This is a genomic window from Haladaptatus sp. DYF46 (assembly GCF_021083305.1).
Taxonomy (GTDB): domain Archaea; phylum Halobacteriota; class Halobacteria; order Halobacteriales; family Haladaptataceae; genus Haladaptatus.
Map to the genome: position 1 here is coordinate 497,836 of NZ_JAJFAY010000002.1, position 55,115 is coordinate 552,950.

Here is a 55,115-nt window from a genome sequence, read left to right on the forward strand (position 1 = left end):
CGGCGAGACGAACGCCGGGTCGGCGGTTGCGAGGTTGCGCGAAATCGACCCCATCCCGCCGCCGAACGACAGCGCGTAGGCGAAGACGAACAGGGAGCCGACGATCATCGTTATCGCCTGCACGAAGTCCGTCCAGACGCCCGCAATCATGCCGCCGAGCATGCTGTAGAGCAGGAGGATGAGCGCGCCGATGAGCAGGCCCCACATCACCGGGAGGCCGAAAATCGCGCGCATGACGTACTGGAGCGCGGCGAGGTTCGTCGCCAGATAGGCCATGACGCCGACGATGACGGCGACGGCGGTGAGGCCGCGAACCCACGCGCTCTCGTATCTGACGTACATCCCGTCGGCGAGCGTCATCACGTCGCGGATGTCGGCGAGCAGGCGCATGCGTTTCGCCAGCAGCACCCACGTGATGACGAACCCGAGCGGCGCGGTGAAGAATATCCAGAGCGCCGTCGTGCCGAACGAGTAGACGAGTTCGGGACCGCCCACGAAGCCGAACCCGGATTGGATGACCGAGAACGCCGTCAGCGCGAGCACCCACGTGCCGATGCTTTTCCCGGTGATGAGGAAGTCCGCGGTGCTCTCGGTTTGCATGTAGCCCCAGACGCCGATGGCCAACACGACCAGCAGATAGGCACCGCCGAACAAGAGGACGTACGGGCTGTCCGTGACCGGAATCTCCTGTAGGGGGACGAAAGGGACGGGACTCATCGCCGGTCGCCTCCGTCCGCCTGCGGGGACTTGCCGCCGGGTTCACCGCCGGAGTCGCCGCCGTCGGGTTCCGTTCGGGCGACTGACATCGGGAACTGCTTTCCCCGCTGGACCCGCCGCACGTCGTCCATCAGGTCATCGACCACGTCGTCGCTCCCGATGTCCGGGAAGACGAGGGCGTAGTAGAGCGCGCCGAGGATCGGGAGCAACCAGAGGAAGACGAAGTACGAAAGCGTCGGCGTCGGGAGACCGAGGAGGTACGTGTACTCCGTTACGCCCGGATGCCATTGCAGCCATATCAGCGTGAATCCGGCAGTGAACACCACCGCCAACCCGACCAACAACCACGTGTACGGGGCGAGGTTCAGTTCGCCATCGTTTCGCTCTACGGCGGCCGCGGCGAAGTTCGTGACGATGAACAGCGCCGCACCGTACGAAAACAGTCTATACGCTCCAGTCGCCGCGGCGACCAACAACGCGACGGCCAGTACGGCTATCGCACCCATGACTTTGTTCCGTTCCCCTCGTTTCGCCGACGTTCGTGATGATGCCATCAAGTGTGCAACAGGGTACCAAATGTCGAAAAGTGACGGGTTGATATGTGAACACTGTTCGAATGCTGATTTTTCATCGGTCCCCCCGAATGCTTTCGACGGTTCTCGGGAAGGGGGACTACCGAGTTCGCGTCCGGATCCGCGCGATTCGGCCCCCCTCGATGGAGAAATCGTCCTCGAATGCGAACAGCCCCTCGCCGTCGGCATCGAGCAGGCGACCCTCGGCGGCCGCGGTGGTTCCGTTTTCCTCGATTCGCGAGAGTTCGTGACTCGTCTCCTTGTTCGGGCGATCGTCGCGCATGAACGAGACGAGGGTGTCACGCCCCTCGATGGTCCGGTCGGGGCGATCGTGGACGACGTCGGGGGCCAACAGTCCGGCGAACGTCTCGTAGTCGTGTGCGTCGATGGAATCGTAGTACGCGCGAACGACCGTTTCGGAGTCCATACGCGGGAGAACACGGAGGACCCTCTTTATCCCCTCGGCGGACGGTATCGAGTTCTCGATAGGCCACGGAACGAATTTGAGATCCCTATAGCGGTCATATAAACGGCTATATCGTCTTCGCTGCTTCGTCGGGATGCCGGTCGAATCCGGCACGCCTGTACAACGGAGGAACTGTTTCCATACGGCTCCGCATGCACCGCATCCCCGGCGGAGCCTTCTTCGCGCCACTTTTTACCGAGCCACGCCAATTCCCGTCCAGTGAACCTCCACGTCCGGTACGAGGGCGACGACGACCCGAAGAAGTGTACGGCGCGGAAACTCGCGCGGTTCGACCTGACCGAACTCCATCGGTCGGCGCGGGCGACGCCGTACGGAATCGTGCTCAATCCGCACGCGGAGCAGGCGCTGTCGCCCGCCGACCGCACCGAAACGGACACCCTCGTCGCCCTCGACTGCTCGTGGGAGAGCGCCGGGAAGGCGCTCTTCGAGATGCCCGGACTCCACCGCGCCCTGCCGTTTCTCGTCGCCGCGAACCCCGTTAACTACGGCAAACCGTTTCAGTTGAACACCGTGGAGGCGTTCGCGGCGGGACTCTGCATCCTCGGGGAGCGCGAACACGCGGAGGAGATACTGTCGAAGTTCCGCTGGGGGGAGACGTTTCTCGAACTGAACGCGGAACCGCTTCGCCGCTACGCCGACTGTGCAGATTCGACGGAGGTCGTCGCAGTTCAACAGGAGTATCTGGACGCCGGGGAGGAGTAGCGACGCGGCAACTCAATAACGTTTAAACGCGCGGGGAAGCAAACGCACCGTATGGCCAGTTTCGACGCAGCAGAGAAACGAACGCTCGAAAAGATGATTTGCATGCGCTGTAACGCTCGCAACCCGCAGCGAGCCGACAAGTGCCGCAAATGCGGCTACAGCAAGCTTCGCCCGAAGAGCAAGGAATCGCGCAGCGCGTAAGCGACCCGTCGGTTTTTCTCCGAATCGTACGCAGATTCCGAGCGGCGCGTTCCCCGGTGTCCGAACCTACTCGGCCCGTCCGAACCACTCGTCTTCGAGAATCGCGTAGAACTCGACGTCCACGTACTCGCCATCGAGGAACTCGGATTCGACGTGCGTCGCCTCGTGGCGGAAGCCGAGCTTTTCCCAGATTCGGGCGGAACCGACGTTCCCCGAGAACACGCGGGCGATGACGCGGTGGTGGCGGCGTTCGCGGAACGCGAAGTCCGTGATGAGGCGACTGGCGTCGGTGCCGTAGCCCTCCCCCCAGAACTCCTCGGCGAGCAGGATTCCGATTTCGACGTTCACGCCCGTCGAGTCCTTCGGATGGAGACCGATGGACCCCATCGCTTCGCCGTCGCGGCAGACGAGGAGATGGACGTGGTCGCCGTCGGTGTCGGAGGCGCGCTCCTCGTACCACTCCCGTTCCTGTCCGCCGTTGACAGGCGAACGGCTACCGAGAAATCGACGGACGTTCGGCGCGTTTATGGTGTCCTGCAGGAAGTCCAAATCGTCCTCTTCGATCGTTCTGAGTTCGATTCGGTCGCCGCGTAGGAAAACGGGTCCGGGCATAACGGAGAGAGATACGACCGAGGAGAAAAGCGTGTTCGATGCGTGCTATCGTACGACACCCCTGGAACGCCTCACTCGGGATACTTCGGTTCGCGTTTCTCCGCTCGCTCCAAGGCCGTCTCGATGACGTCACGCACCTCCCCGTGGAACTCCTCGCCGTGCCCGGCGTACATGTTTTCGACGGAATCGGGCATGCGCGCCAAGATTTCGCGGATGCTGTCGATGAGTTCCTCGCGGGACTGGCCCGCCATGTCGGTGCGCCCGAAACTGCCGTAATCGAACGCGCCGTCGTCGTGAACCACGACGTCGCCGCTGAAGATGGTCGAATCGCCGATGAAGGCGAGGTGGTCGTCCGCGTGGCCGGGCGTGTGGACGGCCTCGAACTCCTCGTCGCCGATTCGAACCGTGTCGCCGTCGGCGATGGGACTGTCACGGCGGGGATGCGGACTATACGCGAGGAGTTCCGCGTCGAACGCGTCCAGCACGGCATCGAGTTGCGCGACGTGGTCGCCGTGCTGGTGAGTGAGGACGACCGCGTCGAGCGTGTCCGTGTGTTCGCGGATGGCGTCCACGACGCCGTCCATCGCCCCGGCATCGACGAGAACCGAGCGCTCGCCGAGGACGAGATAGGCGTTACATGTGAACGTCTCGGCGTCGGCAGTGACGGTAATGACTTGCATATTGAAGCGTTTCGGGCCATCTGCCAAAATCCTGACGGGCGGCGAGCGTTTTTAGTGTCCGAAGTGCATACCATAAACCGTATGGGCTTCGGGAGCTACGACGAATCAGAACAAGAGAACCAGGAGTATAGCGCGGATCTGGACGACGACAGTGGCGTTGCGACGTCGGAACACGAACACAAGGGAAGCGTCGATTTCGAGATTGGGGCATCGAACGACGAACTGTTGGACCGACTCGACGAGATCAAAGACGAAGAGTAGCGTGAAATCCGGTGTTCGAGCGCTCGGTGTCGCGGAATCGTATCGCCGCGACACCAGCACGCTCGCTGGAGTCGTCACCCGCGCGAGCAGGGTGACTGACGGATTTGTTTTCGGGAACTGTACGGTCGGCGGAACGGACGTCACCGACGGGATTATCGACCTCGTGGAACGACTGGACCGCGAGGACGTCCGCTACGTTTTCGTCGGCGGTATCGCACTCGCGTGGTACAACGTACTGGATATGCACCGCCTCCACGAAGCCGTAGACCGCCCGGTCATCACCGTCACCTTCGAGGAGAGCGACGGCCTCCGCGAATCGCTCGAAACCGAGTTCTCCGGCGACGAACTGGACCGACGACTGGAGACCTATCGAACCCAACCGCCGCGGCGCGAACTCGCCGTCGACGGCGAGACGGTGTTCGTCCGGCAGGTCGGCATGGGCGAGGGGGACGCCCGCGATGTCGTCCGGTCGTTCACCCCGGAAGGTGGACGACCCGAACCGCTCCGTGTCGCTCGCTTGGCCGCCCGCGCCGCGGACGAGTGGCGCGGCGAGACGAACTGAGTGCGATACCGTCCCGGAAGGCATCGCATTATCGACCTTCACCGATCGCCTGTCGCGGCGTAGGCCGAGGATACTTAATGCATTCCGTCCGTCCGAGCGAGTATGGGAACGATGGAGGGACTGGACGTGACCGACTGTACGCGCTGTCCGTCGCTGGTCGAGTGCCGGAGTCAAATCGTCAACGGCGTCGGGCCGGAAGACGCGGACGTGCTGTTCGTCGGGGAAGCGCCCGGTGCGCGGGAGGACGACCGAGGCGAACCGTTCGTCGGCAGGAGCGGGTCCGTATTGGACGACAGGCTCCGCGATAAGGGACTGTCGCGGGCGGACGTTCGAATCACCAATTGCGTACGCTGTCGTCCGCCGGAGAACCGCGACCCGACGAAGGAAGAACTCGGCAACTGCCGGGAGTATTTGGAGCGAGAAATCGACCTCGTAAACCCGGACGTCATCGTCACGCTCGGGAAAGTGCCGAGCCAACACCTGCTCGACCGCGACGTGGCCGTGACGAAGGAAGCCGGATCGATAGAGACGGTCGAACTCGGCGGCACGAAACGCGACGTGCTCGTCTGTCTTCACCCCGCGGCGACGCTCTACGACAGGAGTCAGGAATCGACGTTCGAGAGCACGCTCGACAAAGCGGCGACGATGGCGGGTGCGAACGGCGGTCAGTCCAACCTCGGCGATTTCTGAGCGGACGGGGCGGACGGATTTCGGCGACGCCGTGGCTACGGAGTCGGACACGAACCGCGAGAAAATAACGACAGAATCAGCGGCCCTTTCTCTTCGTCACCGACGAGCCTCGAAACCGCTCAATCCTTGCACTTTTTCTTCTTGCCGTGGCGGTGCTTTTTCTTGCCGTGGCGGTGCTTTTTCTTGCCGTGGCGGTGCTTTTTCTTGCCGTGGTGATGCTTCCTCTTGCACTTTCCCTTCTTGCGGTGGTGGTGCTTTTTCTTGCCGTCTTCCTTGCACTTCCCGTCGTCCTGGTCGCTTTGGTTGCCCGCGTTCGATTCCGCGTACTGGACGTTTTCGTTCCGCTGATAGTTGAGCTGTTCCGCCGTCGCGTCGCCGTTGTCGACGGAGAACGCGATGGCGCTGTTCTGCTCGTTCACGTTCAGCTGTTCGATGTACTGTACCTGCTCGATTTCGGAGATGGCTTCCTGCGTGTTGACTTGATCGTGACCGTTGTCGTACGCGACAGCCCACGAACCGTCGCCCTTCGCGTCGGTTCCCTTCATCACGCCCTCGACCACCATGTGTCCCTCGTTCACGTTGACCGAGGTCGCCGAGGCGATTTGGGCGTTGAAGTTGCCCTGATAGCTGGCCTGCGTGGCCATCGATTCGCTGTCGTCCAGTGCGATGGCCAACGCGGCGTTCTGCACGCTGGAGTTCCGCTGGTTGACGTCCTGGAACTGGTCGATTTCGGATTCGGCACCCTGCTCGTTCGCCTGCATCGACCCGTCCGAACACCGTTTCACGTCCGAATCCGAGTAGTCGCCCGTCATCTGGGCGGTCGCCATGTACTCGTCGACCGAGGTCAGGTCGAAGTTGAGCGCCGTGGCCTTTGCTATCTGCTCGTTCCGGTTGAACTGACAGCTGATCTGCCACGCTTTGGCGACGCTCTCCTCACCGACGGCGAGCGCGACCGAGACGCCCTGTTTGTTGTAGTTCAGCTGGTCTACTTCCTGTGACTGGTAGACGGACGAGTCGGCGCTCTGGTCGTCTCCGTCGCCGACGTTCGCCGCGAGCGCTTCCGCATCCTGAACGTTCTCGTTGAGTTGGAAGCTGCGCTGGTAGGACCGAGCGTAGCTTTCGCCTTCCGCGACCGCGATGGCACGGCTCTGGCTGCTGTAGTTGACCTGATCGACTTCCTGTTCCTGGTCGATTTCGGCTTTCGCGGACTGCTCGCTCTGATACTCCTCGTCGCTGACGACCCAGCCCGAGAACTCGCTCGAACCCGACTCGTGAGCGAAGACGACGAAGGTGTTCGAGACGTCCTCGAACGTCTGCTCTTTGTGGCCCCCGTTCACGTTCTTCGACACCGCTTTGCCCGCCTGCACGTTCTGGTTGTTCTGGTACGTGCGCTGGATGGCGTCCGCCTGCCCACCATCTATCGAGATGGCGACGGCGTTCTCCTGCTGATTGACGTTCAGCTGGGAGACGTCCTGATACTGGATGACCTCGGACGACGACTCCTGTGAATTCGAGTGAACGTCGTCCTTGTGGTCCGCCAACCACGATTCGAGGTCGGCGTCTTCGGTATCGACGCCGAAGATGAGATAAACGTCATCCCCGTCCGCCTGCACGACGTCGCCGGACGCCGCGTTCGTCACGCCCGAAAATCGACTGGCTACACCGGCTCCGATGCCGGTTGCCGCCATTCCTTTCATATATCCTCTACGATTAAGCTTGCCGAGTGACCGCTTGTTTCCTCGCATGATGCAAGCTGGTAAAGTATCGTCTCGCATTTCGTTATGAGCCACCTGTGCAGAATACTAATCCGGTAGGAGCTAGTTATAAGTGAGAAACGACTAAAAATTGTCCGATATACAACACCTTCTCAACGATTGTATTTTTAGCGGAGAGTGAGAAGGAAACTGCAAGCAGCGAGGAATTCAACTGGAGCCATCCGAGCAATAAAATGTCGTCGACGCGAGAAAATCAGCGAACGACCGTCGCCATCATCGGTGCACGACGCATCACTTTGTCGGCGACTGAACCGAGGAGTATCTTCGAGACGTCGTCGCGTCCGTGCGTCCCGATGACGATGTGGTCGATGTCGTGTTCACGGGCATAGCGGAGGATTTGCCGCGCGGGTTGTCCCATCTTGACCACGCTCTCGACCGGAACGTCTCCGGCGCTCTCCCGTAGCTCCTCGTGCAGTTCGTGTGCGTTGTCCCATTCCTCCTGATACCACTCCTGCGAGTAGGCCGGCATCCCCGCCTTGCCGAGCGGCGACTGATAGCCCGGCGAAAGCGGGTCGATGTCGAAGGGATTGACCACGGTGATGACGGTGAGTTCGACGTCCGGCAAGGCGACCGCGTATTCGAACGCCTCCCTCGATTTCGGCGACCCGTCCACCGGAACGAGAACCTGTTCGGTCATGGCGCGTAAGACGGCGGAAACCAAGTAAAGCGGTTTTCTCTGCGCTTGGTACGAAGCGGGGTAAAACGAACTCACCCGACGTGCAAGACGAATTCGAAGATGAGAAACGACCCGACCGCAGAGAGGGTCGGCGAGAGTACCCACAGGAGGACGATTCGACTCGTCGCCGCCGGGTCGAACAGGTTTTCGGCCGTCAACTCCTCGACGCTCTCCTCGCCGATCGACGGCACCTGTCCGGGTTCACCCCCGTCCCCCACGGTGTTCGGGTCGGGAACCTCTCCCTCCGCCACGTCGCCGATGGTCGGTCCGGGTGGCACCTCGGATTCGCTCGTCTCCGCTATCAACGCACCCGAAGAGAGTCCCGCGGCGGGCGTCTGTTCGCCCTGCAACGCGGTGTCCGCGACCTCCGCGACGGTCACCGCGCGACTGGCGCGGCCCCATCCGAGGCCGATGATACACGACGTGGTGCTGACCGCGAGACTCGCCGGAATGCCGAGGCGCGAGAGGATCGTGATGATGGTCGCGCCGATGAGCGAGACGATGAGCGCCGCCAAAATCGGCAGGTCGGTGATTCCGTCGCTGATGGTGTCGAGCGTCCGTCGGGCGATGGTGAATCCGCCGAGGCCGATGGCCCCGATGGCGAGCAGGATACCTTCACTGGCGGTGATGGACCCGTTGCCGATGAGCGGGGCGACCGCGTTGGCCGCGTTCGACGCACCCGCACTGAAACCCATGTAGCAGGCGATGATGAGTACCGACGCCGCGCCGCCCGCTTCGCGTTTGCCGACGCTGCCACCCAACGTCGGTCGTGGAACCGACCCGGAGCGGTCGACCGTGAGCAATCCCCCCTCGATTCGCGAGAACGAGAATCGAGCGTCCAGATGCGGATAGAGGTATCGACCGACGACCAAGCCGACGACGAAGGCCGAAAGCGGCGCGACGATCCACGCCGAAACGATGGTGAACATCAGCGACTCGTTGAGCGTGTTCGACGCCAACCCCAACCCGGCGATGGCACCCACCGCCGTCATCGACGTGGACGCGGGCACGCCGAAGAGGTTCGAGATGAGGAGGGCGAACCCGGCGAAAAAGAGGACGACGATGCTCGTCACCAACGTGAACTGGCTCGCCGGGACGATGCCGTTGCTCATCGTCTCGATGACGTTCCGACCGACCGTCCAACCGCCCCAAAGGGCGAACGCCGTAAACAGCGCCGCCGCGCCGACTTTGCCGATGATTCGACTGCCGACCGCGGGACCGAACGCGACGCCCGTCGAGGAGCCACCGATGTTGTAGCCCACGAAGACGGCGACCATCAATCCGACTACGAGTAATGCTGTTACCACTCCGTTTCCCCCAATCGTACAACGGGGCCGAACTATTTCGTTCTTGCTCGGCCGACTCAAGCGCGAAACGCCGCCCAGCGGAGCATGTCGTCGAACTCGACGACGGACCCGTATCGGTCGTCCGGGTCCTCCGCCATCGCCGTCGAGACGACGTCGTACAGTTCGGAGGAAACGGCGTCGGAACGGAGCGACTCGTACTCGTCCGAGTCGGCCCCGGCCACGACGGCGGCGCGGTACTCGGGGTTCAGCATATCCAACGCTTCATCGGCGGGCGTCTTCCCTGTGAGCACGAAGGCCGCAATCGCGCCGAGACGGTACACGTCGGTTCGCTCGTCCGTCTCCCCGTCCGCGACTTGTTCGGGCGCGGCGTACGGCGACTGGTCGCGGTACTCGGCGAGCGCGGCGGCGAGTTCCCAATCGGCCACGGCGACGTCGTCGCCGTCGAGGAGAACCGATTCCGGGGTCAGACCGCCGTGAATCAAGCCGTCGCCGTGTGCGTCGTGGACCACGGCGTTCGCGTCCGAAAGCGCATCGAGGCGCTCCTCGACCGACCGGGAGGGGTCGGCGAGCGACCCGTCCCCGTAGTACGGCAGTTCGAAGCTCTCGCCGTCGGTTTCGAGGACGGGGACGACGCCGGGTCTGTCGCTCATCTCGGCCCAGCGTTCCGTGGCAGACCGGAACGGTTCGGCGACGTCCGGGTCGGTCAGTCGCCGCGCCGCGACGATTTTCGGACCCTCGTCGCTACGCTTTCTGACGCGATACGTCTCCGTGAACTCGTCGGCAGCGATGCGGTCGAGGCGACCGTACTCCGGTTCGGTATCCGATTCCGCGGCGTCCGCCGTGGCCGCCTCCTCGTCGTCGTTGAACCGCCGATAGGCGGCGAACGCCGCCGTGCCGAGGACGCCGGCCGAAAGCGCCATCCCCGGAACCGACGAGAAGAAATCGCTCGTGCCGTCGACGACCGTGGAGACGAGCGAATGGTGGCGGTCGAACGCGTACAGGCCGCCGCGCGTTCCGAAGAAGACGTCGTCGTGCGTGACTATCGTGCTGACCGCCCGACCCGGCCCGGTGAACGACCACTCCAACGACCCATCCTCGGCCGAAAGCACGTAGAGGGTTTTCCCGAGCATGGCGTAGACGAGTCCGTCGCGGACCTCCAATATGATGGAGTAGTAGTTGTCGGGAACGTCCGTCTCGAACGTCCACCGCTCCGTGCCGTCGGTCGCTATCGAGTAAATCGAACCCTGTCGGTTCGCGCCGAACACCGCACCATCGGCGACGACCGGGTCTACACTGACGGGAGTCACGTCGTCGTACTGCCAGATTATCGCCCCGTCTTCCGCGTCGACGGCACGGAGGGTCTCCCGCCACACGTACACGCGTCCGTCGTCCGTAACCATCGCGTTGCCATCGGTGACGGACCAACGCTCGCTCCCGTCGGCGGGGTCGAGCGCCCACAGGTCGCCTTCGACACGACAGAAGACGTTCTTCTCCGTGACCGTCTCCACGTAGATGCTCGTTTGCCCCCACGACTTCTCCCATCGTTTCGTCCCGTCGGCCGCAGAAAGCGCGTACAGGATATCCCGTTGGCTGACGTACAGCGTCCCGTCGGAGAGGATGAGGTTCGAAACGTCGTCCCCGCCGATATTGTATCCCCACGCTCGCTCACCGGTTTCCGTATCGAGCGCGAGGACCGAATTGCCCTCGTTCGAAACCAGATACACGCGCTCGTCGTCCGCTTGCAGGCGGGCCGAGTACGAACCCGCGGGTTTGCGCCACCGTATTTCTCCAGTTGCCACATCGATGGCGACGAGCTGTCGCGCTTCGCCGTCGGAGTGCTCGTCGCTCCTCGCAGAGATGAACATCGTTCCGTCCTCGACGACGGGAAGTGTTATCACCGTAAATTCGTGGGACCATTTTTCGTGACCGTCTTCGACGCCGAGACCGTGGAGTGCGTACTGGGGGGGACCACCATCGGTTCGTTTGACGGTGATAGTGGCTAAAACACCGTCCTCCACGGCGATGGGATAGGCGAGTCGGGGCGACTCGTCCGAGGACGACTCCATCGATTCGGGGAACGTCCACGCCGGTTTCGGCGCGCCCTCCGAGGACGTCGACGTTCCCATCGTCGTCGTTCGTCGTGTCGTCCGCTGTGCGTTGCCGATGCCGACCGTCGCGCTGAGCGTTGCCGTCGTCGTCAGGAACCCACGTCTGGAGAGCGAGGAGGGCGAGGGATTCATACTCGTAGCCACTGCGTGGAGTTATTTATAGTTGGAGATGTGGAACGAATCTCCGAGCGGGTCGAAATCATTTCCGAGCCGATACGGCCATTCGCACGGAAACGCCGCGGAGGTGGTCCACAAAGTGCGTGAGGGATCCTCGACGGACTTCGTTTCCTCGCAGGTTCGAACGTGTTTCTTGGCGGACCGTTTCGACGCTCACCAGGTGGGAGAAGATGACGGCGATGGCGAGCATCATGTGTGCCAATCATAATCGCGGGAATGAGGTCATATTTTGGAGCAACACGAAACCGTTTGTATCGGGAGTCACAATCCACACCCATGGAAGGGAGCACCCACGCGAAGCAACGGACCGCGTCCGTCGTCGTGGTCGATTACGGCCTCGGCAACCTCCGAAGCGCGGTCAAGGGCCTCGAACGCGCCGGTGCGGACGTCGAGGTGTCCGACGACCCGGCGACGTTCGAGACGGCGGACGGCATCGTTCTGCCCGGCGTCGGCGCGTTCCGTGAAGGCGTCGAGAACGCCGGACCGTACCGGGAGGCGCTCGTCGATGCCGCCGAGAGCGGAACGCCGGTGTTCGGTATCTGTCTCGGCATGCAGATGCTGTTGACGACGAGCGAGGAGGCCGAACACGCCGGTGAAGGTGACGTGACGGGACTCGACCTGATTCCGGGAACGAACGTCCGGTTCAGCGGCGAGCAGAAGGTGCCCCAGATGGGATGGAACGAACTGTCCGTCGAACGCGACCATCCGCTCGTCGATGGCGTGGACGGCGAGTACGCCTACTTCGTCCACTCCTACTACGCCGTCCCCGACGACGACGATGCCGTCGTCGCCACGACTGACTACGGCACGGACTTCCCGAGCGTCATCGCCAACGAGTCGGGAACCGTCTTCGGCACGCAGTTCCACCCCGAAAAGAGCGGGGAGACGGGACTCCGCATCCTCGAAAACTTCGTGGACTACTGTCTCGACGGATAGAACGGAAATCGAATCACAGGAACTCGCGCACGTCGGAGTACCACATGTCGTGGTGGTCCATCGCGTCGATTCGGCGGGCGATTTTTGCGGCGAGGACGTGCCAGCACAGGTCAGTGGGGTCGTCGGGGTCCAGATTGTATTCGCTGTCCCGGCAGGTACACCCTTCCTCGACGATGTACTCGTCCTCGAACCCGACGACGACGACGAAATCGCGGTACTCCTTGACGCGACGTTCGGAGACGGCTTCGATGGCCTGTCTCCCCCGGTCGTCGTGTGCCGACAGGATGCGACCCACGATGTCCGGCGTGAGCGTCTGCACGTCCGCCAGTTCGGCCTCCCACTCCTCGACCCGGTTCATCGTATCCACTCCTCGAGGGAGCGCGAACGACCGGGGGGGTTCAAAGCCGAACGCACGGGCAATCGGTTCGGACGGACGTAATAAACCCGTTCCGGTAGCGAGGAGACGAGTTCGAGGTTGACCGCCGACCACCGCCCGTCGACAACCCGTATCCCTTTTCGGGACGGAACGCCGACGGGCACACATGAACGTCCGCGAAGGAGGCATCGAGGTGGAGGTCCCCGAACAGGAGGGGGACGCCATCATCGACGACGTGTTTTTCAATCCGGTGCAGGAGCTAAACCGGGACCTGACGGTGGCCGTCCTGCGAACGTACCGCGACCGCGAACCGCGAGCGGAGTACTATCTCGACGCGATGGCTGCCTCGGGGATTCGTGGAGTCCGCGCCGCCGCGAACGGGTGGAACGTGACCTGTGCCGACATCGACCCGGACGCGGTCGAACTCTGCCGGGAGAACTTCGAGCGCAACGACCTGCCGGGAACGGTCGTTCACCGGAACGCCAACGCGCTCATGCACGAGGAGGTGTTCGACGTGGTGGACATCGACCCGTTCGGAACGCCGATTCCCTTCGCCGACGCCGCCTTCGCGAACACTCGCGATTTGGTCTGCGTGACGGCGACGGACACCGCGCCGCTCTGTGGCGCGCACTTTCACAGCGGCGTCCGGAAGTACGGCGCGACCCCTCGGAACACCGATTATCACGCGGAGATGGGCGTCAGAATCCTCCTGTCGGCGCTGGCGCGTACCGCCGCCCGCTACGACAAGGGCGTCACGCCGCTCTTGACGCACGCGACCAGCCACTACGTGCGGACCTACCTCGAACTCGACGAAGGGGCGACGACGGCCAACGGGGCCATCGACGAACTCGGCCACCTCTATCACTGCGAGGACTGCCTCCATCGGGATCACGAGTACGGACTCATCGCCGACGCGCCCGAAACCTGCCCGGCCTGCGAGGGCAACCGCCTCCTCACCGCCGGACCGGTATGGCTCGGCCCGACGCACGACGCCGAGTTCGTGGATGGGGTGCGGGAGAACGTGACCGACGAGATGGGAACCGCGAAGAAAGCGAACAAACTCCTGACCCAGCTCTCGGGCGAACTCCACCGCCCGACCCACTACGACCAACACCGCCTCTGCAAGGAGTGGACGCGCTCGGCCTCCGGAATGGACGAGTTCTTGGAACGCCTTCGGGACGCGGGGTACGAGGCTTCGCGCACCCATTACGGCGGAACGACGTTCAAGACGCCCGCCGACGTCGTCGAGATTCGCGAGGCGACGCACCCGTAGCCAACGCTTTTGGTCGATTTCGTGGAAGTACCTGCCGTGACTATCGGAACGACGGCACGCGAAACCATCGACTACGCGCGGGAACAGGAAATCACGTTTCTCGCGGCGGGAATCGCCTACTACGCGTTCGTCTCCATTCTCCCGGCCCTGCTGTTGGCGCTCGCCATCGCGTCGTTCGTCGGCGGCGATGCGTTCGCCAGCAACGTCGTCGACACGTTTCAGACGTTGCTCTCGCCGAAGGCGAAGGACATCGTACAGGATTCACTCTCCAACGCGTCGGGGCGGAGAAACGCGACCATCGTCGGGTCGCTCGTCCTCGTCTGGAGTACATTGCGAGTGTTTCGAGGGCTGGACGAGGCGTTTTCACGGGTTTACGGCGTCGATGAGGCCGAACCGTTCGTCGAGACGATGACGGACGCGGCCGTGGTGCTGACGGTCATCGCGCTCGGCGTCGCCGGGGTCGCGGTGGTCAACGTCCTCCTCCCGAGCCTGTCGTGGATACCGTTCGAGAAGACGCTCGTGTCCGTCGCGCTCCTGTTCGGACTGATTCCCGTTTTCTTACCCCTATATTATTTCTTCCCCGACACCGATGTTACGATTCGAGAGGTCCTTCCGGGGACCGCGTTCGCCACGCTCGGGTGGACCGCCCTCCAAGCGGTATTCAGCATCTACGTCGATTCGGCGGCGCAGTTTTCCGCCTACGGCGTCCTCGGCGGGGCGCTGTTGTTGGTGACGTGGCTCTACCTCGGCGGCATCGTCCTGCTGTTCGGGGCGGTTATCAACGCGGTTCTCGCGGGACGGCATTTCAGGAAAACTAAAGGCGTGGCGGGCATCAGGGAAAGACAGCAGGGAGTCAAAGGAGAGGACATGACCGACGATACAGAGCAGTCCGCACCGGACATCCTCGAACTCCACGACGACGTAGAACGGCTACAGTCGGAGTTCGAGGAGTTCGAGCACGATGTCGATGAGCGCACAGTTCAAAAGTCCGAACTGGAGTCGGAACTGAAGGGATACGTCCGTAGACGGATGCGTCGCGGCCACGCGCGTGGATGGGGTCCGTACATCGTCCTCCTCTACGGGACGGCGATGACGCTCGGCGCGTTCCGATGGCTCGACGGCGGATGGGCGATCGGGGCGATGGTAGTCATCTGGCTCTCCACGCTCGGTCTCTACACCCTGATGATGCTCGTCGGATTCGGCGTGAGCGCCGCGAGCGTTCCGGGACGCGTCGGTGGACGAATCAGCGACTGGCGCTCGTAGTCATGACACGTGGATGGGGCATCGTCGAACTCCTTCACAAGACGCTGCCACACTGGATACCGAAGGTGTTCTCCGTCGTCACGCAACTCGGCGACGTGTGGCTGTTGTTCGTCCTCGGTGCGCTCTTGTACTGGTACACCGACGACCGCGACACGTTCGGATTCCTCCTCGGCGCGACGCTAGGTGCACTCTCGTTGACGCTCGCGCTGAAGGGATTCTTCGCGCTGGCGCGCCCACCGGACGCGATTCGGTTCGCCGAGGCGACGGGATACGGGTTCCCGAGCGGTCACGCGCTCGGTTCGACCGTGTTCTGGTTCCTCCTCGCGCTGTCGCTCGACCGCGGATCCCGACGAGCACGACTCGCCGCCGCGAGCGTCATCGTCGCGGTGGTCTGCCTCTCGCGTCTCGTGCTCGGCGTCCATTTCGCGGTCGACGTGGTGGCCGGCGTGGGCGTCGGACTCGTCTACCTCGCCGTCGTGATTTGGGGACTGAAGCGGCGGCCACGGGCGGCGTTCGCCCTCGCGGTTCTCTGTGCCATCGCCGCGGTCGGTATCGCGGTGTTCATGTCGCCGGTCGAAGCCGCGCTGGCGCGAACCGATCTGGTCGATGCCGTCACCGCGCTCGGCGGCACTATCGGTGCGTTCGTGGCGTGGGAACTGGTCGGCCCGCCGGACGGGACGGTCGGACGCTGGGCGAGCGTGGTCGGCCTGTTCGTCTTCGGCATCCTGTCGGCCATCGGACTGCGGGTACCGCTACCGCTCGTCGTCGTTTTCCTCATCAACGCCGTCGTTCAGGGTGGAATCGTCGCGTATCCAAAAATGGTGGATCGCCGGGGAATCGACGGTTAGAACTTCTCCAGGTACTTCTCCTTCTCCCAGTCGGAGACGAAGACGCGATAGTCCGCGTAGTCCGCGCGCTTGGCTTCGATGAACTTCTCGGTCACGTGCTCGCCGAGGCCTTCCGTTATCACTTCGTCGGCCTCGAGCGCGTCGACCGCTTCGTCGAGGGAACCGGGAAGCGTCGTGATACCGTACTCCTCGCGCTTCTCGTCGGTGAACTCGTAGATGTCTTCGCGGACGGGTTTGCCGGGGTCGGCGTCGTTTTCGATGCCTTCGAGCCCGGCCGAGATGACGGCGGCGAGGGAGAGGTAGGGGTTGCACGACGGGTCGGGGCTACGAATCTCGAAGCGCGAACTCGCACCGGCGGCGTCGGGAACGCGGATGAGCGCCGAGCGGTTGGTGTCGCTCCACGCGACGTAGACGGGCGCTTCGTAGCCGGGGACGAGGCGTTTGTAGGAGTTGACCGTCGGGTTCGTGACGGCGGTGAACGCTTCCGCGTGGTTCAGAATGCCGCCCATGAAGTTGTACGCCGTCTCGGAGAGGTTGAACTCGTCGTCCGGGTCGTCGAACGCGTTGCCCTCCTCGGTGAAGAGGCTGATGTGGCTGTGCATGCCCGAGCCGTTGATCTCGCTGATGGGCTTGGGCATGAACGTCGCGTGGATGTCGTTCTGTTCCGCGACGGCGCGGACGACGGCGCGGAAGGTGGCGATGTTGTCCGCCGCCGCGAGCGCGTCCTCGTATTTGAAGTTGATCTCGTGCTGACCGTCCGCGACTTCGTGATGGCTCGCTTCGATCTCGAAGCCCATCTCCTCCAGCGTGAAGATGATTTCGCGGCGAACGTCGCTCGCCATGTCCTTCGGCGCGAGGTCGAAGTATCCGCCGGAGTCGTGCGGGATGGTCGTCGCGTTTCCGTCCTCGTCCTTTTCGAAGAGGAAGAACTCGGGTTCCGGTCCGATGCTGACGGTGTAGCCCATCTCGTCGGCCCTGTCGAGGACGCGTTTCAGCACTTGGCGCGGGCCGCCGTCGAACGGCGTACCGTCGGTGTTCACGACGTCACAGATGAGACGTGCGCTCGCCGAGTCGCCGTTGGAGCGCCACGGGAGAACCGCGAACGTCGATGGGTCCGGTTCGAGACGCATGTCGCTTTCCTGAATGCGCACGAACCCTTCGATGGACGAGCCGTCGAACCAGATACCCTCATCGAACGCTTTTTCGACCTGATGGGCCGGGATGCTGACGTTCTTCACCGTTCCAGTGATGTCGGTGAACTGGAGACGGACGAAATCGACGTTTTCGGTCTCGATGGCATCGAGAACTTCCTGTTCCTCCGCGGATAACCCCGTATCCTCATTGGTGGCAATATTTCCGTCTGTCATCTTTATAGACACCCTACGAAAATACATCCACCATTAAAACAGTATCGGTTGGCCAACTGTGCGATTTTGGCCTAGAATTGGATATTCGTAAAATTCTAATGGGTGGAGTGAGTTGGTAGGTGTAATGACGTACGAAAATCTGGATGCGAAACTCGTAAACGAACTACTCGGCGACGGGCGAGCGAGCCTCCGAAGTCTCGCGGAGAAACTGGACGTGTCGGTCACGACCATCTCCAACCACCTCGCACATTTGGAAGAGCAGGGAGTCATCCAAGGGTACTCCCCGCGCGTCGATTACGACGAGTTGGGCTACGACGTGACTGCAGTCGTCCAGTTGAAAGTCGAGGGGAACGCCCTCCCGGAAGTGACCGAGCGACTGCAGGACCACGATCAAATGATAAGCGTCTACGAAGTCACCGGCGATTACGACATCATCGCCATCGGCAAGTTCACCGACACGGACGGGATGAACGACCAGATAAAGAAACTGCTCATCGACCCGGACATCAAGGAGAGTAACACGAGCGTGGTCCTCAACGCCGCGAGCGAACACGAGCAGTTCAAACTCGACGAGAAATAATCGACCAATACTACTTAGAACCCGGGGTGAGTCTCCTCGGTAATGAGTGTCATTGCGGAGTTCACCATCCGTGCGCCGGGCCTCGTCCTCACAGCGACGCTCAACGCCGTCCCGGAGATGACCGTCGAACTCGAACAGCAGATGGCGAGTTCAGACGAGACCGCGCTTCTCATCGTGTGGGCCACGGGCGGGGACTTCGACGCGTTCGACGACGCACTCCGCCATGACCCGACCATCGAATCGCACGAGATAGTCGAAGAGTTGAACGTTCGGAAGCTGTATCGACTGTGGATGGATCGAGACGAACTCATCGATGTGTACCCTTCCTACCAGGACATCGGTGCCGTTCCGATGGCGGGCCACGGCGCATCGGGCGCGTGGACCCGGCGGGTTCGGTTTCCCAAACGGGACGCACTGGTGGAGTTTCAACGGTTTTGTACCCGGAACGGGATCGAGTTTTCCCTCAACCGGTTGTACACGCCGGGAGAGAAGGAATCGGCCTTCCACCTCACCGAACCACAACGCGAAGCCCTCGTCGCCGCATACGACTCGGGGTATTTCGGCGTCCCGCGCGACGCCACCCTCTCCGAGTTGAGTTCGAGACTCGATATCAGCAAACAGTCGGTTTCCGAACGACTTCGACGGGCGCAATCGCGCCTCGTCGAGAACGCGGTTCTCGGGGAAAAAGAGTAGCAATGAAATGAAATGCCTGAAATATAAGGCTATCTTTCAGATCGGTTCGAACACATTATACGAGTATCAGAACGCACCCACCACGATTCCAACCACAGTCGTATCGATGGATACACACAATCGCTTGAACCTCCACAGATGTCCCCCTTAGATAATATCGACACGCCCGCCCCGTCCGTCATCTTCTCCACGCTCGCAAGCGCGCGACGCAGGCTCGTATTGCGAGAACTCCTCGAACACGGACCATCGCTCACGGTGGATGCACTCGCCGAACGGATTTCCGCCCACCGGCCGGACACCGACCCGAGACGGGTGTTCGCCCAACTCCATCACAGCCATCTTCCGAAGCTCGAAGATTCCGGCATGGTTCGTATCGAGGACGACCTCGTAACCCTCGAAAAACACGCGAAAGCCATCGAACCGTACCTGTTGCTCGCCGACCGGTACGATTCGACGCGCGAAAAATAACGACTACCGCGGGAGTTCAGCCGAAACCGACCCGTGGAATAGGTCGAAACGGATATTTTATCGTGAGCGGTTCGTCTCGCGGGCGAAGCCCGCTCGACATTCGAGGTTCGGTACGAACCTCTCTTACATCGTCTCCGTCAGACGAGGCCTGACGGTCTATGAAATTTCTCCTTCGTCGAAATTTACATAGCGCCGCCCATACCACCCATACCGCCCATGCCGCCCATGCCACCCATTCCGCCGGGGGCACCGCCGGGCGCGCCGCCTTCGTCATCGTCGTCGCCGACTTTGCCGCCGGAGAGGTCACCGGCCGCGATGACGTCGTCGATGCGAAGGAGCATGACGGCCGCTTCCGTCGCGCTCTCGACCGCTTGGGTCTTCACTCGGAGCGGTTCGACGACGCCGTCATCTTCCATGTCCACGATGTCGCCGGTGTACGCGTCGAGTCCGGCGCTGGTTTGGCCGGCGTCGTGTTTGCTACGGAGGTCGACGAGCGAGTCGATGGGGTCAAGTCCCGCGTTCTCCGCGAGGGTGCGCGGGATGACTTCGAGCGTGTCCGCGAAGGCTTCGACGGCCAACTGTTCGCGGCCTCCCACGCTGTCGGCGTAGTCGCGCAGGGCGAGTGCGAGTTCCGTCTCCGGAGCGCCGCCGCCGGGCAGCACTTTGCCGTCTTCGAGGGTGACGCGAACGACGCCGAGGCTGTCCTCGATCGCGCGTTCGACTTCGTCGACGACGTGTTCCGTGCCACCGCGGAGGATGAGGCTGACGGATTTCGCCTCTTCGACTTCCTCGACGAAGATTCGCTGGTCGCCGCCGACGTCCTTCTGGGCGACGCTTCCGGCGAATCCGAGGTCGTCCTCCGTGATGTCGTCGGCGCTGTTGACGAGGGTCGCGCCCGTCGCGCGGGCCAGTTTCTGCATGTCGCTGGATTTCGCACGGCGGACGGCGAGGATGCCCTCCTGTGCGAGGAAGTGCTGGGCCATGTCGTCGATACCGCCGTCGACGAAGACGACGTCAGCGCCGACATCGACCAGACTGTCCACCATATCACGGAGCTGTTTCTCCTCTTGGTCGAGGAACTGCTGGAGTTGGTCGGGGTCGGTGACGTTGACTTCCGCGTCGATCTCCGTCTCCGCGATTTCGAGCGCGCCGTCGATGAGGGCCACGTCGGCGTCCTCGGCGAAGTACGGCATGTTGTCGTGAACGCGCTCCTTGTCGATGATGACGCCGTCGACGAGTTCGGAGTTGTCGATGGTACCACCGACGACCTTCTCGACTTTGATGTTGTCCGTGTCGACGCCGTCCTCGTCCGCGACGCTCTGGACACCGTCGACGACGAGTTCGGCGAGGTGGTCCTTCGCGTTCTCCGCGCCCTTGCCGGTCATCGCCGTAGCGGCGATCTTCTGCAGGTATTCGGTGTCGTCGGCGTCGACCTCGATGGCGTTCTCTTCGAGGACTTCCTTCGCCTTCTCGGCGGCCTGTCGGTATCCCTGTGCGAGGGTCGTTGCGTGGATGTCCTGTTCGAGGAGGTCCTCCGCCTTCTGGAGGAGTTCACCGGCGACGACGACGGCGCTGGTCGTTCCGTCGCCGACCTCGTCCTCCTGCGTCTGGGCGACTTCGACGATCATGTTCGCCGCCGGGTGCTCGATGTCCATCTCCTTGAGGATGGTCACGCCGTCGTTCGTAACGACGACGTCACCCATCGAATCGACGAGCATTTTGTCCATCCCTTTCGGGCCGAGTGTGGTACGTACGGACTCCGCGACCGCCTTTCCGGCGGTGATGTTCATCGATTGTGCGTCCCGTCCGGAGGTTCGCTGGCTGTCCTCGGAAAGAACGATAAGCGGCTGATTGCCCATTGGCTGTGACATAGTCATCGGATTCGTTGATTGCGATTCTATATAAAGCTTTTCATGGCGGAGTGAGAACGTGGCACACAGGACCCTCGTAGGCAAGCGTCACGAAATAACACGGAGTATTTATATGCGATTCGAAGGATCAGCCACCGAACTGGTGGTACTCCATCCCCTGCCGCTTCATCTCGTTGCGCTTGCGTTCGAGGAACGAGTACACCGACCCGTGTGGTGCACCGTCGAGGAGCATCTCCGCCGCGCTTCGGACGGCCTCGACCTGCGGCGGTTGCCCGATGATACCGAGCGTCGAACCGTAGATGACCACGTCTGCACCCGTCAGTTCCTCCATCAGCTGTCTCGTTCTGCCGTTCTCGCCGATGAGACGGCCTTTGTGTCGCTGGAGGTCGTTCTTGTTGCGTGCTGCGGCTTCGATATCCACGAGGTCGAACAGCATCATGTCGTCGTCGAGGAGGGCGAGCGCCTCCTCCGGCGAAAATCCGCGTCCGATGGCCTTGACGATATCCGGCGCTTTCAGTCCGCGAACGGGATCACCCGTCTGTTCGACGCGAACGGAACCGTCGTCCGAGTCGATATCGAGACGCACCTCTGCACGGCTTTCGATTTCGCGCATCGTCTCACCACCCTGCCCGATGAGAACACCAATCCTGTCCTGCGGAATCGTCACGTGCTTCATACGAAATCCTATCACATGAGGCCGTTTAAGCCCTTCCCTACCACCTTTTGCTGCAGTCGCAGGCAGAAACGACGGCTATCGCTGTCGTCGTTTCTGCCGGCTCCTTGGCAAAAGCTGGACCAAAAACCTCCTCACCCCCTTCGGGGGTTCGTCGGCCCGGAAAATCTCCGATTTTCCGGTGGAGAAGCAGGGGCGATGGAGGTCGTGTCATCGGCCGTTTCGGGTGATTGTGTCGCCTGTCGTCTTGATGGTCGTACCGTTGTGCGATTCCGCCGAAAAAATCACAGTTCCGACTCGGCGTTCTCCCGAATCCACGCTTCGAGTTCGTCACCGTGGATGTCGATTCCTTCCCGGCGGAAGAACGAGGCGACGTTTTCACAGTCCCGAGTCAGGAACTCGCCGCTGTTCGGGTGATGGAACGTGACGGCCTGCCCCACGTCGATGATGCAGAGTTCGCCGTTGCTGACGAGGATGTTGTACTCCGAGAGGTCGCCGTGAACGAGGCCCGCATCGAACAGTCGCCGCATGTACTCCCGAACGACTTCGAAGGCTGTCCGTGGGTTTTCGAGTCGCGCGTCCGCGAGCGTGGGCGCGCGACGGCCGTCGTTGCCCATGAACTCCATCACCAACACGTTCCGCTGGACGGCGATCGGTTCCGGGACACGAACGCCCGCCTTTCGGGCGCGTTTGAGGTTGGCGGACTCCTTTCTGACCCACGCAAGGACGATCCGTTTTTTGTCCCCGCCGAGTTCCTCGAACCGGGGGTCGCCGACGAGATACTCCCGCATGTCGCGGAAGTTGCTGGCGCTGATACGATAGATTTTGACGGCGACTTCCTCGTGTTCGCCGTCGTCGCCCAACGCACTGTAGACGGTGGCTTCTTTCCCCGAGGAAATCGGTCCGCCGAACGCTTGGACGTAGCCGTCTTGAACGAGTTTGTACAGCGCAGCGAGGGTGGCGTCGTCGAACACGGACTGCTCGACTTTGAACTGATCGGAGTCCTTGACCCGTTTTCTGAACTGGTTGAACTCGCGGTCACGCCGCCGTGCGATGCGGTCCGCTTCGGTGTCGGAGACGTCTATCTCCTCCCACTCGTCGCCGGGGGCGTCCGCGTTGTCCGGGTCGAGTAATCCGTACTCCTCGTTCATCTACCCCGAACTATGTGGAGGAACCGTAAAAGGGTGGCCCGTTCGGTCAGTAGGATTCGCGGTGCAGGATTTCCTCGACGGACCGACGCGGCAGTCGCTCCGGTTCCTCGCCGCCGCTCGGTCCCACGGCGAGCAACATCACGGGAATCTCGTCGTCCGGCAGGTCGAGGAACTCCGCGATTCCGTCTTGGTCGAATCCGATCATCGGCGTCGCGGTCAGGCCGCGTGCATGCGCGGAGAGCATGAGGTTCTCGGCGGCGAGGCTGGCGTTCCGAATCGCGTAATCCCGACCCATTTCGTCGTCCTCGTACATCTCGGCCGTCTGTGCCTTCGTCTGCTGGGCGGATTCCTCGTCCATGCGACCCGCCTCGGTCCACTCCTCGAACACGCGGTCCGCCGTCTTGGCGTTCGTGTGGCCGACGACGAGGATGGCCGTCCCCGCATCGCGGATGTGCTCTTGCCCGTAGGCGAGTTCGACCACTTCGTCCAGTCGTTCCTCGTCCTGCACGGCGACGAACTCCCACGGTTGGAGGTTGTACGAGGAGGGCGCGATCGCCGCGTCCTCGATGAGCGCTTCGAGCGTCTCGTCGGAAACGTCCTCCTCCGGGTCGAAGTTGTGGCCCGAACGTCGGGTTCGCAGTCCTTCGATGAGGTCGGGAAACTCCGTGTCGTGTGCAACGTCTTCGGTGGCGAGTTGTTCGGACATACATGTCACAAGGAACCGGGTATTTAACCCAAGCACGGAAACGGCCGCGATTTCCGATTGGAGTGTGGTAGCAGTCACCGCTGAAAAGGTCGTTGCAGTCGCTATCGGTTCGTGAACTCGACAAAACGTCGTCCCGACTCAGTTGATGTGTCCTTCGCGTCGGAGTTGGTCCGCCTGTTGCTTTTCGTAGCGCCACGTGATGTCCGCCTTCTCGTCCTGCCAATCCCACGGTTCGACGAGGACGATGTCGTCCTCCCGAATCCAGACGCGTTTTTGCATCTTTCCGGGGATTCGAGCGGTTCGTTCCTTGCCATCGGCACAGCGCACTTTCACCCGGTTGGCACCGAGCATGTTCGTGACTGTAGCGAATACCTCGTCGTCGTTCGGCATTCGGAGGTTATTCCGTCCACTGCCGTCACTCATGTTTCACCCTCACGTTCGTGTGGTATGCCTTTAAATCCGCCGTCCGTTTTCTCGGTCGAACATGACGACTTTGAGCATCGAGGAAGTGAGCACGGACGTAGAGTGGCCATATAACTGTTGAGAGTCCCTCGAACCCGTGGGAAACTCTGAACGAGCCACCCTTTCGGAAGTTAAGCCTGATGCGAAGGCAGCAAAAGAGGCTATCGATTCACGTGATACAGGCCCGGGGCAGCCGTTACATCAATCCGTGCTGCCAGTTGCAGATAACCACAAAAGAACTGGGGACGACCTTCTGGAACGAGCCAAACACACGTGTGAATACGGAAGGATCCTAGCCTCTCGTCTTGGCGAACACAAAATGTCGACTTGACGAGGGACTCGCCAAGTCGACTGATTCGCTGTCTTCGCAGGTATTCAATTCTTTTACATATTTTTAGGGATTGGCAGCAACTGTTGAGATGATGGACATAACAAGACGGAGTTTCATCGGTGGGGGCATCACTGCTACAGTAGTGGCAAGTGCAGGATGCATCCAGTTAGAAGGATACAATGGTGGGAGGTTGACTGTCTTGGAAGTCGATTCGGCTCCAGAGGACGTCAATCCCGTCAAGAAATCACACCCAACGGTACAGTCGTCACCGATCATTCGCCAAGGAATTCAGGGTCTAGACGATAGCTCCCCCGTTGAAATTGAACTATCCCGAAAAGAGTTCGAATCCGCTTCCTCAAAACTCGATCAGTTACCGTACTACGACCGTTCCGAGAATCTGGATAACCATCCTTCCGGATATTACGTCTCGCGGGATGGATCAGCCGCTTGTTTGATTCTTCAAGCATACTGTAGTGACATTCCGGGTGTGAAAATGGAACGAGACGGGTCTAGAAACTGCTTGACTGATTAATCCCCATCAATAGATGAAGATGTATTCTGTATTGATCAATTAGAAAGTTACTCACAAACATCCCTTTGGTCTAGTCCGGTGTAGTATATGTCCAGCCGTAACGCTCGTCTCGCCAACTGTCGGTTTTAAGGCGGTGGCAGTCCCAATCCGGCCTATGTTCGACAAACTCGGTGCCAAAGGTATCGTGGGTGTACTCGCACTCGTCGCCGGAATCGCCGTCATCGCCGTTCAGAGCATCATCATCGCCGCGGGAATCGGCCTCGTCGTCGTCGGGTTCGTCCTGACCGCGTGGGGACTCGTCTCCGGCCTACTGGCCAACTTCGGAATGGGCGGAATGATGGGCGGCGGATTCGAATAATCGGCGATGACGTGACGTTCAGGTCGAAACCGAATCGAAAGCAAACCGAGAAAGAACCGCTTATTCTGCTTCTCGAAGCTTCTCGCGGCCCGGTTCGATGAGTTCGTCCAAGTAGGACGCCAGCGCACCTTTCGCGTCCGCGGGGTGGAGTTCGCCACTCTCCAAGTCCTCTTCCAGCGACTCGTAATCGTCGTATTCGAGGTTGCCGCCGTACTTGTCTGGGCGCTCGACGACGACGTTCTCGAAGCGCGGGAAGACGTGATACTCGAAGATTTGGAGGACGGGGTTTTCGAGGTCCCCGTCGGGGTCGCGGGTCGGCGGGCAGAACGCGCCGTTGACCTTCTCCTCGATGTCCTCGGTCGAATCCTCCATCGAGATGGTGACGCCCTTGCTGGAGGACATCTTCCCTTCACCGGAGGAGAGTTCCGCGATGAGCGGCGTGTGCAGGCAGGTCGGCGACTCGTAGCCGATGCTGGGGAGCGTGTCGCGGGCGAGCATGTGGACCTTGCGCTGTTCCATTCCGCCGATGGCGAGGTCCAAATCGAGGTACTCGATGTCGAGCGATTGCATCAGCGGGTAGACAGCCTGCGAGACCTTCGTGGAGTCGCCGCTCTGGATTTCGGACATCGCCCTGCTCGCGCGGTTGAGCGTGGTCTCCAGTTCGAGCGAGTGGAGGTCGAGGACGTAGTCGTCGTCCATCTGGAACTCGGAGCCGAACCGGAACTCCGTGTTCTCCTCGTCCAACCCGTAGGCGATGAACTGCTCCTTCATCCGCTCGGCCGTCTCCCGAATCTCCTCGAACGACCCCTTGTCGTTCAGGTAGGCGTGCACGTCGGCGAGGAGGATGACGACTTCGAAGCCCGCGTCCTGCAAGTCGATGAGTTTGTTCGCGGTGAGCATGTGCCCGATGTGGAGGACGCCGGAGGGTTCGTAACCGACGTAGGCGCGCTTGCCCTCGGGATTCTCGGCGAGTTCGCGCACTTCCTCTTCGGTCACCAGCTCCTCGGCGTTCCGTGAGATACGCTCGTAGGCGTCCATGCCCGGAAAAAGATGATTCACCGGCTTTAGGGTTGCGTCATCGTGTTACCGGGAGTCGCACGTCCCAACAGCCAAGTCGTCCGGGGCGAAATGCGGGGGTATGAACGGAACACGGATCGGCCTCTGGTTGGCCGTCGTCGGTGGACTCGCGCTGTATCCCGCCATTCGCCTGCAGGAGGGCGTCGGGACCACACTCCCCGAATACGTCTTCCTCTACGCGGCCGTGCTGGCCGTCGGATTCGGCATCGCAATCTGGGGACTGAGCGTCCTCCGAACGTTGACGACCGACTGGACGACGTGAAAAACGGGAGAACAAGAGCTTAGTTGCCGAACGAGGACGACCCGCGGCCGTCCGCCCGCCGTTCGGCCCGGTGTTCGCTGATGAGTTGGTCGAGTTGTTCGGCCTTCTCCTCCTTCTGTCGCTCCTCGGCGCGGTCGTGCCAGTCGTCGATGACGGCTTCGACCTCGGATTCGCGCGCGACGGCGAGTTCGTCTATCTCCTGGATCGCCACCTCGTCCGCGGGACCGACCGGGACGTCGCGGTCGAACAACACCTCGTCCGCGACGTCCGAAATCCCGCCCGCCTTGAGGACGACCCGCGGTCCGATATCGGCCAATCGCTCGGCGGTCGAACGGCCCGCGCCGCTCGCATCGCGGAGGAAAATCACGTCGCCCTCGGCGAGTCCGTAGCTCTCGTGGGCCGCGTCGATGGCGTCGTTGGTGAACTTCTCGACCGGTTTGACGGCGACGAGTCCCGCCCGCTTCTCCGAGACGTCGCTGAAGTTCGAGTGGTCGAGTTTCCACAGTTTCTTGAGGCGAGCGAGTTTTCCCTCCAACTCCTCGATCCTGTCGTCGCGGTCGTCGAGTTCGTCCTCCAACCGGTTGTTCTCGCGCAGGAGACGAGAAATGTCCCGGCGCTCGCGGGCGTTTTGGCGCTCCTTTCGCCGCGTGTCCGACAGTTCGGTTTCCAACTCGTCGATTCGCTCGTCCCGCTCCTCGACCGTCTCGTTCAACTCCGTCGTGTGTGACTGCAACCGCTCGACCTGCGATTCGAGTTGCTTGATTCGCTTCTCCTCGGCCGAGAGTTCGCGGACCGTGTGTTCGGATTCCTCCTCCTCGGGTTCCGGGTCGTCCGAGAGGTCCCGGAGGACGCTCTCGACGCTCTCGTCCTTCGCCACGACGCGGGCCGTGACTTCCCCTCTGCTCATTCCCGGCGGCACCTTTCGGGCGATCCGCTGGAACTGGTCCTCGTGGCTGTCGAAGGCGAAGAGTGCCGCGGCCATCGCGTCGCGCTGGTGGTCGTTGTCGTAGCCCTCCTCCCGCGTTCGGTGTTGCTTTTCGTCCACGGGTAGGTCGCGTTCGGGCGTCCACCCGGCGGCGTCGAAGCTCCGGCGGAACTTCTCCACGGTTTCCGGCATCGGCGTCACGTCCGCCGCGACGATGACGGGGCGTCCGCGCTCGATGATCCATTCGATGACGTCGGCGGTGTCGGCGGTTCGCGTACTCAGCACGTCGAGGAGGGTGCCGTCCAGATCGGTCATCGCGACGGCCGTCGTAGTTCCGGGGTCGATGCCGACGATGACGTGGTCGCGGCGTTTGGCGAGGGGTTCGAACTCGATACCGTCGCGTCGGAGTCGCTCGACTTCGACCCGCGTGTCGCCGGAGCGCCGGGACGAAACGGGAATGTCGCTCGGGCGGGCCTCCACGTCGAACGTCGCGTTGGAGTAGCCGCCGTACTTCTCCGTTACCTCGCGCTCGTAGTCGAGTCCGGCGCTCCGCAGTTCGGATTCGACCTTCCGGGAGAGTTCTTTCACCGAGCCGTGAATCCGACGGGTGTAGCGGTCGGCGCTCCACCCGCCTTTTCCGGTCGAGCGCCCCCGGGAGACTTTGACGCGCGTCGTATCGGTAAAGGCGGACACCTCCTGCCCGACGTTCATCGCGGCGAGGCGGGCCGCGGCCTCCGCTTCACGCATCGGCTTCTTGCCGTAGGGAACGCCGTGGCGCGACGCGACCCGAGAGAGGGGTTCGGGTCGTTCAGCGCCCGTCACCTGTACGAGACGGGTTTCGCCCGGCAAGCTTCCGAGGAAGCCGACGAGGGCGTTCTTGTCGGCGGCGAGTTCGTACATGTTGTCCGTCGCGACGAACGTCGGTTCGTCGCGCTCGATGAGTCGCCGAAGCTTGCGGTAGGAGACGACGTCGCGGTCCATCTCCTCGCCGTCGTAGACGACCAGTGCGTAAGAGGGAGAATCGCCCCGAACGTCCCCGCTTTGGATATCGACGCCGAAAACGAGGGTGTCAAGGGCACTCGTGCGCTCGCTCACGGTTCGTGGTAGGGACCCTCGAAATATAAATCCGGCGCGGGTGGTAGCGTGTCTCGTGGTGGAACCCGACGGAAGACGGCCGTCCCGCACATATCGGAATCACTCCAGTTCCGCGACGCCGACGTAGACGAGGATGGAGTAGACGAACAGACAGACGAGGAGCGCGAACGAGAGGAACATCGTGGGGGCGGAGAGGTAGCGCGCCGTCCGGTAGGAGAGCACGAGGCGGCCGAACCCGAGAAGGACGAAACTGACGACGGTGAGGCCGAACGCGCCGAGTCCGAGGAGCGTGAACGTGCGCTTTCGCATCGGTTGTGGCGAGTCACTCGGCGACCATAGCGGTGTCGTTCGCGGGTTCGAAAACGTAGTTGTGTTCGATGTCCGCGTCGTAAAACAATGCCTCTCGGCCCGTTCGCCACAGTCGCCACGTCAGGTACAGGTCGCCGACGGCACCCGAGGTGTTTACGAGGAGGACGAGGTACGCCACCAACGCGACGGGAAGCGGCGCGGCCAGCAGCGGAATCGCGACGGCGGTGATGACGATGAACGGTGCCACCCCGACGAGGAGGTTGTCCCGCCACGTGATGAACTGGCCGAACGCGGCGGTGTAGAACGCGGGAACGTGGGCGGCGAAACCGAACGAGACGCGATAGCCCAGCAGTCGAAAGACGAGGCCGTGAATCGCCTCGTGGACGAGATACGTCGCCAAGCAGACGAGGAAGACGGCGACGATTTCACCGAGGCCGAACGAGACGGACCCGCCCTCAGGTCTGCCCTGTAGGAACCAGAGGAGGGCACCGAACACGACGATGGAAGCCACGAGCGCGACCAGTGACGCGACGGCGAGGAAGACGGAGGAGTAGCGGAACTGTTCGGGAGGACGGTATCCGGCGGGAGGGGACGGGGCGGTCATTGTGACTCGAACGCGTCCAGCGGTCTTGGCTGTTTCGCGCCGAGCGTCCGGGAATGAAACGTCAATTCACCCGCCGCGGTTCCGTCAACAACACGTACAGTGACACTGACACCCACGATCAGCAAACGTTGCCGTAACTGCTGGTTATAAAATTCTGCGTGAATATGCGTATTACACATGAGCAACGACGGGTCCCGATTCGATACTCGAAGCGTCCACGCGGGACAGGAACCGGACCCCGCGACGGGGGCGGTCGCCCCGCCGCTCTATCAGACCACGTCCTACGCGTTCGAGGACGCGGACCACGCCGCCGACCTGTACGCGCTGGAAGCCGACGGCCACATCTACTCCCGCTTGAGCAACCCGACGGTCGAAATGCTGGAGGAGCGCATCGCCTCGCTCGAAGGCGGAACCGGTGCGGTCGCCACCGCCAGCGGCATGGCCGCGCTGGACTCCCTCGCGCTCGTCCTCGCCGAATCGGGCGACAACGTCGTCCTCTCCACCGACACCTACGGCGGAACGACGGCCTACTTCGCCCACACCGCGTCCCGGCGAGGAATCGACGCCCGCCTCGTTGAAACGCTGGACTACCACGCGTACGAGGACGAAATCGACGACGACACTGCCTTCGTCCACGTCGAAACCGTCGGCAACCCGTCGCTCGTCACGCCCGACTTCGAGCGCGTCGCCGACATCGCCCACGACAGCGGCGTCCCGCTCGTCGTGGACAACACGTTCGCCACGCCCGCGCTCTGTCGCCCGCTCGAACACGGCGCGGACGCCGTCTGGGAGTCCACGACGAAGTGGCTCCACGGAAGCGGGACGACGGTCGGCGGCGTCCTCGTCGACGGCGGCGACTTCGACTGGAGCAAACGCGATTACCCGGAAATCGGAGGGGAAAATCCAGCGTACCACGGCGTGAACTTCTCGCGTGACTTCTCGGACGCGCCGCTCGCCGCCGCCGCGAGGCTTCGGTCGGTTCGAAGCCTCGGCAACCAACAGTCCCCGTTCGACGCGTGGCAGACCCTCCAAGGAATCGAGACGCTACCGCTTCGGATGGATCGTCACTGCGAGAACGCCGCCATCGTCGCGGAGTACCTCGCGGACCACGAGGAGGTGGCGTGGGTCGCCTATCCCGGCCTCGACGATCACCGGACGCACGACAATGCGGGCAACTACTTGGACGGCGGCTACGGCGGCATGATTGCCTTCGGACTCGGGGAGTACGAGGCGAGCAAGACGTTCTGCGAGGCGGTTGACCTCGCCTCCTTCCTCGCCAACATCGGGGACGCGAAGACGCTCGTCATCCACCCGGCGAGCACGACCCACGCCCAACTCTCGCCCGACGAACAGCGAGCGGCGGGCGTCACGCGCGACTTGATTCGCCTATCGGTGGGCATCGAAGACCCCGCGGACATCCTTTCGGACCTCGATAGAGCCATCGAGACGGCGACGAATCGAACGGGGACGGACGAATCCACACGGGCAGAGGACCCGACGCGATGACCGATACGAGCGACGCGAACGACACGCACCGGACACGCGACTCGTCGTCGTCCGATTCGAACGACTCGGCCGAGTCGTTCGATTCCTCGCTGTCGCTCGGGACGTTCGAGTTCGAGTGCGGGGAGGAGATTTCCGAGTTGAACGTCGCCTACGAAACGTACGGGGAGTTCACCGGCGACAACGCGATCCTCGTCTGTCACGCGCTGACCGGAAGCCACCGCGTGACGGGGGCCGTCGACGGACAGGGCGAAGGCTGGTGGGATCAAATCGTCGGTCCGGGAAAAGCCATCGACACGCACGAACAGTTCGTCGTCGCCGCGAACGTTCCGGGGTCGTGCTACGGCACCACCGGTCCGGCCAGCACGAACCCCGAGACGGGAGAACCGTACGGCTCCGACTTCCCCGCCGTGACCGTCGGCGACTGGACTCGCGTCCAGAAACGACTCCTCGACGAACTCGGCGTCGACCGACTCCGGGCCGTCGTCGGCGGGAGCGTCGGCGGCATGAACACCCTCGAATGGGCGAAGCGATACCCCGAGATGGTCGAGCGCGTTGTTCCGGTCGCCACCGCGGCCCGTCTGGACCCGCAACTCGTCGCCCTCTCCGCCGTCGCACGCCGGGCCATCACCTCCGACCCCGCGTGGCAGGGCGGGGATTACTACCCCGACCACCCGGACACGGGATTGGCCCTCGCCCGGCAACTCGGCCACATCACGTACCTCTCGAAGGATTCGATGGACCAGAAGTTCGGCCGGGACTTCGCCGACCGGTCGCCGGGGTCGTTCCCGTCGAACGACGGCATCGCCGGGTTCGGTGCCGACTCCTACCGCGACGTGGAGAGCTATCTCGACTATCAGGCACAGAAGTTCGTCCGGCGGTTCGACGCGAACAGCTATCTCCGCCTCACGCACGCCATGGAGAACTACGACCTCGCCGCCGGATGCGACTCGGACGCGGACGCGCTCGCCGACTTCGACGGGGAGGCGCTCCTCATCTCGATTTCCGGCGACTGGCACTTCACGGTCGAACAGTCGGACCACCTCATGGAGACCTTCCAAGCGGCGGGCGTCGAAGCGACGCACCGTTCCCTCCACAGCGATCACGGCCACGACGCGTTTCTCACCGAACCCGAACTGGTCGGCCCGCCGATCCGACGGTTCCTCTCCTCCGATTCGAGCGACTTCGCGCCGGTTCACGCCAGCCTGTTCGCCCAGTGATCGTCCACCTCGGCCACGGCACTGATTAACATAGGGGTCGTCGGGAGTTCGAGATGGAAACTCGACCACTTCTGCCGTCTCGAACGCTCACCGTCGCCATCGTCACCGCCGTCGCCGTTCTGCTCGTCACCGCGAGTTGGGGGTTCGTCCCGGCGAACGGTACGGTCCGGGCACAAAGCGCACGGGAAGCGAGGGAACCACAGCAGGAACCACGAGTAGCGAGCGTACAGGGGGTCGGACAGCGGGCGTGTGACTTCTCGACGCTCTACGACCGGAGCATCGATTCCGTCGTCTCCGTCGGCGTCGAAACGCGACGCGGTACGGGCGAAGGGTCCGGGTTCGTCTACGAACTGTCGAACGGCGTCGGCTACGTGGTCACGAATCAACACGTCGTCGCGGAGGCGACCCGACTCGGCGTCCAGTTCAATCGCGGTCAGTGGCGGAACGCGGACGTCGTCGGTACCGCACCCCGACGTGACCTCGCGGTTCTCCGCGTGCGAAACGTCCCGTCATACGTCGATTCGCTCCCGCTCGCCGAGGGGCGGGCGGAACCCGGAGCGTCCGTCGCCGCTCTCGGCAGTCCCCTCGGCCTCCAAGGAACCATCACGCAGGGCGTCGTCAGTGGGGTCAATCGGACGCTCCCATCGCGCCATGGGGCGACCATCTCCGGCGTCGTTCAGACCGACGCAGCTATCAATCCGGGCAACAGCGGCGGACCGCTCGTGAACTGTGATGGCCGCGTCGTCGGCGTCAACACCGCCGGAATCGCCGCCGGTGAAAACCTCGGCTTCGCGGTTTCGGCGTCGACGGTTCGTAAGACGGTGCCGCCGCTCGTCCGTGATGCGCGTCAAAAAAATCAGTCGGAAATCTCGATGCGGTCGCCGTCGTCGGTTTCCTCCTCGACGATGGGGAGTCTGACTTCGAGGACGCCGTTGCGGTAGGTCGCCTCGATACCGTCCTTCTCGACCGACTTGGGCATCGTCACGCGTTCCGAGAGTTCGCGGGCGCGAGTGAAGTCCTCGCCCGTCACCTCGTGCTTCGCGGCGATGGTCAGCGCGTCGTCCGTGAACGCGATTTCTATCTCCTCCTTCTCGAATCCGGGGAGGTCGGCCACGAGGACGAACTCACCGTCGTGTTCTTTCAAGTCCACGTGCGTTCCGCCGTTCTGTGCGCTCGTCCCGCTTCGGGGTTCGCCGTGGAAATCGCTCGTGCCCCACATTCGGGCGCGCATCTGTTCGAACATTCGGTCCATATCCTCAAAGGGAGTGTATCGTTCCATGATAATCACCGAATGTATTAGACGACGTGTGAGATATTAAAGATATCGAGACACGTGATATCACGTGTTTTAGAACTTCTACCGCCATAACCACCAGTTCATGTCGGATGATCGTCACTCAAAGCGCGTTCTTTCGACCCAGCACGTCGTGGAGTTCGTTCATGTGCGAGACGATGGTGTCACAGGCGGGTGCGACGGCGGGTTTCGGTTCGAATCCGACGGCCAACCCCGCGACTTCGAGCATCGGGAGGTCGTTCGCGCCGTCGCCGATAGCGACGGTGTTCACCATGTCCACGCCCAGTTCCTCCGCGAGCGCTTCGAGCGCGTCGTCCTTCGTCCCCTCGATGAGCGGTCCCTCCACTTCGCCCGTCAGTTTCGTTCCGTCGTCCAGCAACCGGTTGGCGACGATGGTGTCCACCGAGACGCCTTCGCGTTCGAGCGCGTCTTGAACGCCCCACTCGAACCCGCCGGTGAGGATGGCGACGTGGGTTCCCTTCTCCTCCAGTTCGCCGAGGAGTTCGGCGGCACCGGGCCGGAGCGTCACCTCCGAGAAGGCGTCCGCGGCCTTTTTCACCGGCAACCCTTCGAGCAGGGCGGCCCGTTCGCGGAGGCTCTCCGCGTAACTGAGTTCGTCGTTCATCGCTCGGGCGGTGATGTCCGCCATCTCGTCGGCCGCACCGACCTGTTTCCCGAGGAGGACGGTCATCTCCGAGTCCGAAAGCGTTCCGTCGAAATCGAACGCGACTAACGTCATTCGAGTCTCGATTCGTGCTTCGGGTTGTTAAATGAGCGTGGTGTGCGTGGAAATTGCCGGAGATATAAACGGACCGAGCGTGAGGAGGTCGAATTCGGCCGTAAGCGCCGACTACTCGGGAGTGATGCTCGCTTCCTGGGTCGGCGTGGTAAACTGCCTCGGGGCATCCACGCTGTATTTTCTGTGAAGGGCGCAATTGCGACGGTTCGCCGGGTGACGCGCCCGGTTCGAATCGGAAAGACCGTCCATCAAGAGAATCTCTCGTTCGAATTTCGTGTGTGCTGGAATAGTTGAACGTGGGTGACTGAACGATGACAAGACATATGGTAGTTCTCGCAACATCTCTCAAACGTTCTATATGAGTTCCGATAGCGACATTCCGATAGACCCCGACGGTTCCTCGGGACCGAACATCCCGGACATCGACCTCCGAAGCATCTTCAGCAACACGCTTCTCATCGCCCTCGTCATCGTCCTCATCGCCGCTCCGGTGATTGGGTTCCTCTCGTGGACGCCCACCGAAGAGGGGAACGTGCAGGTCGTGAAAAAGTGGGGTGCCGCGACGGGAACGGTGTTCGAACCGGGTGCCCACTTCATCAACCCGATTTCACAGGACACCGTGTCGCTCTCCACGCGTCCCCAGTCTTACACCATGTCCAGCCAGCAGGGCGAAGGGAGCAAGTCCGATACCGACGACTCCATCACCGTCCTGACCGAGGACGGACTCCGCGTGGACATCGACATCACCGTCCGGTATCGCGTGGATGCGGGAGAGGCCGTGAAGTTCTACAAGAACTACCGGACGCTCGGGTCCGCGGAGCAGCGACTCATCCGCCCGAGCATTCGGTCCGTACTCCGTACCGAGGCGGGTGCGCTCCCCGTGACCGAAATCTACACCGGAAAGGGCCAGACGGAACTGAAGCAGGCCGCCCAAAGCGCCCTGAAGAAGGATTTCGCCCGCGACGCCCTCATCCTCGAAGCGGTCCAGATTCGGAAGGTCAACCTTCCGAAACAGTACGAACAGGCGGTCGAACAGAAGGAGATTACGAAACAGCGCCGCCAACAGAAGAAGAACGAACTCGAAGTCGAGAAACTCGAAGCCGACCGGAAGAAGATCGAGGCGAACGGGGAGGCGGAAGCGAATCGCATCCTGAGTGAATCGCTCGACCAGAAGGTCCTCACGCAGCAGTACATCGACAAACTCGACGACACCGATACGGTCTACATCCCGGTCGGCGATGACGGCTACCCGCAGTTCGTTCGGAACGTCGGCGGGTCGAACGACGATTCGTCATCGGGGTCGTCCACCAACTCGACGAACGCCTCGGCCTGATGGCGAACGACGCCACGACCCGATTGACGAAGTGGATCCTCGCCGCGGTCGGGTTGGCCGTGCTCGCGATTCTCCTCGGCGTCGTCGTCCGGTGGCTGGTGAGTTGGAAAGCCCTGCTCTTGTTGTGCGTCGTTCTCGTCCCAGCGGCGCTTCTGTCCTACCGACTCAGCCGAGCGGAGCGCGCGTACGATAGTGGACGGTACGGCGTCGGTCGCCGCGTCGTGACGGAGCGAATTGCACTCGGCGACGAAGAATGCAGCGTCTGTGGCACCATCGGCGGGGACGGCGTTCGGCGACGGTTCGTGAAGGAACTCGTCGTCGACGGCGTCCCGGTCGCACTGGTCGAAAGCGGGCACAACGACTACTGTCGGGCGTGTTTCGCCGACGAGTCGGACGAAGGCGACGAAAAGAGCGGCACGGGACGGAACGAGACGAAACGGCCGACATGTGACCGACGCGAGCGGAACGAGGAGCGTCACTGACCGTCGATTCGCCCCACGTATCAACATTTTTTCAAAAGAAAGAATAAAAAAACATATTGGCAATCTTCGCTGTGAGAGAAAGGGTTAACGGGTGTGGGGTGCTTTTTCTCCAGCAATGAAGGTTCTCGTCACGGACCCAATCGCGGACGCGGGTCTCGACCGACTTCGCGAAAGCGGTTACGAGGTAGAGACGGCCTACGACGTAGAAGGCGACGCACTGCTGAACGCTGTTTCTGACGCGAACGGGCTCATCGTCCGCTCCGGCACGGACGTCAACCGCGACGTGTTCGAGGCCGCATCCGACCTCGTCATCGTCGGGCGCGCGGGTATCGGCGTGGACAACATCGACATCGACGCCGCGACGGAACACGGCGTCATCGTGGCGAACGCACCGGAGGGCAACGTCCGCGCTGCCGCCGAACACACGGTTGCGATGGCGTTCGCCGCCGCACGCTCGATTCCGCAAGCACACGTCCGAATGAAGGACGGCGAGTGGGCGAAGGGCGACTACCTCGGAACTGAACTGAACGGCAAGACGCTCGGTATCGTCGGCCTCGGCCGCGTCGGACAGGAGGTCGCCAAGAAACTCGACAGCCTCGGCATGGACCTCGTCGCGTACGACCCGTACATCAGCGAGGACCTCGCAAGACAACTCGGCGCGGAACTGGTCGAACTGGACGACTGTCTGGAACGTGCTGACTTCCTGACCGTTCACACGCCGCTCACCCCCGAGACGGAAGGCCTCATCAGCACCGAAGAACTCGCACAGGTCGAGGGCGGCTATCTCATCAACTGCGCCCGCGGCGGCGTCGTGGACGAAGACGCGCTCGCCGAAGCGGTGGGGGACGGCATCCTCGCAGGTGCCGCACTGGACGTGTTCGCCGAGGAACCCCTCCCCGAAAACAGCCCGCTGCTCGACGAGGACGACGTCATCCTCACGCCCCACCTCGGTGCGAGTACGGAAGCCGCACAGGAGAACGTGGCCACGAGTACCGCCGATCAAGTGGTCGCCGCGCTCCGCGAGGAACCGGTCATCAACGCTCTCAACGCGCCGTCCGTAGAGGAGAGCGCGTTCCCCCGCGTCCGTCCGTACATCGAACTCGCCGAGACGGCGGGGAAAATCGCCACGCAACTGCTCGACGAGCGCATCGAGCGCATCGAGGTGAACTACGAGGGCGACATCGCCGAGGAAGATGTTGACCTCGTCACCGCCAGTGCCCAAAAAGGCGTCTTCCAACCGCTCGAATGGCAGGTCAACGCCGTCAACGCGCCGCAGATCGCCGAGGAGCGCGGCGTCGAGGTGACCGAGAGCAAGACCCGACAGGCCGACGACTTCCAGAGCCTCATCTCCGTCACGGTCGAGAGCGGCGACGAGGAGATAACGGTCGAGGGGACCCTCTTCGCCGACGACGACCCGCGAATCGTCCGCATCGACGGCTACCGCGTGGACGCCATCCCGCACGGCCACATGGTCGTCGCCCGCAATCAGGACAAACCCGGCGTCATCGGATACGTCGGCACCGTTCTCGGCGAACACGACGTCAACATCGCGGGCATGTTCAACGCCCGCGAGAACAACGGCGGCGAGGCGCTGTCGGTGTACAATCTCGACAGCGAACTCAGTCCAGCAGCGAAGGAGGCGCTCGAAGCGGACGAGCGCATCATCGAAGTGCGAAGTATCGAGCTAAACGGGAACTGAACCGCGGTCGCTGGCAGCGAACCTTTTTATACGAAGACGGGGGCAAAACCGGTGTGAATGAAAGACGTACTGACTCTTTGGCAGTTTCCCCTGCCGCGAAAGCCGGACTCAAGTAGTCGCCGTCCGACGTTCGAGACGTGTCGGACGACCAAGGAACCGTGAGCACGACGGGGGGGACGGCTCCGGCGGAACGATATCCGAACGAGGGAGAATCCCACTCGGAGCGGCTGCTTTCGGGCTACACGGGGCGACTCCTGCTGACGGTTTCGCTCGGCTGGACAGCGATTCAGGCGGGGCGGCTCGTGCTCTCGCCGATGCTCCCGACCGTCATGGAAAGCCTCCGTATCACGGAAGTACAGGCGGGATTCGCGCTCACGTTGCTGTGGGGCCTGTACGCGCTCGGGCAGTATCCGAGCGGTCGCCTCTCGGACGGTCTCACGCGCAAAACGCTACTCGCCGCCGGACTCACCCCGCTCGTCGTCGGGTTCGTCACCCTCGCCAGCGCGCCGACCTACTCGGTGTTTCTCCTCGGCGCGGCGCTGGTCGGGACGGGCGCGGGTCTGTATCCGACCCCCGCCCGTGCGCTTATTTCGGATCTGTTCGTCGTCAAGCGCGGCAAGGCGTTCGGGTTACACACGTCGTCAGGGGACACCGGCGGGGCGGTGGCGGCCGCGCTCGCCGTCACGGTGCTCGCGGTAGCGATGTGGCGAGCGGCGTTCGCGCCCGTTATCGTGGTGCTCGCCGTCGTGTTCGTCCTGCTCCACCGGTGGAGCCGCGAAGCTTACACGCCTCCGTCTTTCTCCCGAGCGACAGTCGCGGCGGCCGCAAGGGACATCGGCGCGACTGCCCGCAGGCTCGGCGACCGGAAGACGACGGCGATACTCGTCGCCTACTCCATGTTCGCGTTCGTCTGGCAGTCGTCCGCAGGATTCCTCCCGACGTTCCTCCAGGAATCGAAGGGATTCTCGGCTGGACTCGCGAGTGCCGGGTTCGCCGCCATGTTCGTCGTCGGCGCGCTGGTGAAACCGATTTCCGGGTCGCTCGGCGACCGGATATCGCGTCCCATCGTCGCCGCCGGGTCGCTCATCGTGGCGACGGCCGCCCTCGCGGGACTCCTCGCGGCGAGCAGGACGCTCGTCGTCGCATCGTGCGTCGTGATTTTCGCGGTCGGGCTGATGGCCTACCCGCCCGTCATGCAGGCGTATCTGATGGACGTGTTTCCGGACGGGAGCATGGGCGGCGACCTCGGCGCGACGCGAACCGTCTACATCGGACTCGGCAGCCTCGGCCCGACGTACGTCGGGTTCGTCGCCGGGCGCTCGGGATACGAAACGGCGTTCACCGGACTGCTCGCGTGTCTGCTCGTCAGCGCGACCATCGTGTTCGTACTGGCACGAGTGGGGCGAAAATAGCCGGTCCCGAACTCCTACAGCACGTCGAGGACGTCGTCCGTGTCCGCCGGAACCGGTTCGGGTTCCACGCCCGCCGCGGCCGCCGCGTCGGGGTCTTTGAGAAGATGACCCGTCGTCAGGCAGATGACGTTCTCGTCCGCCGAGATTTCGCCCGATTCGCGGAGTTTTCGAAGGCCCGCAATGCTCGCCGCGCTCGCGGGTTCGACGCCGACGCCGTCTTCCGCCAGCGCACGCTGTGCGTCGGTTATCTCCTCGTCGGTGACGGAAATCGCGGTGCCGCCCGTCTCCCGAATCGCGGGGAGCGCCTTCGGGGAGTTGACCGGATTGCCGATTCGGATTGCGGTTGCGATGGTTTCCACCTCGTCCCAGCGCCGCACCTCGTCGGCGTCGTTCTCGACGGCTTCGACCATCGGGGCCGCGCCTTCGGCCTGCACGCCGGTGAGGACGGGAACCTCCTCGGGAGTGAGTTCCCCGGCGGCGACGAGTTCGCGGAACGCCTTGAACAGCGCGCTGGTGTTTCCGGCGTTGCCGACGGGGAGGACGATTCGGTCGGGGAGTTCCCCCGTCTGGTCGCGAAACTGCTCGATCATTTCCAGCCCGATGGTCTTCTGGCCCTCCAGTCGGAACGGGTTGAGCGAGTTGAGGAGATAGGCTTCACCACGGTTGGCGAGGTCCGAAACGATGTCGAGACAGTCGTCGAAATTGCCGTCCACTTCGAGGATTCGCGCGCCGTGGAGGCTGGCCTGTGCGACCTTTCCGGCCGCGACTTTTCCGGCGGGGAGGAGGACGAGCACCTCGGTTCCGGCCCGTGCGCCGTAGCAGGCGAGCGCCGCGCTGGTGTTTCCGGTACTCGCACAGGCGAGGCGGGAGACGCCGAGTTTCTCGGCGACCTTGACGCCCAACGTCATCCCGCGGTCCTTGAAACTCCCCGTCGGGTTCATCCCCTCGTGTTTGACGCGGAGCGCGTTGACGCCGACTTCCGCCTCGATGGTGGGCACCTCGTAGAGCGGGGTGTCGCCCTCCTCGATACTTATCCCGGACTCGACCGGTAGAGCGTCGGCGTAGCGCCAGACGCCGGTTCCCTCGAAATCGTCGAACGTCGGGTGGTCGGCGTAGCGAACTTCGAGCAGGCCGTCGCAGTCGGGACAGCGGTAGCGAATCTCTTCGAACGGTGCGCCGGTCCACTCGCAGTCGATGCAGGCCAGCCACACGCCGTCGTCAGCGTCGTCGGGCACCGGTGCCGTCGGATTCGAGAGCGTCAGGTTCATTGAGCGGGTGGATGGGTTCCGAGGTGAAAAAGGCGCGGACGGTGGCAACGCTGGCAGTGGCGGTCATCGTTACCGCTCCGAGGTCGAAAATTGCGATGGGATATGTTCTCCAGTGGGCTTGGTCACGACTGCATAATTAGAAGAGAGCAATACTGGTGTTACCGTACGAAACGATTCGACGGTTCGTGGGAACCGCTACTCCGATTCCACTTTCCGAACCAGTCGAGAGCTTTGAATCACGCCGTACTCGTCGTCATCGAACTGGATGAGTGCGCTGTCACTGTAGTCAGTACCCGAATCCATGGGGTCGTCGCTCGGCAGCGAGAGCACGAACTGGCCGATTTCGATGATAGTCCCTTCCTCGGTTTCGTCATCAACCGCGCTCCGTCCCCGGATTTCTACTCGGTCGCCGCGTTCGTATCCGTCCGTATTCGACATAGTAAATCCACGGTGTGAGAATGAATAGTTCTATGGGGCGATTGCTGATATAATCGTCACCGACCGGGTACGACCCCCCTTCGATGGTCGATTTGAGTGGCCTCGTTTCCACTTGGCCGTGCTCATCACTCGACTGTTCGATTTTCGAGCCATGTCGGTATCCAAATCTGCGACCGGTTTTCCCGAGGTTCGCCAGCGACGTCGGTTGAGAAGGGAGCAACGTCACAACGAAAGCACGAGGTCATCGTCGTCGTCGCGCTGGAACTCGGTTCCGAATGCCGAGGAGAGCGCGTCCATCCGCTGGATGCTCCACGTTCCCGCGTAGTGTTCCGCCTCGTGGACCGCGAGGTCGTAGATTTCCGTCGGCCGGAGCAGGAGTTCGGAGAGTTCGCCGTCCGAGACGCCCACCTCGAAGAGAAAGCTCCGGTCGTTGTGGTGTTCCGAATCGGTCGCGTAATCGTCCACGAAGTCCCCCGTATCGTAGAGGACGAGGGTTTCGTCCACGACTTCGACGCCCTGAAAGACGTGTGCGCTGTGGCCGTGTACGATGTCCACGCCCTCCTCCGCCAGCCAACTGGCGAACTCCCGGAACTCGACGATGGGTTCGGTCCGCATGTTCGGACCCCAGTGGAGCGACGCCACGAGGAGGTCCGGGTCGGCCTCTCGGGCGCGTGCGAGCGATTTGCCGACGAGACGCACCGCCTGCGGATGGGTCACGTCGAAGTTCACGTACGCCGTCCCGACCTTGTCGGGTTTCGCCGCGAACTCCGGCGTGTTGTCGGTGAACGAGACGAACGCGATATCGAGGCCGTCCACGGTGACGAACGCCGGAGCGGTGGCCGCCTCCAAATCGGCACCGGCACCCGAATGGGCGATTCCGGCGTCGTCGAGGTACCGAATCGTGTCGGAGAGCGCGTCGGGACCGTAGTCGAGGACGTGGTTGTTCGCCAGATTCACCCAATCGACGCCGACCGATTGGAGCGCCGGAATCGCCCAGTCCGGGTCGGCCCGGAAGTGAAACGGGCGATACGTGTCCGTCCACGGCGTCCCGCCCGCCGAGAGACAGCATTCGAGATTGATGAACAGGCCATCGAGCGCTCGGAGGGTGTCTTCCATGTTCCCCCAAATACCGGCGACGCTCCGCTCCTGCTGCCGTTCGTTTATCAACCGTCCAAGCATCACGTCCCCCGTAAAACCGAGTCGAGTCATACTATTTCCCCCAATACACTTGGCCTGACACAGGCAAAAGGCTACTCGCTCATCTGGCGGGAGACTGTCTCACGGTTTTTCGGCGAGGAAGGCGAGGAGCGCCTTCTGCGCGTGAAGCCGGTTTTCGGCTTGATCCCACGACAGCGAGCGGTCGCTTTCGAGGACGGTTCCGGTTATCTCCTCGCCGCGGTGGGCGGGCAGACAGTGCATGACCGGCATCGAGTCGGGGAGCAGGTCCTCGTTCAGTTGGAAACCGTCGAACGCGGCCAGTTTCGACTCGCGTTCGTCCTCCTCGCCCATGCTGACCCACACGTCCGTGTAAACCACGTCCGCCTCCGCGACCGCCGCGTCCGGGTCGTTCGTCACCGCGGGCTTCGGGCCGCGGTCGGCCGCCGTCGAAATGGCGTCGGGAGAGGGTTCGTACCCATCGGGCGTCGCAATCGTCAGGTCGAGACCGACCGTCGATGCCGCGATGGCGAAGGAGTTGACGACGTTGTTCCCGTCGCCGACCCACGCGACCGAGAGGTCCTCGAACCCGCCGAAGTGCTCCTGAATCGTCTGCAAGTCGGCGAGGGCCTGACACGGGTGAGCGATGTCCGAAAGCCCGTTGATTATCGGAATCGTCGCGTGTTCGGCCATCCCGACCAGACTCTCGTGTTCGAACACGCGACCCATCACGGCGTCCACGTAGCGCGAGAGCACGCGTCCCGTGTCCGAGACGGGTTCGCCGCGGTTGAGTTGGGTGTCGTTCGGCCCGAGGAAGATGGCGTGGCCGCCGAGTTCCGTCATCCCCGTCTCGAACGAGATGCGAGTCCGCGTGCTCGGCTTCTCGAACAGCATGGCGAGCGTCTGGCCGGAGAGCGCGGGCGGCGAGCCGTTTTCCTTGTACTCCGCCGCGAGGGCCAACACCTCCGCCACCTCGTCCGGTGAGAGGTCGTCCACGTCGAGGAAGTGGCGCGTCATGCGTCCACCTCCAAGTTCTCACAAACATCAGTCAACACCGAAATCGACCTGTCGAACTCGGCCAGTTCGATGTGTTCTTCGGGGGTGTGGTCGAGCGACGAGTCGCCCGGTCCGTACGTGACGACCGGACAGTCCCACGCGTCGGCGTAGATGTTCGCGTCGCTCGTCCCCGTCTTCCGGAGCAGGGAGGGGTCGCCGCCCTCCTCGCGGATGGCGACGCGGAACGCACGGCCCAGTTCCGTCCGCGGACTCGAAAGGGTCGGCGGAATCGGGGTGTTCCACGACACGGTTCCGGCGTCGAGTTCGGCTTCGGCGACCGACTGAATCTCTTCCGCCGTCATGCCCGAGGGGATGCGAAACTGAATTTCGACCGTCGCCTCCGTGGCGAAGCCGTCCGCGGTCAGTCCGCCGTCGAATTCGACGGGTTTTACCGTCACCGACGTCGCCGTCGAGGTTTCGGCGGCGTCGGACTCCGAGTCGAACGCCGATTCGACGGCCGTCACCCACTCCGTCGCATACTGAATGGCGTTCGGTTCCGGACGCGAGGTGTGTACGGACTCCACTCTGACAGAGTAGGTTCCGGTCACGTAACCGCGATAGCCGAGCGTCAGGGCGTCCCAACCGCTGGGTTCGCCGTTGACGACGAATTCGGGGTCGTCCATGTCGGAAACGAGGTGGTGTGCGCCGCGCGAGTTCGTCTCCTCGCCGACGACGCCGACGAAACTCGCACCGGTTTTCACTGCTGCCACCGCCATTGCTGCGAGCGGTCCCTTGGCGTCCACGCTTCCGCGACCGTGGAGGATTCCGTCTTCCAGTTCGACGGGGACCTCACCGGGAACGGTGTCGATGTGCGAAGTCAGGAGAATCCCGTTTCCGGGCGCACGGACGTTGCCGACGTCGTCCATCCGGACGTCGCGCCCGTTCGCTTCGAGGAAGGCGGCGAGTCGCTCGGCGCAGTCCGTTTCCTCGCCCGAAACCGAGGGCGTTTCGACCAGTTCGACCAACAAATCGTGCGCGTCGGCCCGTGATACTGAATCAGAGTCCATCATCGTTCCCATCATTCGATTTCTCCCAGCACGTCTTCGAGCGCGGCGACGACGCTGTCGATGTGGTCGACGTCGACCGTCAGTGGCGGCAACAAGCGCAGAACGCTCCGTCCCGCCGGAAGCGCCAGTATCCCGTGCGACAGCGCCAGTTCCTTGAGCAGGCGGTTCGCACCGCGTTTCACCTCGATACCGACCAACAGGCCGTTCCCGCGGATATCGCGGACCGGCAAGTCGGCCGCTTCGAGTTCCGACCGGAGGTACTCGCCCATCTCGGCGGCGTGTTCCGACAAGTTCTCCTCCACGAGCACCGAGAGCGTCGCCTCCGCCGCCGCGCTGACGACCGGACTGCCGCTGAAGGTCGAACCGTGTGACCCCGCGGACTCGGCTATCCAGTCGGCACAGAGCGTCGCGCCGATGGGGAGGCCGCTCGCCAACCCCTTCGCCGTCGTGAGCACGTCGGGGGTAACGCCGGCGTGTTCGCAGGCCCAGAAGGTACCCGTCCGGCCGAGTCCGGTTTGCACCTCGTCGAATATCAGGGCCGTCTCCGTGTCGGCAGTCATCTCGCGGGCGGCCTGAAGGTAGGACTTCGTGGCCGGGTTGACGCCGCCCTCGCCCTGTACGGGTTCGAGGATGACGGCCGCCGTGTCGTCGTCCATGACGTCAGCTAACTCCTCCTCGTCGCCGTAAGTGACGAACTCCACATCGTCCACGAGGGGTTCGAACGGCGCGCGGAACTTCTTCTTCCACGTCACCGACAGCGACCCCATGGTTCGGCCGTGGAAGCCGCGTTTCGCGGCGACGAGTTTCGACTTCCCCGTCGCGCTCCGGGCGAACTTCAGGGCCGCCTCGTTCGCCTCCGTTCCCGAGTTGTTGAGCCAGACGTTTCCGAGACCCTCGGGGGCGACGGCGGCTAGTTTCGCGTAGAGATCGTCGCGGGCGTCGGTGGGATACGACGCGTGGACGAACAGCAGTTCGGCGGCCTGTTCCTGGACGGCGGAAACCACGTCCGGGTGGCAGTGGCCGACCGGCGCGACCGCGTAACTCGCGCCGAAGTCGAGGTATTCCGTTCCGTCCTCCGAGTAGAGGTACGGTCCCTCGCCGCTCGCGATGCGAATCGGCTTCTCGTTGTAGACGAAACCGCTCATGACGACACCCCCAGCGAGGCGGGCGTGAAGCGCGTTCCGTGTCCCTTCCGCGCCGCCGTAATCGGGTCGTGATTGTTCGCGTCCGCGACGACGACCGATTCCGCGCCGCCTTCGAGGGCTTCCGTCGCGGCCATGACTTTCTTCGTCATGAACCCTTCGGCGGCCGATTTCGCGGTTTCCATCTCCGCCGGACTGCCCACCCGTTCGATGAGCGTCGTCTCGTCGTCGGGGTCTTCGAGGAGGCCCGGCACGTCCGTCAGCACGACGAGTTCGCCGCCGAGTGCGCCGGCGATGGCCGCCGCCGCACGGTCGGCGTCCGCGTTGACCGGCGTTCCGTCGTCGGCCAGCATCGGAACCGTCACGACGGGCGTGTAACCGCCCGCGAGGAGCGTTTCGAGGAGGTCGGCGTTCACGTCCTCGATCTTGCCGGAGTGGTCGCCGCGGCGTATCTTCTTCTTCCCGTTCTCGACCACTCTGACGGCCGACTTGCGCGGGCCGGTCAGGAGCGCGCCGTCGACGCCCGAGAGGCCGATGGCGCGGACGCCTTCGTTCTGCAGGTTCGCCGTCAACTCGGTGTTGAGTTTGCCGGGCATCACCATCTCGAAGACCTCCATCGCTTTCTCGTCGGTGAACCTGCCCATGACGCCGCTGGTGGATTCGACGTACTCGGGTTCCTCGCCGAGCGCGTGGAGCGTGTCGTCCACCGCCGTCGAACCGCCGTGGACGACCACGACGTCCTGTCCGTTGGCGGTGAGGTGCGCAACGTCCGCCAGCGCGCCGTCCGGGTCGACCGCTCGTGCGCCGCCGATTTTGACGACGACCGGTGCGGGTTCGTCCTCGATGATTCCGCCGTCCGCTCGGAGGCCGTCGTCGTTGTCGTTGTCGATCAGGTGGTCGTGTGCGGCCAGCAACTCGTCGCGGCTGTAGTGGTCGTTCATGGGCTTCCCACGGGATGCAGTCCCTCGAATTCCAGTCCGGCCGTTTCCTCCACTCCCAGCGCGAGGTTGGCGGCGTGGACTGCCTGCCCCGCCGACCCTTTCATCAGGTTGTCGATGGCGCTGAAGACGACGATACGTTCGTTGCTTGGGTCGAGTTCGAACCCGACTTCGGCGTAGTTCGTTCCGGCGACGGCCTTGGGTTCCGGGTAGCGATAGACGCCGCTTCCGCCGGCGACGAGGCGGACGAAGGGTTCGTCCTCGTAGGCTCCCCGGTAGGCTTTCCAGAGGTCGCCCTTCGAGACGGGCGAATCCGGAACACCGGAAGACGAATCTTCCGAGCCCCCACTCGCGCCGCTCGTGGGGAACACGTGACACGTCGCGGCCGCTCCGCGAACCATGTCCACGGCGTGAGCGGTGAACGACACGCTCGTCCCCAGAATGCCCTCGATTTCGGCCTCGTGGCGGTGGCCCGTCGGCGCGTAGGGGCGAACGATGCCCGAGCGCTCGACGTGGCTGCTCGCCTTGCTCGGCGATGCACCGCCCTCCGAGGACCCGACCTTCACGTCCACGACTATCTGCTCGTCGCCGGAGAGGATTCCGGCGTCGAACAGCGGCGAGAGGCCGAGGAGCGTCGCGGTGGCGTTACAGCCACCCGCGGCGATGAGGTCCGCGCCGGGCAGTTCCTCGCGGGTGAGTTCCGGCAGGGCGTAGACGGCGTCGTCCAGATACTCGGGACAGGTGTGGCCGTCGTACCACTCGTCGTACTCGGCTTCCGTGTCGAGGCGGAAGTCCGCGCTCAAATCGACCACGGTGTCGGCGGCCTCGCGGAACGAGTCGATGTGTTCCATCGAAACGCCGTGGGGCGTCGCCGCGAACAGCACGTCCACCGATTCGAGGTCCGACGGCTCCGAAAAGCGCAGGTCGAGTCCGCGCAGGTTCGGGTGAACCGACCCGAGCGTCTTGTTCGCGTACTCCCTGCTCGTCGCCTGTGTCACCTCGAAGTTCGGATGGCCCGCGAGCAGGCGGAGCAGTTCCCCGCCGGTGAACCCGCTGGCCCCGATGACGGTCGCAGAGAGCGTTTCGCCGCCCGCGTTCTCCGTCCCCTCTGCGTCGGTCGTGGCGGCCATCAGGCGACCACCTCGGCGGGAACCTTCGTCTCCAGCCAATCGACCACGGCGGCAGGTACGTCCTTCTCCACCGCGTCGTTCAGCGCTTTGAACTCGACGGTGTGGTTGACCTCGTGGACGGTGTAGCCCGACTCGGTCTCCATCAGGTCAACGCCGAGGAGACCGCCGCCGACCGCATCGCTCGCCTTCTCGACCAGCGATTTCGCGTCGGCGTCGAGTTCGAACTCGTCCGTCTCCGCGCCCTTTGCGGCGTTCGTGAGCCAGTGGTCCGAGTGACGAACCATCGCGGCGACCGGTTCGCCGTCCAGCGCGACGACGCGGATGTCGCGTTCCGGCTTGTCCACGAACTCCTGTACGTAGAAGACCTTGTGCTCGTAGTGGCCGAGCGTCGCCTTGTGTTCGAGGATGGCTTCCGCCGCGGTACGCGAGTCGATCTTCGCCATGAGGCGGCCCCACGACCCGACGACGGGTTTGAGGACGCAGGGATAGCCGAACTCCTCGATGGCTTCCAGCGCGCTGTCGGTCGTGAACGCGACTTTCGTCTCGGGCGTCGGAACGCCTGCGCCCGCGAGCGCGAGGCTGTTTTTCGCCTTGTCGGCACACACTTCGGCCGTTTCGTGGCTGTTGACGACGGGAATCCCGTACGCCTCGCAGAACTTCGTGGCGTAGAGGCTCCTGCTCGTCGCCAGACAGCGGTCGACGACGAGGTCGAGCCCCTCGAAGGACTCCGGGGCGTCCGTCAGGTCGAACGTCACCTTACGGACGTCGATTTTCGTCACCTCGTGCCCGCGGTCGCGCAGTTCGGCGAGCAGGAGCTTCTCGTCGAGGCGGATGCGGGAGTAGAGGATGCCGACGTTCATGTGTGGCACCTCCCGTGCCGCACATGAGCCAGCAAACCCTCTGGGTTTGCGTTGTTCATAATCGACACCCCGTGTGGCGATTATGAGCCAGCAAGCTCTGTGAGGTTGCGTTGTTCACGCTCGCACCCACAAGGGTGCGAGCGTGAGCCAGCGAACTCCGCGAGTTTGCGCTGTGCAATTTACTCCCCCCAGTCCTCTTCGAGCTCCGGTGCTCGGTCGAGGACTGGCGGGTTCACGTCGATGACTTCCAGTTCGACACCGCAGGTACCGCAGTCGATGATTTCGCCCGCTTCCAAATCGTCGTGCAAAGCCACGTCGGCTCCGCACTCAACGCATTCTACCATTGTACTATCCCGTATCGCCTTACAGGACTTAAATCCATCGTTATTAATTATGAAGAAAAGTCGCAGACTGGCGTCTAACGGCGTGAGAAAGGCATACGTCGCGGTTCTGTATTAGTAATCAAGTAATTCCCCACGCGGGGGTCGCGGTAGTTTAGGCATACTCGTTTACCTCCGTCTGGAGCGTCTTTCCGGCCGTTTCGAGCGATTCTTCCAGTTCAGCGACCGCGGCCTCGTCGGCGACGAGCGTCGCCTCGGCGTCGGCCAACGCGGACGCCAGCGAGTCGCTCGCCGGGCCGCCGACCGAATCGCGCATGGCGACGCTCGTTTCCGCGTCGAGCGCCGATTCGACCTCTTCCGGCGCGACGAACTCCGATAGCGGCGCACCGAGCACGTCTTCCGCTGCCGAATCGAGGGCGTCGTAGTCCGCCTCGCCCGCCGTCGCAACGACTTCGTGGGCCGTGCGGAACGGCACGCCGCACATCGCCAGCAGGTCGGCAACGCCCGTCGCGGTGGAGAACCCTTCTTCGGCCGCGTCCGCGAGCACGTCCTCGTTCCACATCGCGGTCGCCACCGCGCCCGCCGCGACTTCCGTCGCATCGGTCACGGCGTCGATTGCGCCCCACGCGTGCGGGGTCGCGCGTTGCAGGTCGCGGTTGTACGCGCGCGGAAGCCCCTTCAGCGTCGTGAGCAGTCCCGACAACCCGGAGTGAGCGTCGCCCGCGACTGCACGAGCGAGTTCAAGCGTGTCGGGGTTCTTCTTCTGGGGCATGATGGACGACGTGGACGCGTAGTCGTCCGAGAGTTCCACGAAGCCGCGGTTCGAGTAGATCACGAGGTCCTCGGACACGCCGGAAACCGTCGTGGCGAGGTTCGCCGCCGCCGCGACCGTCTCGACGAGGAAGTCGCGGGTCGAAACCGCGTCCATCGAGTTTTCGAGGAGTGCGTCGAATCCGAGGAGGTCCGCGACGCGCTCGCGGTTCACGTCGAACGGGGTCCCCGCGAACGCCGCCGCGCCGAGCGGGCACTGGTTGATCCTCGCGTAGGCGTCGAGCAGGCGGGCCGTATCGCGAGCGACGGCCTGCTCGTAGGAGGCGAGGAAGTGTCCGACGGTCGTCGGTTGTGCGGGTTGGAGGTGCGTGTACCCCGGCATCACCGTTTCCGCGTTCGATTCGGCGACTTCGAGGAGCGCCGAGCGGAGCGCGAGCGTCGTTTCGAGGAGCGAGAGAACGTCCTCGCGGAGGCGATAGCGGATGCAGGTCGCCACCTCGTCGTTGCGACTGCGGGCAGTGTGCATCTTCCCGCCCTCGTGGCCGACCTGCCCGACGACGGCCGTTTCGATGGCCGCGTGGACGTCCTCGCCTTCGGGCAGCGAGGCGTGGCTATCGACCTCGACGACGTTCAGCGCTGTGAGGAGTTCGCCCGCGACCTCGTCCTCGATGATACCCTGTTCGGCCAGCATCACGACGTGTGCGCGGTCGACTTCGAGGTCCGCCTCGAAGATGCGCTGGTCCGCTGCGAGCGACGACAGGAACCCGCGGGCGGGACCGCCGCTGAAGCGGTCGCCGCGAACGACATCGCCGTCGCCGCTCCCGCCGTCGATTTCGCTTCCGTTCCCCGTGCCGTCGCCCTCACTCATCGTTCGCGATGCGTGCCTGATAGCCGTGATATTTCGCAACGCCCGTCGCGTCGTCCTGCTTGATTTTGCCGACCGTCTCGGTGTTGAACGAGGCGGCGTCCTCGGAGTAGACGGCGTGTTCGCTTTCGCGGGCGACCGCACGGGCCTGTCCGCCTTCGAACTTGATGGTGACCGTGCCGGTCACTTTCTCCTGCGTGGTGTCGATGAAGCCGTCGAGGGCGTCCACGAGCGGCGCGGAGAGGAGGCCCTCGTAGGCCTTCTCTGCCCACTGCTGGTCGATTCCCGTCTTGAACGAGCGCTCTTCCTTCGTCAGCACCAAGCCTTCGAGCGCCTCGTGGGCGTTCAGGAGCGTCGTCGCGGCGGGGTGTTCGTAGTTCTCGCGCACCTTCAGGCCGAGCATGCGGTCTTCCATCAGATCGGTACGGCCGACGCCGTGTTTCCCGGCGAGTTCGTTCAGGTACTCGATGAGCGACACCGCGTCCATCGATTCGCCGTCCACGGCGACCGGCTTTCCGTCCTCGAACTCGATTTCGACGAGTTCGGTTTCGGCGCTCGGCTGTTCCGTCCACTCGTAGATGTCCTCGGGCGGGACGTAGCCGGGATCTTCGAGATTGCCGCCTTCGACGGAGCGACTCCAGAGGTTCGTGTCGATGCTCCAGACGCCCTCGTTGCCGCCCTCGACAGGCAGGTCGTGTTCGTCGGCGTAGCCCATCTCCCATTCGCGCGTCAGCCCCATCTCGCGCACGGGGGCGATGACCTCCAAGTCGGAGGCGCGCCAGACCGCCTCGAAACGCAACTGGTCGTTTCCTTTCCCGGTACAGCCGTGAGCGATCGCCTCACAGTCGTTTTCCTTCGCCACGTCGAGAATCGCCTCCGCGATGACGGGACGGGCGAGTGCGGTGCCGAGAGGGTAGCTCTGATACGTCGCGTTCGCCTTGACCGCGTCGAGACACTGCTCTGCGAACGCGCCCTTGGCGTCCACGACGTAGTGATCCAAATCCAATGCCTCCGCAGTTTCCTCCGCTTCTGCAAACTCCTCTTCGGGTTGGCCCACGTCGACAGTGACGCCGATGACTTCGTCGTAGCCGTACTCCTCTTCGAGGAGTGGGACGCATACTGTCGTGTCGAGTCCGCCCGAGAAGGCGAGTGCAACCGTTTTCATTGTACGAATCGCCAGGGACTACACCTACTTAAATTCTTCTCAAATAGTTGAGAAATAAAGGCGGAAGATAGACTAAAGACGAGTTAATCACACGTGAGTGAGTTTTGAACGAACGACGGGTCGGGGTGGAATAGGTATTATTGGGACTGGAAAAGCCCCGGTCGTCGTCGCACGCAGAAGGAGTTGCGGACGAACTCGTCGCTCACCAGAGGGCTGCCCCCAGTAGCGCGAGTCCGCGACATTATCGAACCCTTCTGTTCCTCTCCTCTTAAAGCCTTTCGGGACGGCAACGATTGCCAGCGGTTCGTCTCCAGCAACCGAAATTTATTATGTTTCAGCACGAATTTGAAGGAATGAGACGGCTGCCCTCCCTCCTGCTGGTGCTCCTCGTGCTCTCGTCCGGTTGTTCGGGGTTCCTCCCGTGGTCCGATTCCGGGTCCACTCGGGACGCGTCGACCACGACTTCGGCCGCTTCGCTCTCGCCACCGCCCGGCGCGAACGGACAGTGGATATTCGACAGCGAGAGGCTGATTTCGGCTCACGAGTCGGCGCTCGAATCGCAGAACTATCGGGTGAGCGTTCGTATCCGACCGAAGCAGGATGTCGGGTCGGCGAGATGGATGAAATCGACCCTCGTCGCGCACGTGGGGGATGGCCGCGTTCGGATACGGGAATCGGGAGATGGGGTAGTAATGAACGACATAGGAAACCCGTATCGAGGGTATGCGTGGAACGATACCGCGGCGTGGTGTCTAAGTGGTACCGAACAGTGCCAATCCCACTCCGACGGGACGACTCCCAGTCGACTCCAACGACGTATCGGAACCATCGCTCCTCGAATGCAGAACATCCTTTCCAGCGCGGACTTCCTCGCAAAGGGAACGACGGTTCGCAACGGAACTCGGCTGTATCGCTACGAGGCCTCGGGATCCACGTCGCTGAAGGACGTCGATGCGCTTTCCGCGACGGTTCTGGTGGACGAACGTGGCATCATCCACGACCTCTCCGGAACGGTTCAAACGACGGGAACACGCTCCGCGACGGTCGAGTTCGACTATCGGTACGAGTTGGTTTCGAATCTGCCCACGTCCCCGAAGTGGATGGGTGACCGCCCCCGACTCACCGTTCACCGGAACGCGACCGAAATCACCGTCGAACACCACGGCGGAGAGCGTATTCCGGCAGGAACGAACGTCACACTCTTTCTCGGAAACGATACGGTCGGCGTGAGTGGTGATGTCACACTCCTGAAGTCGCTTGGAAACGGCGACGTCGCCCACATTACCATCACCGACATCGAAGACACAAATGGTCATTTATCTCACGCCGTCGGAAACGCCACCGTCAACCGTCCGCCGTCGAGCGAACCGGGAATAAACCACACCGAATGGACGTCCAGTATCGACCTTCGAACGGAGAAGTGGTGGGTTACCGTTCGGAATACCACCACATCGAACGAGAGCGCCCCGTGAGTTCGCAAGCCCCGCCGACAAACACCAACCTGATATTCCCTCCACTGTTCGAATCGAACAGTGTTCAGCCTCAACGTACCGGTTCCCGGCGACGTCGCCCGACTCGCGGAGGAGCTACGTCCCTCCCTCTACGGGTTCGACACCGTCCGTGACCAGCAGACGCTCGTCGTCAAACGCTTCGGAAACGACGAGAACTACGACCGACTGGAGATGCGGGTTCGGACCGCGCTCGTCGGCACGCCCGCGTTCGAGGCGCGAATCTCGGGTATCGATTACTTCGAAACGCCGACCCGCGGCGACGGTCCCGTGGTCTACCTCGCCATCGATAGTCCCGGCCTGCAACGTCTCCACCGCGAACTGACCGCGGAGTTCGGGGCCATCGAGGGGTTGGAAGGCGAGGAGTATGTCCCACACGTCACGCTGGCGCGTGGTGGAAATATCGAAACGGCGCGGCAACTCGCAGAACGGGACCTCGATCCTGTTTCGTGGACCGTCACGGAACTCCACCTGTGGGACGCGAAGTACGACGAAACCGCCGCGAGGCTCTCGCTCCCGGCCTGATTTTCCACTCAGTTACGGCTGTGGCGGTTCGCCGTCCCACGCGTCGTGATCCGTGAAGAAATTCAGCATGGCGAACTTGAGTTTCCCGGGCGCGATGTCGATCGTCTCCTCGCGTTCCTCGGGCGGGAACGTCTCTCGAACGCTGTACTTTCCCATCTCCCGGACGCTTTTTTCGGTGTAGCGTTTGTCGAGGAGGATGCGGACGCCGAAGTCCTCCGGCGAGCGAATCACCCGGCCGAGCGCCTGCCGGGTCTTCCGAATCGTCGGAATCTCCACGGCGTAGTCCCACCCCGAGTTCCGTCCGGATCGGTCCGAGAACACCGTATCGTAGGCGTCCTGCACCGCGTCCATCCGGTCGTCCAAATGCGGATACGGGACGCCGACAACGACGACGGTTCGAGCGTCGTCGCCGTCGAAACTGACACCCTCAGCAAGCGTCCCCCACAGCGAGGTGAGGATGACGCCGCTGTCGTCCGACGTGAACCGTTGGCGGAGTTCCTCCACCGGAGTCCCGGCCTCGTCGAAGTACACGTTCGCATCGATTCGACTTCCCACGAGGTCGCGGTAGCGTTCCGCCTCGGCGTAACTCGGGAAGAAGACAAGCGTGTTTCCCGCGGTGAATCGGACCGCGTCGGCCAACGCGTCGGCGATTATTTCCTGTGTCTCCGGGTTGCTTCGCTCGCTGGCGAACAACGCCGGGGTTTCTGCCGCGAAGGTTCGACGGTTCTCCTCCGGGAATTGGAGTCCGTAGGCCAAGGTGATGGGCTCCGAGAGCCCCAACACGTCCGACAGCACGTCGAAGGGACGAAGCGTCGCGCTCATCAGCACCGTCGCGTACACCTCGTCGAACAGGGCCTGTGTCACCTCGCGCGGGATGCAGGTGTACAGTTCCGCCCGCCCGTACACTTGGTCCGTTCCCTCGTCGCGTCGAACCGCGGCGACCGGATACTGGCCGAGTTCGGCCCCTTCGTCCATGTAGGATTTGACGAACGCCGCGGCCTGCAACGTCTGGCACTCCTTCCGCGTCGTCGCGTCGCCCTCCTTGTACGCGTCCTCGTACTGCTGGTCGAGTTCCTTGGCGAGCGAGAGCGCGTCGTCCAACTCGGCGTCGATTCCCGTTCCGGAGTACTCCTGCAGGAAGTTCAGCGTCAGGTCGTCTCGTTTGTTCTCGTTGGCGACGGCCACATCCTGCCAGTTCTCGCCGACCGCTTCGCGCTCGCCGAACCCGAAGGAGTCCTCGTAGGTGGCTTTCAGCGCGCGCTGAAACGCGGCGAGGACGTTGAAGCCCGCCTCGCTCCGGAAGTCATCGCTCTCTTGGAGTTCGTCGAGCGCGCTGTCGATCGTGTTCTCGGTCAACGTGCGCGAGGCGTGGTCCCGAGCGGTCCCCTCGATGTTGTGCGCCTCGTCGAAGATGGTGATGACGTCCTCCGGGTCGCGGCCCAACCACCGGAAGAACTGTTCGCGTATCATCGGGTCGAGGAGGTGATGGTAGTTGCAGACGACCAAATCGACGCCCTCCATCCCGTCTTTCAGGAGTTCGTAGCCGCACATCCCCTGTTGCTCGGCGTACTCGTAGA

58 protein-coding genes (2 of these 58 only partly in view) are annotated in these 55,115 nt (G+C 62.9%); 23 read left to right on the forward strand and 35 right to left on the reverse strand.

The window, feature by feature from the left end; genetic code table 11:
- The 3 genes from LJF34_RS13735 to LJF34_RS13745 form a co-directional block, all read right to left on the reverse strand.
- Window positions 1-717: the 5' portion of a sodium/proline symporter gene (locus tag LJF34_RS13735; protein ID WP_231185580.1), read on the reverse strand. 894 nt of this gene lie to the left of the window's left edge; only the first 717 of its 1,611 coding nucleotides appear in the window; its start codon is at window positions 715-717; the stop codon falls past the left edge of the window.
- The gene (locus tag LJF34_RS13740) at window positions 714-1,271 is read right to left on the reverse strand and encodes a hypothetical protein (protein WP_231185581.1); all 558 of its coding nucleotides are present in this window, start codon (window positions 1,269-1,271) and stop codon (window positions 714-716) included. Before LJF34_RS13740 ends, LJF34_RS13735 begins: the two co-directional genes overlap by 4 nt.
- 118 nt (window positions 1,272-1,389) lie before the next feature.
- Window positions 1,390-1,716 carry a nuclear transport factor 2 family protein gene (locus tag LJF34_RS13745; protein ID WP_231185582.1) on the reverse strand — a complete coding sequence of 109 codons (327 nt, stop codon included), beginning with the start codon at window positions 1,714-1,716 and terminating at the stop codon, window positions 1,390-1,392.
- Between the two features lie 258 nt (window positions 1,717-1,974).
- Between LJF34_RS13745 and LJF34_RS13750 the strand changes: the two genes are divergently transcribed.
- A complete protein-coding gene (locus LJF34_RS13750) occupies window positions 1,975-2,478 on the forward strand; it encodes a DUF367 family protein (protein ID WP_231185583.1) in 504 nt (167 codons plus the stop codon).
- 51 nt (window positions 2,479-2,529) lie between these two features.
- Window positions 2,530-2,679 carry a 50S ribosomal protein L40e gene (locus tag LJF34_RS13755; RefSeq protein ID WP_231185584.1) on the forward strand — a complete coding sequence of 50 codons (150 nt, stop codon included), beginning with the start codon at window positions 2,530-2,532 and terminating at the stop codon, window positions 2,677-2,679.
- 66 nt (window positions 2,680-2,745) lie between these two features.
- Here LJF34_RS13755 and LJF34_RS13760 read toward each other — a convergent pair whose 3' ends face one another.
- Together LJF34_RS13760 and LJF34_RS13765 are read right to left on the reverse strand one after the other, a co-directional pair.
- A complete protein-coding gene (locus tag LJF34_RS13760) occupies window positions 2,746-3,291 on the reverse strand; it encodes a GNAT family protein (RefSeq protein WP_231185585.1) in 546 nt (181 codons plus the stop codon).
- A gap of 71 nt (window positions 3,292-3,362) precedes the next feature.
- Window positions 3,363-3,971 (reverse strand): MBL fold metallo-hydrolase, encoded by a 609-nt coding sequence (locus tag LJF34_RS13765; RefSeq protein ID WP_231185586.1) that lies wholly within the window; start codon window positions 3,969-3,971, stop codon window positions 3,363-3,365.
- Window positions 3,972-4,052: 81 nt separating this feature from the next.
- Between LJF34_RS13765 and LJF34_RS13770 the strand changes: the two genes are divergently transcribed.
- The 3 genes from LJF34_RS13770 to LJF34_RS13780 all read left to right on the forward strand — a co-directional run bounded on the left by LJF34_RS13770 (window position 4,053) and on the right by LJF34_RS13780 (window position 5,484).
- Complete coding sequence (locus LJF34_RS13770) at window positions 4,053-4,232, forward strand: DUF5786 family protein (protein WP_231185587.1); 180 nt, start codon at window positions 4,053-4,055, stop codon at window positions 4,230-4,232.
- A gap of 1 nt (window position 4,233) precedes the next feature.
- Entirely contained in the window at window positions 4,234-4,794 is a 561-nt protein-coding gene (locus tag LJF34_RS13775; RefSeq protein WP_231185588.1) for a DUF99 family protein, read from the forward strand.
- A gap of 102 nt (window positions 4,795-4,896) precedes the next feature.
- Window positions 4,897-5,484: a uracil-DNA glycosylase gene (locus tag LJF34_RS13780; RefSeq protein ID WP_231185589.1), complete on the forward strand. Its 588-nt coding sequence runs from the start codon at window positions 4,897-4,899 to the stop codon at window positions 5,482-5,484.
- A 119-nt stretch (window positions 5,485-5,603) separates the two neighbouring features.
- On the opposite strand, the gene LJF34_RS13785 is transcribed toward LJF34_RS13780, so the two are convergent.
- From LJF34_RS13785 to LJF34_RS13800, 4 genes are all read right to left on the reverse strand, one after another.
- On the reverse strand, window positions 5,604-7,181 hold the full coding sequence (locus LJF34_RS13785) for a hypothetical protein (protein WP_231185590.1): 1,578 nt from the start codon (window positions 7,179-7,181) through the stop codon (window positions 5,604-5,606).
- A gap of 271 nt (window positions 7,182-7,452) precedes the next feature.
- A complete protein-coding gene (locus LJF34_RS13790; protein ID WP_231185591.1) occupies window positions 7,453-7,896 on the reverse strand; it encodes a universal stress protein in 444 nt (147 codons plus the stop codon).
- Between the two features lie 71 nt (window positions 7,897-7,967).
- A complete protein-coding gene (locus LJF34_RS13795; RefSeq protein WP_231185592.1) occupies window positions 7,968-9,242 on the reverse strand; it encodes an inorganic phosphate transporter in 1,275 nt (424 codons plus the stop codon).
- 56 nt (window positions 9,243-9,298) lie between these two features.
- A complete protein-coding gene (locus tag LJF34_RS13800) occupies window positions 9,299-11,482 on the reverse strand; it encodes a PQQ-binding-like beta-propeller repeat protein (protein WP_231185593.1) in 2,184 nt (727 codons plus the stop codon).
- A 321-nt stretch (window positions 11,483-11,803) separates the two neighbouring features.
- Between LJF34_RS13800 and hisH the strand changes: the two genes are divergently transcribed.
- Window positions 11,804-12,463: an imidazole glycerol phosphate synthase subunit HisH gene (hisH, locus tag LJF34_RS13805; RefSeq protein ID WP_231185594.1), complete on the forward strand. Its 660-nt coding sequence runs from the start codon at window positions 11,804-11,806 to the stop codon at window positions 12,461-12,463.
- 13 nt (window positions 12,464-12,476) lie between these two features.
- Here the strand turns inward: hisH and LJF34_RS13810 are convergent, their stop codons facing one another.
- Entirely contained in the window at window positions 12,477-12,821 is a 345-nt protein-coding gene (locus tag LJF34_RS13810; RefSeq protein WP_231185595.1) for a hypothetical protein, read from the reverse strand.
- Window positions 12,822-13,005: 184 nt separating this feature from the next.
- On the opposite strand from LJF34_RS13810, the gene LJF34_RS13815 reads away from it, so the two are divergent.
- Genes LJF34_RS13815 through LJF34_RS13825 form a run of 3 tightly spaced genes read left to right on the forward strand, consistent with a single transcriptional unit; the run spans window position 13,006 to window position 16,223 of the window.
- A complete protein-coding gene (locus LJF34_RS13815; RefSeq protein WP_231185596.1) occupies window positions 13,006-14,112 on the forward strand; it encodes a tRNA (guanine(26)-N(2))-dimethyltransferase in 1,107 nt (368 codons plus the stop codon).
- A 36-nt stretch (window positions 14,113-14,148) separates the two neighbouring features.
- Window positions 14,149-15,375, forward strand: a complete 1,227-nt coding sequence (locus LJF34_RS13820; RefSeq protein ID WP_231185597.1) for a YihY/virulence factor BrkB family protein — start codon at window positions 14,149-14,151, stop codon at window positions 15,373-15,375.
- 2 nt (window positions 15,376-15,377) lie between these two features.
- Complete coding sequence (locus LJF34_RS13825) at window positions 15,378-16,223, forward strand: phosphatase PAP2 family protein (protein WP_231185598.1); 846 nt, start codon at window positions 15,378-15,380, stop codon at window positions 16,221-16,223.
- Here LJF34_RS13825 and glnA read toward each other — a convergent pair.
- A complete protein-coding gene (gene glnA / locus LJF34_RS13830) occupies window positions 16,220-17,590 on the reverse strand; it encodes a type I glutamate--ammonia ligase (protein WP_231185599.1) in 1,371 nt (456 codons plus the stop codon). The genes LJF34_RS13825 and glnA overlap by 4 nt on opposite strands.
- A gap of 124 nt (window positions 17,591-17,714) precedes the next feature.
- On the opposite strand from glnA, the gene lrp reads away from it, so the two are divergent.
- The 3 genes from lrp (at window position 17,715) to LJF34_RS13845 (ending at window position 19,331) form a co-directional block, all read left to right on the forward strand.
- Complete coding sequence (lrp, locus tag LJF34_RS13835; RefSeq protein ID WP_231185600.1) at window positions 17,715-18,170, forward strand: HTH-type transcriptional regulator Lrp; 456 nt, start codon at window positions 17,715-17,717, stop codon at window positions 18,168-18,170.
- A 42-nt stretch (window positions 18,171-18,212) separates the two neighbouring features.
- On the forward strand, window positions 18,213-18,863 hold the full coding sequence (locus tag LJF34_RS13840) for a helix-turn-helix domain-containing protein (RefSeq protein ID WP_231185601.1): 651 nt from the start codon (window positions 18,213-18,215) through the stop codon (window positions 18,861-18,863).
- A gap of 138 nt (window positions 18,864-19,001) precedes the next feature.
- Complete coding sequence (locus LJF34_RS13845; RefSeq protein ID WP_231185602.1) at window positions 19,002-19,331, forward strand: ArsR family transcriptional regulator; 330 nt, start codon at window positions 19,002-19,004, stop codon at window positions 19,329-19,331.
- A gap of 182 nt (window positions 19,332-19,513) precedes the next feature.
- Here the strand turns inward: LJF34_RS13845 and thsA are convergent, their stop codons facing one another.
- From thsA to eif1A, 5 genes are all read right to left on the reverse strand, one after another.
- The gene (gene thsA, locus LJF34_RS13850; protein ID WP_231186323.1) at window positions 19,514-21,190 is read right to left on the reverse strand and encodes a thermosome subunit alpha; all 1,677 of its coding nucleotides are present in this window, start codon (window positions 21,188-21,190) and stop codon (window positions 19,514-19,516) included.
- A 139-nt stretch (window positions 21,191-21,329) separates the two neighbouring features.
- Complete coding sequence (locus LJF34_RS13855; protein ID WP_231185603.1) at window positions 21,330-21,878, reverse strand: KH domain-containing protein; 549 nt, start codon at window positions 21,876-21,878, stop codon at window positions 21,330-21,332.
- 281 nt (window positions 21,879-22,159) lie between these two features.
- Window positions 22,160-23,026 carry a serine/threonine-protein kinase Rio1 gene (gene rio1, locus LJF34_RS13860; RefSeq protein WP_231185604.1) on the reverse strand — a complete coding sequence of 289 codons (867 nt, stop codon included), beginning with the start codon at window positions 23,024-23,026 and terminating at the stop codon, window positions 22,160-22,162.
- Between the two features lie 46 nt (window positions 23,027-23,072).
- Window positions 23,073-23,732 carry a nitroreductase family protein gene (locus LJF34_RS13865; protein ID WP_231185605.1) on the reverse strand — a complete coding sequence of 220 codons (660 nt, stop codon included), beginning with the start codon at window positions 23,730-23,732 and terminating at the stop codon, window positions 23,073-23,075.
- A 138-nt stretch (window positions 23,733-23,870) separates the two neighbouring features.
- Window positions 23,871-24,155, reverse strand: coding sequence for a translation initiation factor eIF-1A (gene eif1A / locus LJF34_RS13870; RefSeq protein WP_231185606.1), 285 nt, complete (start codon window positions 24,153-24,155; stop codon window positions 23,871-23,873).
- A gap of 1,056 nt (window positions 24,156-25,211) precedes the next feature.
- On the opposite strand from eif1A, the gene LJF34_RS13875 reads away from it, so the two are divergent.
- Window positions 25,212-25,415, forward strand: coding sequence for a hypothetical protein (locus tag LJF34_RS13875; RefSeq protein WP_231185607.1), 204 nt, complete (start codon window positions 25,212-25,214; stop codon window positions 25,413-25,415).
- Between the two features lie 60 nt (window positions 25,416-25,475).
- Here LJF34_RS13875 and LJF34_RS13880 read toward each other — a convergent pair whose 3' ends face one another.
- Entirely contained in the window at window positions 25,476-26,453 is a 978-nt protein-coding gene (locus LJF34_RS13880; RefSeq protein ID WP_231185608.1) for a tyrosine--tRNA ligase, read from the reverse strand.
- A gap of 100 nt (window positions 26,454-26,553) precedes the next feature.
- On the opposite strand from LJF34_RS13880, the gene LJF34_RS13885 reads away from it, so the two are divergent.
- Entirely contained in the window at window positions 26,554-26,754 is a 201-nt protein-coding gene (locus LJF34_RS13885; RefSeq protein WP_231185609.1) for a hypothetical protein, read from the forward strand.
- Window positions 26,755-26,773: 19 nt separating this feature from the next.
- On the opposite strand, the gene LJF34_RS13890 is transcribed toward LJF34_RS13885, so the two are convergent.
- The 3 genes from LJF34_RS13890 to LJF34_RS13900 form a co-directional block, all read right to left on the reverse strand.
- Window positions 26,774-28,774 (reverse strand): DUF460 domain-containing protein, encoded by a 2,001-nt coding sequence (locus LJF34_RS13890; RefSeq protein WP_231185610.1) that lies wholly within the window; start codon window positions 28,772-28,774, stop codon window positions 26,774-26,776.
- Between the two features lie 99 nt (window positions 28,775-28,873).
- Entirely contained in the window at window positions 28,874-29,083 is a 210-nt protein-coding gene (locus LJF34_RS13895) for a hypothetical protein (protein ID WP_231185611.1), read from the reverse strand.
- Between the two features lie 13 nt (window positions 29,084-29,096).
- Window positions 29,097-29,687: a DUF3267 domain-containing protein gene (locus tag LJF34_RS13900; protein ID WP_231185612.1), complete on the reverse strand. Its 591-nt coding sequence runs from the start codon at window positions 29,685-29,687 to the stop codon at window positions 29,097-29,099.
- A 177-nt stretch (window positions 29,688-29,864) separates the two neighbouring features.
- Between LJF34_RS13900 and LJF34_RS13905 the strand changes: the two genes are divergently transcribed.
- Genes LJF34_RS13905 through LJF34_RS13915 form a run of 3 tightly spaced genes read left to right on the forward strand, consistent with a single transcriptional unit; the run spans window position 29,865 to window position 33,351 of the window.
- The gene (locus LJF34_RS13905; protein ID WP_231185613.1) at window positions 29,865-31,193 is read left to right on the forward strand and encodes an O-acetylhomoserine aminocarboxypropyltransferase/cysteine synthase family protein; all 1,329 of its coding nucleotides are present in this window, start codon (window positions 29,865-29,867) and stop codon (window positions 31,191-31,193) included.
- A complete protein-coding gene (gene metX / locus LJF34_RS13910) occupies window positions 31,190-32,410 on the forward strand; it encodes a homoserine O-acetyltransferase (protein ID WP_231185614.1) in 1,221 nt (406 codons plus the stop codon). The genes LJF34_RS13905 and metX overlap by 4 nt, the downstream gene beginning before the upstream one ends.
- A 53-nt stretch (window positions 32,411-32,463) precedes the next feature.
- Complete coding sequence (locus LJF34_RS13915; protein ID WP_231185615.1) at window positions 32,464-33,351, forward strand: trypsin-like peptidase domain-containing protein; 888 nt, start codon at window positions 32,464-32,466, stop codon at window positions 33,349-33,351.
- Here the strand turns inward: LJF34_RS13915 and LJF34_RS13920 are convergent.
- The gene (locus LJF34_RS13920) at window positions 33,267-33,662 is read right to left on the reverse strand and encodes an Hsp20/alpha crystallin family protein (protein WP_231185616.1); all 396 of its coding nucleotides are present in this window, start codon (window positions 33,660-33,662) and stop codon (window positions 33,267-33,269) included. The two genes, LJF34_RS13915 and LJF34_RS13920, sit on opposite strands and share 85 nt — an antisense overlap.
- A gap of 145 nt (window positions 33,663-33,807) precedes the next feature.
- Window positions 33,808-34,443, reverse strand: a complete 636-nt coding sequence (gene serB, locus LJF34_RS13925) for a phosphoserine phosphatase SerB (protein WP_231185617.1) — start codon at window positions 34,441-34,443, stop codon at window positions 33,808-33,810.
- Between the two features lie 358 nt (window positions 34,444-34,801).
- Here serB and LJF34_RS13930 point away from each other — a divergent pair, with 358 nt between their 5' ends.
- The 4 genes from LJF34_RS13930 (at window position 34,802) to LJF34_RS13945 (ending at window position 39,369) form a co-directional block, all read left to right on the forward strand.
- A complete protein-coding gene (locus tag LJF34_RS13930) occupies window positions 34,802-35,776 on the forward strand; it encodes a prohibitin family protein (RefSeq protein WP_231185618.1) in 975 nt (324 codons plus the stop codon).
- Window positions 35,776-36,258 (forward strand): hypothetical protein, encoded by a 483-nt coding sequence (locus LJF34_RS13935; protein WP_231185619.1) that lies wholly within the window; start codon window positions 35,776-35,778, stop codon window positions 36,256-36,258. The genes LJF34_RS13930 and LJF34_RS13935 overlap by 1 nt, the downstream gene beginning before the upstream one ends.
- Window positions 36,259-36,373: 115 nt before the next feature.
- Window positions 36,374-37,957, forward strand: coding sequence for a phosphoglycerate dehydrogenase (gene serA, locus LJF34_RS13940; RefSeq protein WP_231185620.1), 1,584 nt, complete (start codon window positions 36,374-36,376; stop codon window positions 37,955-37,957).
- 137 nt (window positions 37,958-38,094) lie between these two features.
- Window positions 38,095-39,369, forward strand: coding sequence for an MFS transporter (locus LJF34_RS13945; protein ID WP_231185621.1), 1,275 nt, complete (start codon window positions 38,095-38,097; stop codon window positions 39,367-39,369).
- A gap of 14 nt (window positions 39,370-39,383) precedes the next feature.
- Here the strand turns inward: LJF34_RS13945 and thrC are convergent, their stop codons facing one another.
- The 12 genes from thrC to LJF34_RS14005 form a co-directional block, all read right to left on the reverse strand.
- The gene (gene thrC / locus LJF34_RS13950) at window positions 39,384-40,637 is read right to left on the reverse strand and encodes a threonine synthase (protein ID WP_231185622.1); all 1,254 of its coding nucleotides are present in this window, start codon (window positions 40,635-40,637) and stop codon (window positions 39,384-39,386) included.
- A gap of 195 nt (window positions 40,638-40,832) precedes the next feature.
- Complete coding sequence (locus LJF34_RS13955) at window positions 40,833-41,075, reverse strand: hypothetical protein (protein WP_231185623.1); 243 nt, start codon at window positions 41,073-41,075, stop codon at window positions 40,833-40,835.
- Between the two features lie 222 nt (window positions 41,076-41,297).
- Window positions 41,298-42,284 carry a CapA family protein gene (locus LJF34_RS13960; protein ID WP_231185624.1) on the reverse strand — a complete coding sequence of 329 codons (987 nt, stop codon included), beginning with the start codon at window positions 42,282-42,284 and terminating at the stop codon, window positions 41,298-41,300.
- Window positions 42,285-42,353: 69 nt separating this feature from the next.
- A complete protein-coding gene (argF, locus tag LJF34_RS13965) occupies window positions 42,354-43,247 on the reverse strand; it encodes an ornithine carbamoyltransferase (protein ID WP_231185625.1) in 894 nt (297 codons plus the stop codon).
- Complete coding sequence (locus LJF34_RS13970; RefSeq protein WP_231186324.1) at window positions 43,244-44,296, reverse strand: [LysW]-lysine hydrolase; 1,053 nt, start codon at window positions 44,294-44,296, stop codon at window positions 43,244-43,246. Before LJF34_RS13970 ends, argF begins: the two co-directional genes overlap by 4 nt.
- An 8-nt stretch (window positions 44,297-44,304) precedes the next feature.
- A complete protein-coding gene (locus LJF34_RS13975; RefSeq protein ID WP_231185626.1) occupies window positions 44,305-45,438 on the reverse strand; it encodes an acetylornithine/succinylornithine family transaminase in 1,134 nt (377 codons plus the stop codon).
- Window positions 45,435-46,376 (reverse strand): acetylglutamate/acetylaminoadipate kinase, encoded by a 942-nt coding sequence (locus tag LJF34_RS13980; protein WP_231185627.1) that lies wholly within the window; start codon window positions 46,374-46,376, stop codon window positions 45,435-45,437. Before LJF34_RS13980 ends, LJF34_RS13975 begins: the two co-directional genes overlap by 4 nt.
- Complete coding sequence (gene argC, locus LJF34_RS13985) at window positions 46,373-47,503, reverse strand: N-acetyl-gamma-glutamyl-phosphate reductase (RefSeq protein WP_231185628.1); 1,131 nt, start codon at window positions 47,501-47,503, stop codon at window positions 46,373-46,375. Before argC ends, LJF34_RS13980 begins: the two co-directional genes overlap by 4 nt.
- Window positions 47,503-48,363, reverse strand: coding sequence for a lysine biosynthesis protein LysX (gene lysX, locus LJF34_RS13990; protein WP_231185629.1), 861 nt, complete (start codon window positions 48,361-48,363; stop codon window positions 47,503-47,505). The genes argC and lysX overlap by 1 nt, the downstream gene beginning before the upstream one ends.
- Before the next feature lie 179 nt (window positions 48,364-48,542).
- Window positions 48,543-48,707: a lysine biosynthesis protein LysW gene (lysW, locus tag LJF34_RS13995; RefSeq protein ID WP_231185630.1), complete on the reverse strand. Its 165-nt coding sequence runs from the start codon at window positions 48,705-48,707 to the stop codon at window positions 48,543-48,545.
- A gap of 151 nt (window positions 48,708-48,858) precedes the next feature.
- Complete coding sequence (gene argH, locus LJF34_RS14000; protein WP_231185631.1) at window positions 48,859-50,343, reverse strand: argininosuccinate lyase; 1,485 nt, start codon at window positions 50,341-50,343, stop codon at window positions 48,859-48,861.
- Window positions 50,336-51,505, reverse strand: coding sequence for an argininosuccinate synthase (locus LJF34_RS14005; protein WP_231185632.1), 1,170 nt, complete (start codon window positions 51,503-51,505; stop codon window positions 50,336-50,338). Before LJF34_RS14005 ends, argH begins: the two co-directional genes overlap by 8 nt.
- A 353-nt stretch (window positions 51,506-51,858) precedes the next feature.
- On the opposite strand from LJF34_RS14005, the gene LJF34_RS14010 reads away from it, so the two are divergent.
- Together LJF34_RS14010 and LJF34_RS14015 are read left to right on the forward strand one after the other, a co-directional pair.
- Window positions 51,859-52,977, forward strand: coding sequence for a hypothetical protein (locus tag LJF34_RS14010; protein WP_231185633.1), 1,119 nt, complete (start codon window positions 51,859-51,861; stop codon window positions 52,975-52,977).
- 60 nt (window positions 52,978-53,037) lie between these two features.
- The gene (locus tag LJF34_RS14015; RefSeq protein ID WP_231185634.1) at window positions 53,038-53,538 is read left to right on the forward strand and encodes a 2'-5' RNA ligase family protein; all 501 of its coding nucleotides are present in this window, start codon (window positions 53,038-53,040) and stop codon (window positions 53,536-53,538) included.
- A gap of 12 nt (window positions 53,539-53,550) precedes the next feature.
- Here the strand turns inward: LJF34_RS14015 and LJF34_RS14020 are convergent, their stop codons facing one another.
- On the reverse strand, window positions 53,551-55,115 hold the 3' portion of the coding sequence (locus LJF34_RS14020; RefSeq protein WP_231186325.1) for an ATP-dependent DNA helicase. It continues 619 nt past the right edge of the window; only the last 1,565 of its 2,184 coding nucleotides appear in the window; its start codon lies off the right edge, out of view — the gene reads right to left on this strand; the stop codon is at window positions 53,551-53,553.

What these genes read in the sequence shown, in the direction of transcription:
- LJF34_RS13760 (WP_231185585.1), bottom strand. Translation starts at nt 3,291, where the DNA reads ATGCCCGGACCCGTTTTCCTACGCGGCGACCGAATCGAACTCAGAACG.
- LJF34_RS13755 (WP_231185584.1), top strand. Translation starts at nt 2,530, where the DNA reads ATGGCCAGTTTCGACGCAGCAGAGAAACGAACGCTCGAAAAGATGATT.
- lysW (WP_231185630.1), bottom strand. Translation starts at nt 48,707, where the DNA reads ATGGTAGAATGCGTTGAGTGCGGAGCCGACGTGGCTTTGCACGACGAT.
- LJF34_RS13885 (WP_231185609.1), top strand. Translation starts at nt 26,554, where the DNA reads ATGAACGGAACACGGATCGGCCTCTGGTTGGCCGTCGTCGGTGGACTC.
- serB (WP_231185617.1), bottom strand. Translation starts at nt 34,443, where the DNA reads ATGACGTTAGTCGCGTTCGATTTCGACGGAACGCTTTCGGACTCGGAG.
- LJF34_RS13980 (WP_231185627.1), bottom strand. Translation starts at nt 46,376, where the DNA reads ATGAACGACCACTACAGCCGCGACGAGTTGCTGGCCGCACACGACCAC.
- LJF34_RS13855 (WP_231185603.1), bottom strand. Translation starts at nt 21,878, where the DNA reads ATGAAGCACGTGACGATTCCGCAGGACAGGATTGGTGTTCTCATCGGG.
- rio1 (WP_231185604.1), bottom strand. Translation starts at nt 23,026, where the DNA reads ATGAACGAGGAGTACGGATTACTCGACCCGGACAACGCGGACGCCCCC.
- LJF34_RS13780 (WP_231185589.1), top strand. Translation starts at nt 4,897, where the DNA reads ATGGGAACGATGGAGGGACTGGACGTGACCGACTGTACGCGCTGTCCG.
- LJF34_RS13905 (WP_231185613.1), top strand. Translation starts at nt 29,865, where the DNA reads ATGAGCAACGACGGGTCCCGATTCGATACTCGAAGCGTCCACGCGGGA.
- LJF34_RS13740 (WP_231185581.1), bottom strand. Translation starts at nt 1,271, where the DNA reads ATGGCATCATCACGAACGTCGGCGAAACGAGGGGAACGGAACAAAGTC.
- metX (WP_231185614.1), top strand. Translation starts at nt 31,190, where the DNA reads ATGACCGATACGAGCGACGCGAACGACACGCACCGGACACGCGACTCG.
- LJF34_RS13975 (WP_231185626.1), bottom strand. Translation starts at nt 45,438, where the DNA reads ATGAGCGGTTTCGTCTACAACGAGAAGCCGATTCGCATCGCGAGCGGC.
- eif1A (WP_231185606.1), bottom strand. Translation starts at nt 24,155, where the DNA reads ATGAGTGACGGCAGTGGACGGAATAACCTCCGAATGCCGAACGACGAC.
- LJF34_RS13765 (WP_231185586.1), bottom strand. Translation starts at nt 3,971, where the DNA reads ATGCAAGTCATTACCGTCACTGCCGACGCCGAGACGTTCACATGTAAC.
- glnA (WP_231185599.1), bottom strand. Translation starts at nt 17,590, where the DNA reads ATGACAGACGGAAATATTGCCACCAATGAGGATACGGGGTTATCCGCG.
- LJF34_RS13840 (WP_231185601.1), top strand. Translation starts at nt 18,213, where the DNA reads ATGAGTGTCATTGCGGAGTTCACCATCCGTGCGCCGGGCCTCGTCCTC.
- LJF34_RS13865 (WP_231185605.1), bottom strand. Translation starts at nt 23,732, where the DNA reads ATGTCCGAACAACTCGCCACCGAAGACGTTGCACACGACACGGAGTTT.
- LJF34_RS13790 (WP_231185591.1), bottom strand. Translation starts at nt 7,896, where the DNA reads ATGACCGAACAGGTTCTCGTTCCGGTGGACGGGTCGCCGAAATCGAGG.
- thsA (WP_231186323.1), bottom strand. Translation starts at nt 21,190, where the DNA reads ATGGGCAATCAGCCGCTTATCGTTCTTTCCGAGGACAGCCAGCGAACC.
- LJF34_RS13880 (WP_231185608.1), bottom strand. Translation starts at nt 26,453, where the DNA reads ATGGACGCCTACGAGCGTATCTCACGGAACGCCGAGGAGCTGGTGACC.
- argH (WP_231185631.1), bottom strand. Translation starts at nt 50,343, where the DNA reads ATGAGTGAGGGCGACGGCACGGGGAACGGAAGCGAAATCGACGGCGGG.
- LJF34_RS13900 (WP_231185612.1), bottom strand. Translation starts at nt 29,687, where the DNA reads ATGACCGCCCCGTCCCCTCCCGCCGGATACCGTCCTCCCGAACAGTTC.
- hisH (WP_231185594.1), top strand. Translation starts at nt 11,804, where the DNA reads ATGGAAGGGAGCACCCACGCGAAGCAACGGACCGCGTCCGTCGTCGTG.
- lysX (WP_231185629.1), bottom strand. Translation starts at nt 48,363, where the DNA reads ATGAACGTCGGCATCCTCTACTCCCGCATCCGCCTCGACGAGAAGCTC.
- LJF34_RS13810 (WP_231185595.1), bottom strand. Translation starts at nt 12,821, where the DNA reads ATGAACCGGGTCGAGGAGTGGGAGGCCGAACTGGCGGACGTGCAGACG.
- LJF34_RS13935 (WP_231185619.1), top strand. Translation starts at nt 35,776, where the DNA reads ATGGCGAACGACGCCACGACCCGATTGACGAAGTGGATCCTCGCCGCG.
- LJF34_RS13785 (WP_231185590.1), bottom strand. Translation starts at nt 7,181, where the DNA reads ATGAAAGGAATGGCGGCAACCGGCATCGGAGCCGGTGTAGCCAGTCGA.
- LJF34_RS13930 (WP_231185618.1), top strand. Translation starts at nt 34,802, where the DNA reads ATGAGTTCCGATAGCGACATTCCGATAGACCCCGACGGTTCCTCGGGA.
- LJF34_RS13815 (WP_231185596.1), top strand. Translation starts at nt 13,006, where the DNA reads ATGAACGTCCGCGAAGGAGGCATCGAGGTGGAGGTCCCCGAACAGGAG.
- LJF34_RS13825 (WP_231185598.1), top strand. Translation starts at nt 15,378, where the DNA reads ATGACACGTGGATGGGGCATCGTCGAACTCCTTCACAAGACGCTGCCA.
- argC (WP_231185628.1), bottom strand. Translation starts at nt 47,503, where the DNA reads ATGGCCGCCACGACCGACGCAGAGGGGACGGAGAACGCGGGCGGCGAA.
- LJF34_RS13745 (WP_231185582.1), bottom strand. Translation starts at nt 1,716, where the DNA reads ATGGACTCCGAAACGGTCGTTCGCGCGTACTACGATTCCATCGACGCA.
- LJF34_RS13960 (WP_231185624.1), bottom strand. Translation starts at nt 42,284, where the DNA reads ATGACTCGACTCGGTTTTACGGGGGACGTGATGCTTGGACGGTTGATA.
- LJF34_RS14005 (WP_231185632.1), bottom strand. Translation starts at nt 51,505, where the DNA reads ATGAAAACGGTTGCACTCGCCTTCTCGGGCGGACTCGACACGACAGTA.
- LJF34_RS13970 (WP_231186324.1), bottom strand. Translation starts at nt 44,296, where the DNA reads ATGATGGACTCTGATTCAGTATCACGGGCCGACGCGCACGATTTGTTG.
- argF (WP_231185625.1), bottom strand. Translation starts at nt 43,247, where the DNA reads ATGACGCGCCACTTCCTCGACGTGGACGACCTCTCACCGGACGAGGTG.
- LJF34_RS13915 (WP_231185615.1), top strand. Translation starts at nt 32,464, where the DNA reads ATGGAAACTCGACCACTTCTGCCGTCTCGAACGCTCACCGTCGCCATC.
- lrp (WP_231185600.1), top strand. Translation starts at nt 17,715, where the DNA reads ATGACGTACGAAAATCTGGATGCGAAACTCGTAAACGAACTACTCGGC.
- LJF34_RS14010 (WP_231185633.1), top strand. Translation starts at nt 51,859, where the DNA reads ATGAGACGGCTGCCCTCCCTCCTGCTGGTGCTCCTCGTGCTCTCGTCC.
- LJF34_RS13800 (WP_231185593.1), bottom strand. Translation starts at nt 11,482, where the DNA reads ATGAATCCCTCGCCCTCCTCGCTCTCCAGACGTGGGTTCCTGACGACG.
- LJF34_RS13875 (WP_231185607.1), top strand. Translation starts at nt 25,212, where the DNA reads ATGTTCGACAAACTCGGTGCCAAAGGTATCGTGGGTGTACTCGCACTC.
- LJF34_RS13770 (WP_231185587.1), top strand. Translation starts at nt 4,053, where the DNA reads ATGGGCTTCGGGAGCTACGACGAATCAGAACAAGAGAACCAGGAGTAT.
- LJF34_RS13895 (WP_231185611.1), bottom strand. Translation starts at nt 29,083, where the DNA reads ATGCGAAAGCGCACGTTCACGCTCCTCGGACTCGGCGCGTTCGGCCTC.
- thrC (WP_231185622.1), bottom strand. Translation starts at nt 40,637, where the DNA reads ATGAACCTGACGCTCTCGAATCCGACGGCACCGGTGCCCGACGACGCT.
- LJF34_RS13955 (WP_231185623.1), bottom strand. Translation starts at nt 41,075, where the DNA reads ATGTCGAATACGGACGGATACGAACGCGGCGACCGAGTAGAAATCCGG.
- LJF34_RS13920 (WP_231185616.1), bottom strand. Translation starts at nt 33,662, where the DNA reads ATGGACCGAATGTTCGAACAGATGCGCGCCCGAATGTGGGGCACGAGC.
- LJF34_RS13845 (WP_231185602.1), top strand. Translation starts at nt 19,002, where the DNA reads ATGTCCCCCTTAGATAATATCGACACGCCCGCCCCGTCCGTCATCTTC.
- serA (WP_231185620.1), top strand. Translation starts at nt 36,374, where the DNA reads ATGAAGGTTCTCGTCACGGACCCAATCGCGGACGCGGGTCTCGACCGA.